Annotated in this window: 37 protein-coding genes and 2 pseudogenes (1 of these 39 only partly in view); 16 read left to right on the forward strand and 23 right to left on the reverse strand. The window is 45.1% G+C overall.

Features of this window, described 5'->3' with window-relative positions; translation table 11 throughout:
* The 3 genes in view from HMPREF2794_RS06285 to HMPREF2794_RS06295 are tightly spaced (at most 11 nt apart) and all read left to right on the forward strand, a layout consistent with a single transcriptional unit that may run on beyond the window.
* Positions 1 to 106, forward strand: partial view of an OPT family oligopeptide transporter gene (locus HMPREF2794_RS06285; protein ID WP_010537857.1) — the final stretch only. It extends 1,883 nt beyond the left edge of the window; only the last 106 of its 1,989 coding nucleotides appear in the window; the start codon falls outside the window, past its left edge; its stop codon occupies positions 104 to 106.
* Position 107: 1 nt separating this feature from the next.
* Positions 108 to 1,655: an N-acetylmuramoyl-L-alanine amidase-like domain-containing protein gene (locus HMPREF2794_RS06290; protein ID WP_022301600.1), complete on the forward strand. Its 1,548-nt coding sequence runs from the start codon at positions 108 to 110 to the stop codon at positions 1,653 to 1,655.
* An 11-nt stretch (positions 1,656 to 1,666) separates the two neighbouring features.
* The gene (locus HMPREF2794_RS06295) at positions 1,667 to 2,599 is read left to right on the forward strand and encodes a PorV/PorQ family protein (protein ID WP_022301601.1); all 933 of its coding nucleotides are present in this window, start codon (positions 1,667 to 1,669) and stop codon (positions 2,597 to 2,599) included.
* Here HMPREF2794_RS06295 and lipB read toward each other — a convergent pair.
* The gene (gene lipB / locus HMPREF2794_RS06300; protein ID WP_029425531.1) at positions 2,596 to 3,261 is read right to left on the reverse strand and encodes a lipoyl(octanoyl) transferase LipB; all 666 of its coding nucleotides are present in this window, start codon (positions 3,259 to 3,261) and stop codon (positions 2,596 to 2,598) included. The two genes, HMPREF2794_RS06295 and lipB, sit on opposite strands and share 4 nt — an antisense overlap.
* Before the next feature lie 89 nt (positions 3,262 to 3,350).
* On the opposite strand from lipB, the gene HMPREF2794_RS06305 reads away from it, so the two are divergent.
* The gene (locus tag HMPREF2794_RS06305; protein WP_010537853.1) at positions 3,351 to 4,187 is read left to right on the forward strand and encodes a helix-turn-helix domain-containing protein; all 837 of its coding nucleotides are present in this window, start codon (positions 3,351 to 3,353) and stop codon (positions 4,185 to 4,187) included.
* A gap of 170 nt (positions 4,188 to 4,357) precedes the next feature.
* Here HMPREF2794_RS06305 and HMPREF2794_RS06310 read toward each other — a convergent pair whose 3' ends face one another.
* The 4 genes from HMPREF2794_RS06310 to HMPREF2794_RS29420 all read right to left on the reverse strand — a co-directional run bounded on the left by HMPREF2794_RS06310 (position 4,358) and on the right by HMPREF2794_RS29420 (position 9,799).
* Positions 4,358 to 6,574 (reverse strand): heavy metal translocating P-type ATPase, encoded by a 2,217-nt coding sequence (locus HMPREF2794_RS06310; RefSeq protein WP_010537852.1) that lies wholly within the window; start codon positions 6,572 to 6,574, stop codon positions 4,358 to 4,360.
* 61 nt (positions 6,575 to 6,635) lie between these two features.
* The gene (locus HMPREF2794_RS06315) at positions 6,636 to 6,995 is read right to left on the reverse strand and encodes a heavy-metal-associated domain-containing protein (RefSeq protein WP_022301604.1); all 360 of its coding nucleotides are present in this window, start codon (positions 6,993 to 6,995) and stop codon (positions 6,636 to 6,638) included.
* A 47-nt stretch (positions 6,996 to 7,042) separates the two neighbouring features.
* Positions 7,043 to 9,265 (reverse strand): TonB-dependent receptor, encoded by a 2,223-nt coding sequence (locus tag HMPREF2794_RS06320; protein WP_070751168.1) that lies wholly within the window; start codon positions 9,263 to 9,265, stop codon positions 7,043 to 7,045.
* A 135-nt stretch (positions 9,266 to 9,400) separates the two neighbouring features.
* Positions 9,401 to 9,799, reverse strand: coding sequence for a hypothetical protein (locus HMPREF2794_RS29420; protein ID WP_055269997.1), 399 nt, complete (start codon positions 9,797 to 9,799; stop codon positions 9,401 to 9,403).
* Positions 9,800 to 9,937: 138 nt separating this feature from the next.
* Here HMPREF2794_RS29420 and HMPREF2794_RS06325 point away from each other — a divergent pair, with 138 nt between their 5' ends.
* Positions 9,938 to 10,117, forward strand: coding sequence for a hypothetical protein (locus tag HMPREF2794_RS06325; protein WP_055270000.1), 180 nt, complete (start codon positions 9,938 to 9,940; stop codon positions 10,115 to 10,117).
* 4 nt (positions 10,118 to 10,121) lie between these two features.
* Positions 10,122 to 11,045, forward strand: a complete 924-nt coding sequence (locus HMPREF2794_RS06330; protein ID WP_010537849.1) for a cation diffusion facilitator family transporter — start codon at positions 10,122 to 10,124, stop codon at positions 11,043 to 11,045.
* Between the two features lie 16 nt (positions 11,046 to 11,061).
* Here the strand turns inward: HMPREF2794_RS06330 and HMPREF2794_RS06335 are convergent, their stop codons facing one another.
* Positions 11,062 to 11,550, reverse strand: a complete 489-nt coding sequence (locus tag HMPREF2794_RS06335) for a hypothetical protein (protein WP_229099411.1) — start codon at positions 11,548 to 11,550, stop codon at positions 11,062 to 11,064.
* 286 nt (positions 11,551 to 11,836) lie between these two features.
* On the reverse strand, positions 11,837 to 12,070 hold the full coding sequence (locus HMPREF2794_RS06340; protein ID WP_010537846.1) for a YecH family metal-binding protein: 234 nt from the start codon (positions 12,068 to 12,070) through the stop codon (positions 11,837 to 11,839).
* A 224-nt stretch (positions 12,071 to 12,294) separates the two neighbouring features.
* Between HMPREF2794_RS06340 and HMPREF2794_RS06345 the strand changes: the two genes are divergently transcribed.
* The 4 genes from HMPREF2794_RS06345 (at position 12,295) to gcvP (ending at position 17,530) form a co-directional block, all read left to right on the forward strand.
* Positions 12,295 to 13,146: a DUF3298 and DUF4163 domain-containing protein gene (locus tag HMPREF2794_RS06345; RefSeq protein ID WP_070751170.1), complete on the forward strand. Its 852-nt coding sequence runs from the start codon at positions 12,295 to 12,297 to the stop codon at positions 13,144 to 13,146.
* A 113-nt stretch (positions 13,147 to 13,259) separates the two neighbouring features.
* Positions 13,260 to 13,880, forward strand: a complete 621-nt coding sequence (rsmG, locus tag HMPREF2794_RS06350) for a 16S rRNA (guanine(527)-N(7))-methyltransferase RsmG (RefSeq protein WP_070751171.1) — start codon at positions 13,260 to 13,262, stop codon at positions 13,878 to 13,880.
* 21 nt (positions 13,881 to 13,901) lie between these two features.
* Positions 13,902 to 14,540: an MBL fold metallo-hydrolase gene (locus HMPREF2794_RS06355; RefSeq protein WP_070751172.1), complete on the forward strand. Its 639-nt coding sequence runs from the start codon at positions 13,902 to 13,904 to the stop codon at positions 14,538 to 14,540.
* 140 nt (positions 14,541 to 14,680) lie between these two features.
* Positions 14,681 to 17,530: an aminomethyl-transferring glycine dehydrogenase gene (gene gcvP, locus HMPREF2794_RS06360; RefSeq protein WP_070751173.1), complete on the forward strand. Its 2,850-nt coding sequence runs from the start codon at positions 14,681 to 14,683 to the stop codon at positions 17,528 to 17,530.
* A 196-nt stretch (positions 17,531 to 17,726) separates the two neighbouring features.
* On the opposite strand, the gene HMPREF2794_RS06365 is transcribed toward gcvP, so the two are convergent.
* The 14 genes and pseudogenes from HMPREF2794_RS06365 to HMPREF2794_RS06430 form a co-directional block, all read right to left on the reverse strand.
* On the reverse strand, positions 17,727 to 18,296 hold the full coding sequence (locus HMPREF2794_RS06365) for a nitroreductase family protein (RefSeq protein ID WP_010537841.1): 570 nt from the start codon (positions 18,294 to 18,296) through the stop codon (positions 17,727 to 17,729).
* Positions 18,297 to 18,338: 42 nt separating this feature from the next.
* Positions 18,339 to 19,424, reverse strand: coding sequence for an HpaII family restriction endonuclease (locus tag HMPREF2794_RS06370; RefSeq protein ID WP_010537840.1), 1,086 nt, complete (start codon positions 19,422 to 19,424; stop codon positions 18,339 to 18,341).
* A gap of 52 nt (positions 19,425 to 19,476) precedes the next feature.
* The gene (locus tag HMPREF2794_RS06375; RefSeq protein WP_010537839.1) at positions 19,477 to 20,085 is read right to left on the reverse strand and encodes an IMPACT family protein; all 609 of its coding nucleotides are present in this window, start codon (positions 20,083 to 20,085) and stop codon (positions 19,477 to 19,479) included.
* A gap of 232 nt (positions 20,086 to 20,317) precedes the next feature.
* Positions 20,318 to 21,565 (reverse strand): DUF1015 domain-containing protein, encoded by a 1,248-nt coding sequence (locus HMPREF2794_RS06380; protein WP_010537838.1) that lies wholly within the window; start codon positions 21,563 to 21,565, stop codon positions 20,318 to 20,320.
* A 123-nt stretch (positions 21,566 to 21,688) separates the two neighbouring features.
* Positions 21,689 to 22,609, reverse strand: a complete 921-nt coding sequence (locus HMPREF2794_RS06385) for an NAD(P)-dependent oxidoreductase (RefSeq protein ID WP_010537837.1) — start codon at positions 22,607 to 22,609, stop codon at positions 21,689 to 21,691.
* Positions 22,610 to 22,724: 115 nt separating this feature from the next.
* Positions 22,725 to 23,793, reverse strand: a pseudogene (gene serC, locus HMPREF2794_RS06390) (3-phosphoserine/phosphohydroxythreonine transaminase).
* 299 nt (positions 23,794 to 24,092) lie between these two features.
* Positions 24,093 to 25,427, reverse strand: a complete 1,335-nt coding sequence (locus HMPREF2794_RS06395) for a DEAD/DEAH box helicase (RefSeq protein WP_070751174.1) — start codon at positions 25,425 to 25,427, stop codon at positions 24,093 to 24,095.
* Between the two features lie 391 nt (positions 25,428 to 25,818).
* Positions 25,819 to 27,093 (reverse strand): NADH:ubiquinone reductase (Na(+)-transporting) subunit F, encoded by a 1,275-nt coding sequence (gene nqrF, locus HMPREF2794_RS06400; protein ID WP_070751175.1) that lies wholly within the window; start codon positions 27,091 to 27,093, stop codon positions 25,819 to 25,821.
* Between the two features lie 18 nt (positions 27,094 to 27,111).
* Positions 27,112 to 27,738: an NADH:ubiquinone reductase (Na(+)-transporting) subunit E gene (nqrE, locus tag HMPREF2794_RS06405; RefSeq protein WP_010537833.1), complete on the reverse strand. Its 627-nt coding sequence runs from the start codon at positions 27,736 to 27,738 to the stop codon at positions 27,112 to 27,114.
* A gap of 140 nt (positions 27,739 to 27,878) precedes the next feature.
* Positions 27,879 to 28,520 carry an NADH:ubiquinone reductase (Na(+)-transporting) subunit D gene (locus HMPREF2794_RS06410; RefSeq protein WP_010537832.1) on the reverse strand — a complete coding sequence of 214 codons (642 nt, stop codon included), beginning with the start codon at positions 28,518 to 28,520 and terminating at the stop codon, positions 27,879 to 27,881.
* Positions 28,521 to 28,541: 21 nt separating this feature from the next.
* Positions 28,542 to 29,216, reverse strand: coding sequence for a Na(+)-translocating NADH-quinone reductase subunit C (locus HMPREF2794_RS06415; protein WP_055270078.1), 675 nt, complete (start codon positions 29,214 to 29,216; stop codon positions 28,542 to 28,544).
* A gap of 12 nt (positions 29,217 to 29,228) precedes the next feature.
* Positions 29,229 to 30,401, reverse strand: coding sequence for an NADH:ubiquinone reductase (Na(+)-transporting) subunit B (locus tag HMPREF2794_RS06420; protein WP_010537830.1), 1,173 nt, complete (start codon positions 30,399 to 30,401; stop codon positions 29,229 to 29,231).
* A 49-nt stretch (positions 30,402 to 30,450) separates the two neighbouring features.
* Positions 30,451 to 31,921 (reverse strand): annotated as a pseudogene (locus HMPREF2794_RS06425) (Na(+)-translocating NADH-quinone reductase subunit A).
* Positions 31,922 to 31,988: 67 nt separating this feature from the next.
* The gene (locus tag HMPREF2794_RS06430) at positions 31,989 to 33,389 is read right to left on the reverse strand and encodes a C1 family peptidase (protein WP_070751176.1); all 1,401 of its coding nucleotides are present in this window, start codon (positions 33,387 to 33,389) and stop codon (positions 31,989 to 31,991) included.
* Positions 33,390 to 33,563: 174 nt separating this feature from the next.
* Here HMPREF2794_RS06430 and HMPREF2794_RS06435 point away from each other — a divergent pair, with 174 nt between their 5' ends.
* The 6 genes from HMPREF2794_RS06435 (at position 33,564) to HMPREF2794_RS06460 (ending at position 41,595) form a co-directional block, all read left to right on the forward strand.
* Positions 33,564 to 34,898, forward strand: coding sequence for a BamA/TamA family outer membrane protein (locus tag HMPREF2794_RS06435; protein ID WP_070751177.1), 1,335 nt, complete (start codon positions 33,564 to 33,566; stop codon positions 34,896 to 34,898).
* Positions 34,899 to 35,025: 127 nt separating this feature from the next.
* Entirely contained in the window at positions 35,026 to 35,775 is a 750-nt protein-coding gene (locus tag HMPREF2794_RS06440; RefSeq protein ID WP_010537826.1) for a TolC family protein, read from the forward strand.
* A gap of 10 nt (positions 35,776 to 35,785) precedes the next feature.
* Entirely contained in the window at positions 35,786 to 38,014 is a 2,229-nt protein-coding gene (locus HMPREF2794_RS06445; protein WP_070751178.1) for a GumC family protein, read from the forward strand.
* Entirely contained in the window at positions 37,998 to 39,485 is a 1,488-nt protein-coding gene (locus HMPREF2794_RS06450; protein ID WP_192915351.1) for an O-antigen ligase family protein, read from the forward strand. The genes HMPREF2794_RS06445 and HMPREF2794_RS06450 overlap by 17 nt, the downstream gene beginning before the upstream one ends.
* Positions 39,486 to 39,488: 3 nt before the next feature.
* Entirely contained in the window at positions 39,489 to 40,388 is a 900-nt protein-coding gene (locus HMPREF2794_RS06455; protein ID WP_070751179.1) for a glycosyltransferase family 2 protein, read from the forward strand.
* Positions 40,389 to 40,407: 19 nt separating this feature from the next.
* The gene (locus tag HMPREF2794_RS06460) at positions 40,408 to 41,595 is read left to right on the forward strand and encodes a glycosyltransferase family 2 protein (RefSeq protein WP_070751180.1); all 1,188 of its coding nucleotides are present in this window, start codon (positions 40,408 to 40,410) and stop codon (positions 41,593 to 41,595) included.
* Between the two features lie 8 nt (positions 41,596 to 41,603).
* Here the strand turns inward: HMPREF2794_RS06460 and HMPREF2794_RS06465 are convergent, their stop codons facing one another.
* Together HMPREF2794_RS06465 and HMPREF2794_RS28845 are read right to left on the reverse strand one after the other, a co-directional pair.
* On the reverse strand, positions 41,604 to 42,047 hold the full coding sequence (locus tag HMPREF2794_RS06465; protein WP_008763470.1) for an N-acetylmuramoyl-L-alanine amidase: 444 nt from the start codon (positions 42,045 to 42,047) through the stop codon (positions 41,604 to 41,606).
* A gap of 157 nt (positions 42,048 to 42,204) precedes the next feature.
* Entirely contained in the window at positions 42,205 to 42,741 is a 537-nt protein-coding gene (locus HMPREF2794_RS28845; protein WP_010537820.1) for an HU family DNA-binding protein, read from the reverse strand.
* Between the last annotated feature and the right edge of the window lie 320 nt (positions 42,742 to 43,061).

The following is a 43,061-nucleotide window of genomic DNA, read 5'->3' on the forward strand; positions in this document are numbered from 1 at the left end:
GGTCAACGAAACATGGCTGAACAATACTTGGTCGGAAGTGTTAGCATTAGGAGCTTACGCTTTATTGATCCTCTACTTTATCAAGGCTTCCATGAAAGTAAAATAATATGAGGAAACTATTATCTGTTATAGTATCACTTATGACTGCAATGACATTTGCACAACAGCCTGTCGAGCTGCCTTTGTGGCCCAACGGTGCTCCCAACTCCAACGGACTGACCGGTGGTGAAAAGGAAGTGTCACCCCATAGGCTCAGCAATGTCACAGCCCCCACCATAACCGTTTACCGTGCCCCACAGCCGAACGGAATGGCGGTCATCATGTGTCCCGGAGGCGGCTACAGCCGCCTTGCGATGGATCATGAAGGACATGACATGGCACCTTGGTTCTGCGGACAAGGCATCACTTACATTGTACTGAAATACCGGATGCCGAACGGTCATTGCGAAGTGCCCTTGTCGGATGCAGAAAGAGCAATTCGCATCGTACGTGAACATGCCGGAGAATGGAACATCAACCCTCGTAAAATAGGAATTATGGGAGCATCTGCGGGAGGTCACCTGGCCTCTACCCTCGCTACCCATTACAGTGCGGAAACCCGTCCGGATTTTCAGATTCTGCTCTATCCGGTAGTTACCATGCTGCAAAACACTCATGGAGGTTCGAGAAATGAGCTTCTGGGCAAAAGCCCGACAACGGAGCAGATACGACACTTCTCCAACGAACTGCAAGTGACATCTGATACTCCGCAGGCATTTATCGTTCTCTCCTCCGATGACGGCGCTGTGCCTCCTTCCAACGGGGTGAACTATTATCTCGCCCTACAGAAGAACAATGTTCCCGCATCACTTCATGTCTACCCTACAGGAGGACATGGCTGGGGATATCGGGACAACTTCAAATACAAGCAACAGTGGACGCAGGAACTGGAAAAGTGGCTGCGTGACGGTGTCGTATTTCCCCAAGATGCGGAGCCGATGTTAAGAATCGGAAAATCGTATCTGGGCACAAAGTATGTAGCCAACACGCTGGATCAGGGAACAGAAGAGACGTTAGTCATCGCCCCCCAAACAGTAGATTGCCTCACCTTTGTAGAATATACGCTGGCACAGGCATTGGGTTCTTCTTTTGCCGATAACCTGCAAAAGATACGTTACCGGGACGGCATCATAGACGGCTATACTTCGCGGCTTCACTATACCTCCGACTGGATTGAGAACGGTGTCCGCCAGGGACTTCTGGAAGATGTCACCGCCCGAAACAGCGCACAGACCACCAAGCTATCCCTCTCTTATATGTCCACCCATCCCAAGCAATACAAGCATCTGGCAGATTCGCCGGAAAACGTCAAACGGATGGCTGAATATGAGAAAGCATTGTCCGGAAAGAAGGTGCACTGGCTGCCTAAAAACAAACTGCCCGACACGGGACTCCCGTGGATCATGGACGGAGACGTGATTGCTATCACCACGAAGCTTCCGGGACTGGATATAGCTCATGTAGGGATAGCTAACTTTGTAAACGGAAAGTTGCATTTGCTCCATGCTTCTTCTACTCTGGGCAAGGTTGTCCTCAGCGAAGAGCCTCTCAGCCAAATGCTCAACAATAACAAATCGTGGACAGGCATACGTGTCGTCCGGATGTCTCACCCTTAAAACAAATGATTATGAAACGAGTAAAACATTTCCTTCTCGCCTCGTGTTTGTTGCCTGCTTTTCTGGGAGCACAAGGAGTGGCAAACGCCTCTTTTCTGGAGATTACTCCGGATGCCCAATCGGCAGGTATGGCCGGCACAGGATTAGCTATCACTGACAACGGAAGTACGGCTATCTTTCATAACGCTTCCACCATCGCTTTCTCACAGGATGTAATGGGTGCCAGCTACTCATACGCTGACATAAATAAGGACTATGGTATGCACAGCGCTTCCCTCTTCTACCGCATCGGACGGGAAGGGAAACATGGATTTACCGTAGGATTCCGTCATTATAAAGATGCTGATTTTCATTGGGAGGATGGTCCGAAAGACCATGCCCGTGCCTGGAATCTGGAGGCTGCCTATTTCAGAAATATAGCCAAGAACCTGTCGGTATCATTAACGCTCAGATATCTACAGGCAAAAGCCTATAAGGACGCGGACAGCAAAGGATCGGTATCTATGGATTTCGGTGCCAGCTATCATCGCAGCATGGCTATTCTGGATGAAATGGCCTCATGGACTATCGGCTTTCAGGCCGCCAACTTAGGCGGTAAACTGGACGGTCAGAAGCTGCCTGCCCGACTCGGACTGGGTGGAGCGGTCGATCTTCCGTTCAGCATGGAAAACCGCCTGCAAGTAGCACTCGACTTGAACTATCTGCTGCCATCCGAATACCGCCATCTTCAAGCCGGTATCGGAGCTGAATACAACTTCTTGAAATACGGTGTAGTCCGCGCAGGATACCATTTCGGAGACAATGACAAAGGTACAGGCAACTACGGTACACTGGGATGCGGAATCAACTTCTGGCCAATCCGTGCAGACTTCTCGTACGCACTGGCAGACAGCGACTGCTTTATGCACCGTACGTGGCAACTCAGTGTTGGAATAGTGTTCTAAGCTCTTTCAAGCAGTTTCCTAAGCTCGCATTCAAGGCGTTGCTTCACTTCGTCCACAGGCACTTCGTGCTTCAACTCTTGACGAAGGGAAGTGACGCCTTTATCTATAAATCCACAGGGATGAATATAGCTGAAATAGCGTAAATCCGTATTCACATTCAGAGCCAGACCGTGCATAGTGACGTAGTGGCTGCTCCTCACTCCGATCGCGCAAATCTTACGGGCACGGGGGGTGTTTCCCTCCAGCCATACACCTGTCGCCTTCTCAAGCCGCCCCGCTTCAATGCCATAGGAAGCACAGACACGTATCACAGCCTCTTCGAGCAGGTGCACATATTCCTTCAATCCCAGCTGAAACTCCTCCAGATTCAATATCGGATAACAAACTAACTGTCCGGGACCATGATAAGTGATGTCCCCTCCCCGATCTATATGATAAAGAATAGCCTGAATGGCTTTCAACTGCTCGTCATTCAACAGCATATTATTTTCCTTTCCGCTACGCCCCAAAGTATAGACATGCGGATGTTCGCACATTATAATACGATTTTCGTACGTTTCTCCCTGCGCTTTTGCACGGACAACGGCATCAAACCATTCCGTCTGCCGCTGCCATGCTTCGGAGTACGGAATCAAATTCCAATCGACTAATACAGTTTTCATGAGGACAAAAGTAAGAAATAAAAAGAAAAATCGTACATTTGTAGACCGAATATAACAAGCACTTTAAACCAAAGATAACAAACACTCTTATGAAAATGGAAGTTCCACAAGTAGATTTGCCCCTGGAGGTGTTAGCATGGACCAAAGTAACTGAAGATATTCTGAACATCTACAAACAATCGTGCCGGTTACAGGCGTGCATTTTCGCAGTCTGTACGGAAGGTACTATGAAAGTCTCCATCAACCTGCTGGAATATGAGGTTCACCCGAATGACCTGATCACTTTATTGCCCGGCACCATCATTCAGTTCCGCGAGAAAGCGGAAAAGGTAAGTCTCTGCTTTGCCGGTTTCTCCGCCAAATGTATCGGGCATATCAATCTGTTGACGACAATCGGAAGCGCCTATCCCAAACTGATAGAACAGCCTATCATCCCTCTTTCCGAAAATATCGCCGACTATCTGAAGGAATATTTTGCCTTATTATCTCATGCCAGTTGTGACGAGTCTTTCAAAATGGATTCCAAATTGGCAGACCTGTCGCTTCAGACTATTCTGACAAGTGTCCAGCTGATGTACCGGAATTATACGGGAAACAATCATTCAAACCGTAAGAAGGAGATTTGCCGGAAGTTGATTCAATTAATTACTGAACACTACAAGGATCAGCGCTGTGCACAGTTCTATGCCGATCAGCTGGGAATCTCTCTTCAGCATCTGAGCACCACCGTCAAGCAAGTGACGGGAAAAAGCGTGCTGGATACCATAGCCTATATCGTCATTATCGATGCCAAAGCGCAACTAAAAGGCACGGATATGACGATTCAGGAGATAGCTTATTCGTTGAATTTTCCTAATCCCTCTTTCTTCTGCAAATTCTTCAGACGGCATGTGGGAATGTCTCCTCTGGAGTTTAGAAACAGTTGAGTCTGGTAATAAAAGCTACTTCTAAACATCGGTCAACATAATAATATTAGGCACGGATTACACGGATTAACACGGTTTTAAGAGATTAAACAAACTATTAAAAACCGTGTTAATCCGTGTAATCCGTGCCTAATTTAAAATCATAAAGGAGCGCTTTATATGCTCTCTGCTTAAATCTTCCTTCTTCCCAAACTCAACGAATTGAGCACTACACTCACACTGGAGAATGCCATAGCAGCACTTGCCAGCATCGGATTCAGCAACAATCCGTTGACAGGAAATAAGACTCCGGCAGCGATAGGAATACCGATCAGATTGTAGATGAATGCCCAGAAAAGATTCTGATGGATCAGTCGTACAGTCTGTCTGGACAGTTCAAAGGCTTTGGGGAGTAACAACAAATCGGAAGTCATCAATGTCACCATAGCGACATCCATGGCGATGTCCGTTCCCTTCCCCATCGCAATGCTGACGTCAGCCAATGCAAGAGCCTGCGAGTCATTGATACCGTCGCCCACCATGGCTACTTTCTTTCCTTGCATTTGCAGTTCACGCACAAATTCGGCTTTGTCATCCGGCAAGGCATCTGCCACAAAACGCTCAATGCCCAGACGGGAAGAGACCGCCAAAGCCGTCCGCTGTCCGTCACCGGTGAGCATACAGATGTCAATACCCTGTCGTTTCAGTTCTTTCACCGCTTCAGCAGAAGTTGCCTTTATCGGGTCGGAAACTGCAATAATAGCCAGAAGCTCGTTCTCACGTCCAAAGTATATAATTCCGTTCCCATCCGATTCGTAATGTACCAGCATATCCGCCATGACATCACTGACCGTAGCACTGAAATCTTTCAGAAGTTTGTGGCTTCCTACCCAGTAAGTATTGCCCTGATAAGACACCTTTATCCCTTTTCCTGTGATACTTTCAAAGCTGCTCAAAGGAGCGGGAGTTATCTTTTCCTCATCCTGAAGTACAGTTACAATCGCACCTGCCAACGGATGCTCCGATTTTAGTTCGGCAGCCAGAAGTACATTCTTGAAATGTTCTTCCTGCGGCTGTGCCCACAACCATCCGGTAGCGGTAGGATGCCCTTCAGTCAATGTCCCGGTTTTATCCAGCACCACTACATTGACCTTACGCATCTGTTCCAGAGCAACGGCATCTTTGATCAGAATATGCTGTCCGGCAGCCTTACCGATTCCTACCATTAATGCAGTAGGAGTGGCAAGCCCCAAAGCACAGGGACAGGCTATGACCAGAACAGATACAGCAGAAAGAATACCGTAAGAAATATACTCACTGCCACCGATGGCAACCCACAATATAAATGTCAGGATGGCGATTCCGAGCACGACAGGGACAAAAATCCCAGTAATACGGTCGACAATACGCTGCACAGGAGCTTTGCTGCCTTGTGCTTCCTGCACCATGTGAATGATGCGCGCAAGCACTGTATCACTTCCCACCTGGGAGGCACGAATGATAAATGACCCGCGCTGATTGATTGTCCCGGCAAGGACTTTGTCGCCCTTTTTCTTCTCTACCGGAATCGGCTCACCGCTAATCATACTTTCATCCACATACGATTCTCCTTCCGAAAGCTGGCCATCCACCGGAATCTGTTCGCCGGGACGGACTACAACCCTATCGCCTACCTGCAAGAGGTCTATTTGTATCTCCTCCTCTATCCCGCCACGCAACACACGCGCCACTTTGGGCTGCATTCCCATCAGCCTGCGAATTGCGTCCGAAGTATTTCCTTTGGCACGTTCCTCCATCATTTTTCCGGTCAGAACGAAAGCAATGATCACTGCGGAAGCTTCGTAATAGACGTGTGGTTCCAATCCGCGATCTGTCCAGAACTGCGGAAAGAAGGTATTGAATAAACTGAAAAGGAAGGCTATCGAGGTACTTAACGCGACCAGCGTATCCATATTACTACGCCCGACCTTGGCCTGCTTCCATGCTCCCGTAAAGAAACTGCCTCCGAAGAGTACCATTACCGGAATGGTGAGCACCATCTGTATCTCGTTAGAATATGGCATGTGCATCAATACCATAGAAAAGATAAGGAGCGGTACGACAAATATCCACGCACCGATCACTTTCCGTTTCAGGCGGAGATAACGCTTATGCTGCTCCTCCTCCCGACGTTCTTCTTTATTCGCTTCTTCTACAATCAAGTCATAACCGGCAGCAAGTACCGCTGCACGAATTTCTCCGGGAGTCAGCTTGTCGTCCTCATAAGAAATCGTCAATGTATTTGAAGCAAAGTTGACGGAAGCATCAACGACTCCCGACAACTTTTTCACTGTTTTTTCTACATTGTTAGCGCATCCCGCACAATGCATATTGAGCACGGGAAACGCCTTTTTTGCTATATTACCCATATAATCCTTACTCTTTAATGATTAGTAGTTATAAAACAAGCCAATATGGGTATTTGTTCGATTACTTCTTATCGGCTTTCTTTTCTTCTTTTTGAGATTCTTGTTTGCCGTCTTTCTTGCCTTCCTGTTTGGTTTCTTTCACAAACTCCGCCTCGTAATTGAACTTCTTGAATCCTGCCTGCAACTTCTTCACGTCCGTCTTCTCGGCATCGTAGGTGATAGACACCGTTTTGTCCTTCAGCTCGGTAGAAAGTTCTTTCACACCTTTTTCAAAGCGCATATTGTTTTTCACTTTCTTCTCGCAGTTCTCGCAATGCATCTGAGAGACTTTGAATACTACGACGCGAATGTCTTTTGCCAGTACAGCTGTCACACTCAAAAGAGCCACCACGAAAGTGGCCATCCATCTTCTTGTTTTCATTTTTCTTATTCTTTTAATGGTCATCATTCATTTCTGTTTTTATCACTTTAGTCACTGTTTCTTGCCAGATTGAAACGTACTCCGATATACGCCTTTGCTCCGTGCACAGGTCCCCATATCATCGTAGAGTCAAAGTTACTTCCCCACGGATTCGCAGCATCAATGATCGGGTTCTTCTGTTTGAAGTTGGTCAGGTTCTCCCCTCCTACGTAGATGGACCAACGACGGAAATAGCGGGTTATTTGAGCGCTCAATTGTTCGAAACTACCGTAGCGGCGCTCCCAGGACAACTGACCGTCCGCCAATTCATAAGGAGCAGGCATTCTTCCTCCGCCATTGAGTTGGAGCGTAGCATCAAACTGCCATATTCCGAGTGGTGTCTGATACGAAGCGGTCAGCAATCCCTTGTATTTACTGGTCAGTGGTTTCTCCATCCGCTGACCTTTGTAGGTTGTCTGAGCATCCGTCAGACGGTAAGCCCCTGTCAAAGTAAATCCTTTGAAAAAAGGATAGCTTGCCTCTACTTGGAACACATGCGAATAGGAACGTCCATCGAGATTGTAAAAAGCGACTTCGTGAGGATTGCTGTCCATATCTACTACTACTTGTTTCAGGAAGTTGGTGTAATAGTACTCGGCATTGATATTCAGCGTCTTGCCTAATATGGGTATATATGTAGATACGCTGGCGCCATAGTTCCATGCTTCTTCCATATCCAGCCCGTTCGCTATTTCAACCTTTCGGCTGCTGGAAAGCAGGTAATTGTTCTCTGCCAGTACATGATTCGTACGGTAACCTTTTCCGGCAGACAGGCGGAAGTGTACATACTCATTCGGATTGTATTTCAGATGCGCACGCGGGGTCACAAAGAAGCCGTGCTCACTGCTATAATCGCCGCGCAGACCTGCCATCAGCATCCACTGGTCATTCAGATTCAACGTATATTGCACATAGACTCCGGGAACCGCTTCTTTGGCAAATGCCTTTATAAGCGGCAATTCCGTTTTATTCTCCAGCCGATAATGCTGGTCATAGGCGTCATAGTTGAAACTCAATCCTGCCGAGAAACTGTTCAGCTTATTAAATTCCGTTTCAAACATCAAAGAAGCATACGCATTCGTCTGGTCTACATTGTAGAGTTTTCGTCCGTACATCGCATCCTGATTGTGCCAGCTGGCAGAAAGAATCAATGCCAGATTCGTATTCTTCTCCTTATTGAATATATAAGCATTCTTAGTAAAAAGCTCATAACGCTCGGTATCGATTCCTACCTTATAGAGATCATCGGACTGCATACCTGCATGATGTGCCTGTCCGCTGTTCCGGCTTTCGGACAATGCCTTGAAACCTGCTTGAAAAACATAGTGATCTCCCATATATGCCCATCGGTTCCAGACATTATATTGCTCTACCCGGGGAATATCTACGAAGCCGTCATCATTGCCGTCGTGTGCTTTGGTCTCGTTCTCATAATGTGCCAGCAGAGAGGTGCTCCAGCGTTTGGACAACTTCAGGGTGGCATCTGCATTCGCCTCATACCGACTGGTACTGCTTGCGAAAAGATTGGCGGATACCCAGTCGGCTTCCGGCAACTGCGGCTTTTTAAACTCGACATTGATTTGTCCTGTGATAGCTTCGTAGCCATTCTTCACAGAAGAGATTCCTTTGGAAACCTGTATGCTCTGCATCCACGTACCGGGAACATATCCCAGTCCATAAGGGGAAGCCGCGCCACGATAGTTCGGGATATTCTCTGTCAGCATCTGCACATAAGTTCCGGACAATCCGAGCAGTTTAATCTGTTTGGCTCCCGTTGCAGCATCCGAATAACTCACGTCCACCGAAGGGTTGGTCACAAAGCTTTCTCCAAGATTGCAACAGGCAGCTCTACTCAATTCGGCACTGCTTATCATCTCTTCATTCATCACACTGCTCCGCAACTTCATCGTTCCCATTCTGCGGCTGACCACATTCACTTCATTCAGCTCTACACCATCCCGAAGGATGATATCCAGCTCCTGATTCTTCTTGCTGACATGAATCGTATCATTCTGAAAACCGATAAAACTGACCACCAGCATGTGACTTTTCGAAGGTTTGGAGATAGAAAAACTACCATCTTCTTTCGTTGTTACTCCCTGACCCGTATTCATCCAGAATACATTAGCACCCGGAATGGGTTCTCCGGTATTATCTTTGACCGCCCCCCGTACTTGCGCATAGGTTGTAACCGCAAGTAATGAGAACAGGCCCATTATCATATATTTCATTCTTTCTTAAACTTATTGTTGAGATACAAAATTAATTCATTTCTCTTGCAACTAAATTGCATTCATTCCCTTTGCTTTCATAACCTGCAATGGCTGAAAACAAAGTTCCATCGGACACAAAAAAATGAAATAACGCTAAATCAGGAGAACAGAATGTAACGCCAACTTCTGCCTCGGACAGGGAGGTGGTGGAAAGGGAAGACTGGAATAGTCTGCCGTTTGATCTATGGAGGCAAAAGCAAATAACTGACAAGATTGTTCACAGAAAAGCGTTACCACTGGAACAGAAACTGTCAGTGCGGAAACATGCTTCATCAAATCGAGCTTATAGATAGTGGCTGTACAGCCCTTTTCTCTACAGTCTTTCTTTGAATCGCACGTATGAGACTTCTTACACTTGGGACAGCCATTGGCACAACAGCCTTGCACTGCCTCACAACGGGAACAGCAGTAATGGACAATAGACACTCCTGCCCCTGAATAGATAATCAGGAGAGAAAGAATCACTGCTGTTATGTAGGCTAGTCTTTTCATTTCGGGAGACAAAGATAAAAATAAAAATGTACTATTCCAGCAATATGATCAAATTAAATAATTCTCCTTTTTCATCCATACTACTGATATTATCCGTATATTTGACCACATATTAGTCCTTATTAAACACATTATGTTATGGAATATCATCGTATATCTTTCATCCACAACGATACAGAGTATTCGTTCATCAAAGCTATAAACAGGAACTTAACGGGATACGCTTTAATGTCGGCCTGTCGGGTAGAAGTGGTCAGTTATATGAAAGAAAACAACTTGAAAGGCAGCTACATATTAACCGGTATGTCAAAGGCTTAATCACATGAAAGCAAAAAGGGAGCAGATATTAATCAGAACTTCTTGGATAAGTACTATCGGGAACGCCATACTTTCCGCATCAAAAATCATCATAGGCTTATTTGCCGGCAGTCTTGCCGTGCTGGGCGACGGCATCGATTCGGCAACGGACGTAATCATCTCCATTGTCATGATTTTCACAGCACGCATTATCAATCAGCCGCCTTCCAAGAAGTATGTATTCGGTTATGAAAAGGCCGAAGGGATTGCAACTAAGATTCTGTCGCTTGTGATTTTTTACGCGGGTGTGCAAATGTTGATATCATCCATTGGAAGCATCTTCACTGACGAGAGTAAAGAAATTCCGTCGGCCATTGCTATATACGTCACTATATTTTCTATCATCGGCAAACTCCTGCTGGCTTCATATCAATACAAACAGGGAAAGAAAATAGACAGTTCCATGCTGACAGCCAATGCGATCAATATGCGTAATGACGTGATCATCTCCTCCGGTGTGTTGCTGGGACTTATATTCACGTTCATATTCAAACTGCCTATACTCGACTCTATCACAGGACTAATCATCAGTCTCTTTATTATAAAATCTTCGATCAGTATTTTCATCGATTCGAATGTAGAATTGATGGATGGAGTCAAAGATGTCAATGTATATAATAAGATATTCGAAGCGGTGGAGCAAGTACCCGGTGCGAGTAATCCACACCGGGTAAGGTCAAGAATGATCGGGAATCTTTATATGATTACCCTCGACATAGAGGTAAACCCGCAAATAACAATCACACAGGCACATCAGATAGCCGATTCTGTGGAAAAAAGTATAAAAAGCTCTATAGACAATGTCTATGATATTTTGGTACATGTAGAACCTGCCGGTGAATGCCAGACAGATGAGAAATTCGGAATTGATAAAGGTATGGTGAATTAACTATTAACTGCAAGTATTAATGAACATGTATATGTTCACCGGACCCTGTTATAATGATTCCACCCAGATCACTTACCACTGTTTCATGTTTTCCATCCGGAGTGACTATGATGGAACCGGTCTGTATTATATGCTTTCCATCCGTCGTTACACGTATTCTGGAACTTGTATCTTCTTTTTTATCTTTCTTTGAGGATTTATCGTCTTCTTTCTTATCCTCTACGATCCGAATTTTATTACAATCATAGTCATAATAATTCTTCATTTTAGTTACTTTATCATCAACAAACCAAATCTTTGCGATATTTAATCCATAGCAAAACTCTAAGACCTCTTCCTTTTCATCAAAACTTCGATAAGTTGGCTTACCCAAAATAGCTATCACCCCTCCAGAAGACATTCCGAGTTGAATACGACTCAATTTTTCATAATTAATTCTGCTGGTATAGCAACTGCTGAGCAGTATCACCAGCAACAAAGACATAAGGTACTGATTCTTTTTCATATTAAGTATAGTTTAGTAGTTTTATACTACAAATGTAGCATGAGAAAACTCTCTTTGCAAAGACTTCTTCCTATTTGCAAGTAGGGATTTCCCTACCTATGAAATTTCCTTAGCTAAGAAAAACAACAGGGGCAACCTACAACTAACAAGCCCTTTTCATCCCCCCCTCACACCCTGAAGAAACGACGGGAGATACTTTTAGAACAAGTATCTCCCGTCGTTTCTTCGTCCAATTATCCCTATTGACTAACTATACCGCTTGGCTATCCACAGCACCCGCCAAGAATCAATGGCTGCAAACCTTACTGATATCCACCGTAAACTCTTCACCGGCTGGCATGAATTTCCCTTTTCTTTTGAGAAACTCTATCAGTTCGTCTACTTCCATATTATCTGCCGAACAAGCATAAAAACGCTGATGTTCGCCAAACTTCTCCACGATTGCAGCTCTCAGAGTTGCTTCAGTATAACTATTTCCCTCCATCATGTGAAGGACTTCATGTGCATGTAACTGTTCCATAATCTATTTTTTCTGCAAAGATAAGTGCAGTGCATCGATTAAAACTGTAACATATGTGACAAAAGCAAGAAAAAAAGAATCATTAACAATGGCATCCCCTATATGCATTCCCCAAAAAACTAGCTGAATATTTTTCCTTTTTTATTCGCAGTATTCGGTTATTTCATTTATATTTGTCGATAGTGATAGATATGATCAATGTTGAATTTATAGAAAAAACGGGTATGAAAAAACAATATGTCAGCCTGCTTGCGGTTATACTTTCGGTAAGCGGCTTTTTGTTTTCTTGTCATGACAAGATGAACAAAAACACAGGAGCATTACAGTTCGATAGTATACAGGTAAACGAGACGGCACACCTCTTTAATGATACAGCCAAACCGGCATGCAATATTATCATCAACTTCGCCTATCCTGTCAAGTCATCGGATGATATGCTGAAAGATAGTCTGAATGCATACTTCATCTCCGTATGCTTCGGAGACAAATATATCGGCGAAAAACCGGAAGCAGTAGTGAAGCAATACGCTCAGAGCTATATTGACGAGTACCGCCACGACCAGGAGCCTATGTATGCCGAAGACGAAAAGAATAAAGAGAGCGATGCAGTAGTAGGCGCATGGTATTCCTACTACAAGAGCATCGAAAGTCATGTGCAACTATATGAGAAAGACCTGCTTGTATACCGCGTTGACTATAACGAATATACCGGAGGCGCACATGGCATGTACATGTCAACTTTCCTAAATATGGACCTTACCCTGATGCGTCCGCTTCGCCTCGACGATATTTTTGTAGGCGACTATCAGGAAGCCCTGACAGACCTGATATGGAACCAGCTGATGGCCGACAACAAAGTGACAACACACGAGGCACTGGAAGACATGGGATATGCCTCGACCGGAGACATCACACCGACAGAAAATTTTTATCTGAGCAAGGAAGGTATCACCTTCTACTATAATATATACGATATCACACCGTATTCGATGGGTCCTGTCAAAGTCACGATTCCATACGCCATGATGGAACACCTGCTGGGCAGCAACCCTATTCTCGGAGATTTGAAAGATTAAACAGTTATTAAAAGATTGAACACCAATGAATATCCTATTGTTATTGCCCCGTGTGATGCAAGAGGATATTCATTTCACTTATAATTCTAAATTCACCATTCAAAATACTTAAAGTGGAAATCATACTGAAATATTTTCCGGATCTGACGGAAGAGCAGCGCCAACAGTTTGCTGCTCTATACGACCTCTACATCGGCTGGAATGCGAAAATCAACGTCATCTCCCGCAAAGACATCGAGAATTTATACGAGCATCATGTGCTCCATTCATTAGGCATCGCCAAAGTGATTCAATTCCGTCCCGGAACCAGCATCATGGATCTGGGTACAGGAGGAGGCTTTCCCGGCATTCCGCTCGCAATTCTTTTCCCCGATACCAAGTTTCATCTGGTAGACAGCATCGGCAAGAAAGTACGCGTGGCAACAGAAGTGGCAAATGCCATCGGACTGAAAAACGTCACCTTCCGCCATGCCCGTGCAGAAGAGGAAAAACAACTGTTCGACTTTGTGGTAAGTCGTGCCGTAATGCCTTTGGCGGACCTGATCAAGATTATCAAAAAGAACATTTCTCCCAAGCAGCAGAATGCTCTGCCTAACGGACTGATCTGTCTCAAAGGAGGCGAACTGGAGCACGAAACGATGCCGTTCAAGCATAAAACAGTCATCCACAGCCTGAGCGAAGACTTTGAGGAAGAGTTCTTTGAAACCAAAAAGGTAGTATATTCACAAATATAGGAATCAGGAGTTACCAAAACCATGAAAATAAAGAGATTTGAATTTAATATGTTTCCCGTAAATTGCTACGTTTTATGGGATGACACAAAAGAGGCGGTGGTCATTGATCCAGGCTGCTTCTATGAAGAGGAAAAACAAGCACTAAAGAAGTTCATCCTCACCAATGAATTGAATGTGAAGCATCTGCTGAATACTCATTTACATCTGGATCACATCTTCGGCAATCCATTTATGCTGAAAGAATTCGGCCTGTCGGCAGAAGCCAACAAAGCAGATGAGTTCTGGATTGATGAAGCTCCGAAACAAAGCCGCATGTTCGGCTTCCAATTACAGGAAGAGCCGGTTCCATTGGGAAAATATCTGCACGACGGAGATATTATCACCTTCGGACACACCAAGCTGGAAGCAATCCATGTTCCCGGACACTCACCCGGCAGCCTCGTGTATTATTGTAAAGAAGACAACTGCATGTTCTCCGGTGACGTATTGTTTCAAGGCAGTATCGGTCGCGCCGACCTGTCAGGAGGCAACTTCGACGAACTGATCGATCACATTTGCAGCCGTCTATTCGTACTTCCTAACGAGACAGTCGTCTACCCCGGACACGGTGCACCTACGACCATCGGAATGGAAAAAGCAGAGAACCCATTTTTCAGATAGTAATTTAGGTATTAGGTATTAAGTATTAGGTATTAACCGAAGCTGATGATAGCCGTGGCTGATGATATGCATATCCGCATGGATAATACCTAATACTTAATACCTAATACCTAATACTCAATACTTATAAATCAAAAATTATGAAAACAGATTTGTTAGCTAGCCGTCACATCGGCATCAATGAACAAGACACAGCCGTGATGCTTCGTAAAATAGGCGTAGACTCACTGGATGAACTGATCAACAAAACCATTCCTGCCAACATCCGCCTGAAGGAACCACTGGCACTGGCTAGTCCGTTGACGGAATACGAATTTGGAAAACACATTGCCGGACTGGCAAGTAAAAACAAACTGTATACTACGTACATCGGATTGGGGTGGTATAATACAATTACTCCTGCCGTTATCCAACGGAATGTATTCGAAAATCCCGTGTGGTACACTTCCTACACGCCTTATCAGACGGAAGTATCACAGGGAAGACTGGAAGCATTGATGAATTTCCAGACCGCCGTCTGTGATCTCACCGCTATGCCGCTTGCCAACTGTTCGCTGCTGGATGAAGCGACTGCCGCTGCCGAAGCCGTAATCATGATGTACGCACTTCGTTCACGCACTCAGCAGAAAGCAGGTGCCAATGTAGTCTTTGTAGACGAAAACATTTTCCCGCAGACTTTAGCAGTAATGACTACACGTGCCATTCCACAAGGAATTGAATTGCGCGTAGGCAGATACAAAGAATTCGAACCCTCACCGGAAATCTTCGCCTGCATTCTTCAATATCCTAATTCCAGCGGAAATGTAGAAAACTATGCCGACTTTACGAAGAAAGCACATGACGCGGACTGTAAAGTTGCCGTTGCCGCCGATATTCTGAGCCTTGCCCTGCTGACCCCTCCGGGAGAATGGGGAGCGGATATTGTATTCGGTACCACACAACGCCTGGGTACACCGATGTTTTACGGTGGTCCTTCGGCTGGTTACTTCGCCACACGTGACGAGTACAAGCGGAATATGCCGGGACGAATCATCGGATGGTCCAAAGATAAATATGGCAAACTCTGCTACCGAATGGCCCTGCAGACACGCGAACAGCACATCAAACGGGAAAAAGCGACTTCCAATATTTGTACGGCTCAGGCATTACTCGCAACAATGGCCGGCTTCTACGCCGTATATCACGGACAGGAAGGAATCAAAACGATTGCTTCGCGCATCCACAGCATCACCGTTTTCCTTGACAAGCAATTAAAGAAATTCGGATATACCCAAGTCAATACACAGTATTTCGACACACTACGTTTCGAACTGCCGGAACACGTTTCAGCCCAACAGATTCGCACGATTGCATTGAGCAAGGAAGTAAACCTGCGCTATTATGAGAATGGAGATGTAGGCTTCAGCATTGACGAGACAACAGATGTAGCAGCTACGAATGTGCTGCTTTCCATCTTCGCCATCGCTGCCGGCAAGGATTACCAGAAGGTAGAAGATGTACCGGAAAAGAGCAACATCGACAAAACGCTGAAACGTACCACCTCTTTTCTCACGCATGAAGTATTCTCCAAATACCATACGGAAACGGAAATGATGCGTTACATCAAACGTCTGGACCGGAAGGATATTTCATTGGCACAGTCTATGATTTCTCTCGGATCGTGCACTATGAAGCTCAATGCAGCCGCTGAAATGCTGCCTTTGAGTCGTCCGGAATTTATGAGCATGCACCCGTTAGTACCGGAGGATCAGGCAGAAGGATATCGTGAACTGATCGGCAATCTGAGTGAGGATCTGAAGGTTATCACCGGATTTGCAGGTGTCAGCCTGCAGCCAAATTCGGGTGCTGCGGGAGAATATGCCGGCCTGCGCGTTATTCGTGCATATCTTGAAAGTATCGGTCAGGGACACCGCAATAAGATATTGATTCCGGCTTCGGCACACGGCACAAATCCGGCATCTGCCATACAAGCCGGATTTGAGACCGTCACCTGCGCATGCGATGAGCAAGGAAATGTGGATATGAACGACCTGCGTGCCAAAGCCTTGGAAAACAAAGAAGAACTGGCAGCATTGATGATTACCTATCCGTCAACACACGGTATCTTCGAAACGGAAATAAAAGAAATCTGTGAGATTATCCATGCCTGCGGCGCACAAGTATATATGGACGGGGCCAACATGAATGCACAAGTAGGATTGACCAATCCGGGATTCATCGGTGCAGATGTTTGTCACTTGAACTTACATAAGACGTTTGCTTCACCGCATGGTGGTGGCGGTCCGGGTGTAGGTCCTATCTGTGTAGCAGAGCATCTGGTGCCGTTCTTACCGGGACACTCGATCTTCGGCAATACACAAAACCAAGTTTCCGCAGCTCCGTTCGGTAGTGCGGGTATCTTGCCTATCACGTACGGTTATATCCGGATGATGGGAGCAGAAGGGCTGACTCAGGCAACTAAAATCGCCATTCTCAATGCCAACTATCTGGCTGCCTGTCTGAAAGATACTTACGGTATTGTTTATCGGGGAGCTACCGGTTTCGTTGGACACGAAATGATTCTGGAATGCCGCAAAGTACATGAAGAAACGGGAATCTCTGAGAATGATATTGCCAAACGCCTGATGGATTATGGCTATCATGCACCGACTCTCTCCTTCCCTGTTCACGGTACGCTGATGATTGAGCCGACCGAAAGCGAAAGTTTAGCAGAGCTGGATAATTTCGTGGATGTCATGCTGAATATCTGGAAAGAAATCCAAGAAGTGAAAGATGGAGAAGCAGACAAGAATGACAATGTATTAATCAATGCCCCGCATCCCGAATATGAGATTGTGAATGATAATTGGGAACATTCTTATACACGCGAAAAAGCTGCGTATCCGATAGAAAGCGTACGTGATAATAAATTCTGGGTGAACGTGGCCCGCGTAGACAATACGTTGGGAGACCGGAAGTTATTGCCGACCCGCTACGGAAGGTTCGAATAAGAATAAACTTCCAGAGGAAATCTGTACACAGGAAAAAATAAGCCCGGGGCTCGCATCTGCTGAGCTCCGGGCTTACCTTTGCAGGCACCGAAGTATTCCGATAAGCACCGAGCTAAATGAACATAAGAAACGATGCCGGAATCTTCCGGTTATCATACTGCCTTCATTCCATGTTTGCCGGAAACATAGCTGGGTCCTATCTGACAACAGTCACTGTTCCAGCCTTGACCGCCTTCTCCCTCATTGAGATTTTAGGATCGGCATATCCCAAAGCTACACAGCCATATACTTTATGGTCTTTCGGTACACCCAGCGAAGTTATCAATTCACGGACTTCGGGATCATCGCAAGTTGTTCCTAACTGATTGATCCAGCAAGAACCGATCCCCAGAGAATGGGCAGCCAAAAACATATTCTCAATAGCACAGGCACAGTCCATACCGGCCCACCATTGCGTCGGTTCATTGGATACGATCACTAAAGTCGGGGCATGATAATAACAGCAATACGTTTTGCTGTGACCGCGCTCCTGTAATTTCGGCTCGTCACTTTTAGCGAAAGCTCCTTTAATCCGTTCATTCAATTCAGACAGTTTATCTGCATTCTGAATGGCAGTAAAATGCCACGTCTCCAAGTGCATCCCACTGGGGGCAAAAGTGGCAGCTTCCAAAATAGCCTGCAAGTCTTCTTCCGAAACCTGCCGGTCAGTATAAGCCCGTACACTACGACGCGCTTTGATGTTCTCTAAAACTTCATTCGTTTTCATATACTATATTTACTATACTTACAACTCGTTCACCACTTGCAATTATCGTTTTACGAGCCCGATCTTGGCATTCAGTTTGAAGTAATACGTTCCGTTTTCTCTTTCCAGAAAACCGTATTTGTCCTTATCCAGAGAGCCTTTCTCCAAACGGGTATTCAGAAACAGAAAATCCTCCATCACCGGTCTTTCTGACTTATGATAGCAAAGTACTTCTCCGCTCCCATCCATCAACAAGATACCTTCAACAGCCGAATCCTGTCCTGTATATATCTTCGCCGGACGCATGCCCAATGCTAACGCCATCAAGAACTGCTTTATTTTAAACTCATAAAAACCATGTTTGTTTACCAGCTCATCTTTTATCTTCAACGGGTTCATCTGTTTGATTACTTCCGTCAATTCGCTGATACGGGTAATATCATCCAAATGCATGATGCGTACCATTTCAGTCAGCACACGGGGGAAATGTAAATCAATCATCAAAAGATTGCTACGGAATACCCGATCTGCCACGTCCGAATATTTGAGTACCCCGCCCAAGCGTTCAATCAGCAACATTCGCTCTGCCACTTCATTAGGAGCTTCCGGCAACGCATTAATCTTATTTACGGTAGGAGTCGCAAATTTGACTCCGCTCTGCTCCAGTTTCAAGTTGGCTGTGCGGCCTCCGTCCAACAACGGGTTCATAGCCCCCAGCCGCGAACGGACGCTGAACCCGCTCAACGGTGCCTCCGGATGCCAGAAAGCAATATAAAAATCGGTACGATCTTCCGTCTTTGCTTCCAAATCGAAAATAGCGACCTCATCCAGAAACTCTTCCACGCCATCGGGAGAAGTGACCTCCTCTTCCGAAGAAGATTTGACGGCCTGTAAGATTAACTCTGCCACAATCCCGAAATCTTCCCGGGGAACGGACTTCTCACTATTTTCGCCTTTGATGCGGACACTCTCTTTTTCTATATAATAACAGCGTGTTCCGTCATGTTCTTCCCGTTGAATCATTGCGACAGGCCAGCTGATCTCTCCCTTCTTCGCCTTAGCCGTGCCCAACGCTACTTTTCCTTCCGCCAATAGACGAAAGAAAGTATAGAGTTCACACCATTCTCTTTTTGTTGCTTCAAATGCCATATATTCTTACTTTTCTTTATTACATTCATTCTGCCTGACAAGCTGCAATGGATTACTCTTCTTCAAGAATCCGTGCAGTCTCTACTTTCTCCAATCGTGCACGCAGTTTGGGCATCATGGAACGACGGATACGCAACGTCATGCTACAATCCATATCGTACGACTGACTGAGAATTTCCGGTTCTTCCTCCTTTACAATACGCATAATGTCGTTCATAAAAGGGTATTCAAACATCACAGTCACTTCCTCATCCACCGTTTTTTCTATAATGGTAGCGGCGGAAATTGCTTCGGCAGCGGCTGCTTTATAGGCAACAATCAGTCCGCTCGTACCCAACTTGATCCCTCCAAAATAACGGACTACAATAATCAGAATGTCAGTCAGCTCATTAGAGTTTATTTGCCCGAGGATGGGCTTTCCCGCCGTTCCCGAAGGTTCACCATTATCATTGGCGCGGAAATCCTTTCGCGCCGCACCCAACATATAAGCATAGCATACGTGCCGGGCATCATAATACTTCTTCTGATACGTTTCAAGATGCGCTTTTATCTCATCAAGGGTACGCACAGGCAAGGCGATGGCAATAAACTTGCTTCGCTTTTCTGTATAAATACCTTCGGAAGGTTCGACGATAGTTTTATAAGTATCTTCAGCAGTCATGCCGCAAAGATACGGCTTTCTTGATGAAATTCCATCTGCTGCCCGAAAATATTAGAGTATCTCACCGAAACGACTGCCTCATTTGATTCAATCGGGCAGGTTTTCAGGCAGATTCGAACGGCCATTCAGAGGCAATCGAGCGGTTATTTCAACACAAACAAGCGGTCAACTTCTCACAAACATCTTGTTGATTGTGAGAGATTGACCGCTCGATTTTTATAAAGTATATACTTTAATCCAATTTATGAATTACTAGTCCCGAACGAAGTTTCGGTTCGAACCAAGTCGTTTTGGGCGGCATAATATTACCGGTGTCAGCAATGTCCATCAGTTGCTTCATGGATACAGGATAAAGTGCCAAAGCTACTTTCATCTCTCCACTGTCGACACGTTTCTTCAATTCTCCCAGACCACGGATACCACCAACAAAGTCGATACGCTTATCGGAACGGAGGTCTTTTATTCCCAAAATCTCGTCTAAAATCAGATTTGAAGAAATAGTAACATCAAGTACACCGATAGGATCATTGTCATTGTACGTGCCTGCCTTTGCAGTCAGACTATACCACTTGTCACCCAGATAGAGCGAGAAATTGTGTAAACCGGACGGTTTGTAAATTTCAGTTCCCTTTTCCTCTACAACAAAGTTCTTGTCCAATGCTGCAAGAAACTGTTCGGGAGTCAGTCCGTTGAGGTCTTTTACTACACGGTTATAATCGATGATAGTCAGCTGATTGGCAGGAAAACATACAGCCATGAAGTAGTTATACTCCTCATCACCGCGATGATTCGCATTCTGCTTTGCTTTCTCAGCCCCCACCAAAGCGGCAGCAGCGGAACGGTGATGTCCGTCGGCAATATAAAGAGCCGGCATTTTAGCAAATTCAGCAGTTATCGAAGCAATATCTTCGTCCTGGTCAACAATCCAGAAAGTGTGCCCGAAGCCGTCACCCGGAGCGATGAAGTCATAAACAGGCTTCTCGGCGGTATATTTCCGAATGATTGTATCCAGTTTCGCATTATCGGGATAAGCAAAGAATACCGGTTCGATATTCGCATTGTTCACACGGACATGCTTCATACGGTCTTCTTCCTTATCACGACGGGTAAGTTCGTGCTTCTTGATGATGCCGTTCATGTAATCAGGAACATAAGCGCCTACTACCAGCCCGTACTGAGTTTTCCCGTTCATGGTCTGGGCGTAGATGTAATAGTTTTCCTTAGCATCCTGCACTAACCAGCCTTTATCCTGAAACAACTGGAAGTTCTCGGCAGCTTTCTTATAGACACACTCATCGTGCTCATCCGTGCCAACAGGAAAATCTATTTCGGGCTTAATGATATGATAAAGAGACTTTTCGTTTCCTTCTGCTTCTGCACGTGCTTCTTCTGAATTTAACACATCGTAAGGACGTGAAGCAACCTGTTCAACCAGGTCTTGCGGCGGACGAACGCCCTTGAAAGGTTTAATTATTGCCATGATATTAGTATTTTATATATATAAATTAAAAGCCACAGACTTCATGAAAATCTGTGGCTCAAATATACTACTTATTTCTAAAAAAGACATTCTGTAACAGAGTGTTTTTATTCAGAATATAACTTACTTGTTTACTCTGAACTTCTCGCAGCCGTCTTTCAGGAAACCGACAATCTGTTGAGCAGCAGCAATACCAGCATTGATATTTGCTTCGGCAGTCTGTGCACCCATCTTCTTCGGAGTAGAGAAATAACGTCCGGCAAACTTCTCTGCAAATTCAGCGTTAGCAGCAGGCATGATATCTGTCATATACTTGAAGTCAGCACGTTCTTCCATCAATTTGATCAGCTCGGCTTCGTTGATCACTTCCTTACGGGCAGTGTTCACCAGCATAGCACCTTTCGGCATGTCTTTCAGCAAAGCGTAATTGATAGAGTTCTTCGTCTCAGCAGTTGCCGGAATATGAAGAGACACTACCTGACAAGTCTTGTACAGTTCTTCTGCCGAATCAAGAGCTTTCACACCATCTTTCTCAATCACTTCTTTCGGGCAGAAAGCATCGTAAGCATATACTTCCATTCCGAAGCCTTTAGCTATACGGGCAACGTTACGACCCACATTTCCGTACGCATGGATACCCAGTTTCTTACCCATCAATTCTGTACCGGAAGTACCGTTATAGAAGTTACGAACGGCGTATACCATCATCCCTAAAGCCAGTTCGGCAACTGCATTCGAGTTCTGTCCCGGAGTATTCATTACACAAACATTGTGAGCAGTGGCAGCAGCCAGGTCTACATTATCGTATCCTGCACCTGCACGAACTACAATCTTCAATTCTTTGGCAGCATCCAGCACTTCTGCATCAATAATATCACTACGGATAATGATAGCGTTAGCATCTTTCACTGCGTCCAGCAACTGTGCCTTATCGGTATATTTCTCCAGCAAAGCAAGCTCATATCCGGCTGCTTCGATTTCTTTACGGATACCGTCTACAGCAACTTTGGCAAACGGTTTTTCAGTAGCTACAAGTACTTTCATAATTAATCTATATCTTTTGAAAAAAGATTCACCACAGATTTCACCGGTCTACACACTATATTCAATAAGATTTCAGTGTAAATCCGTGCAATCTGTGGTGACTCTGTTTATATTATTAATGAAGTTTTTCAAATTCCTGCATGCAGTCGATCAAAGCCTGTACGCTTTCTTTCGGCAGAGCATTGTAGCAAGAAGCACGGAAACCACCCACTGAACGGTGTCCTTTGATACCTACCATACCTTTTTCTGTAGCGAACTTCATGAAGTCAGCTTCCAGGTCTTTGTATTCGGGAGCCATTACGAAGCAGATGTTCATGCGTGAACGGTCTTCCTTGGCAGCAGTACCTACAAACATTTTGTTACGGTCGATTTCAGCGTACAGCATATCAGCCTTTTCGATAGCACGACGTTCCATTTCTTTCACACCACCCTGTGCTTTGATCCAGCGCAAGTTCAGCAATGCAGCATAGATAGGCACTACCGGAGGAGTGTTGAACATAGAACCGTTGTCAATATGAGTCTGATAGTTCAGCATTGACGGGATGTAACGGGACACTTTACCTACTGCATCATTCTTCACGATAACGAATGTAACACCGGCAGGAGCCAGATTTTTCTGCGCACCACCATAAATACAGATATATTTAGAAACATCGATCGGACGTGAGAAAATATCAGAAGACATATCGGCAACCATTGGAACCGGAGAGTCAAGGTCTTTTTTCAATTCTGTACCGTAAATCGTGTTATTTGTGGTTATGTGAAAATAATCTGCGTCAGCAGGAATTGTGTAATCTTTCGGGATGTAAGTATATGTAGCTTCAGCGGAAGAAGCAACTTCTACAACTTCACCAAACCCCTTAGCTTCTTTCATTGCTTTCTTTGCCCACACACCTGTATTCAGATAAGCAGCCTTTTTTTTCAAGGAAGTTGAAAGGTACCATGCAGAACTCCATACTAGCACCACCGCCCAGGAACAGTACCGAATAACCTTCGGGGATATTGAGTAATTCCTTGAATAATGCCTCTGCTTCGTCAACCACAGGTTGGAAGTCTTTGGCGCGGTGACTGATTTCCATCAGGGAGAGACCAGAGCCGTTGAAATCTAAAATAGCCTTCGCTGTATCCTCTATCACCTCACGCGGAAGAATGGAAGGTCCTGCATTGAAATTATGCTTTTTCATTTGAAGTTTGTTTTTGGTTTAACATTTCGTTAGTTTATGTCTTTTGACCTTGCGAATTTACGAATTTATTTCCGGTGCACAAATCTTTCCTTATAAAAATACTGTTTTAAAGCAGATTTCTCTTTCTTTTTATTGGTTTATACAACATATATACACCATATTGTTATCTATACATGTCAAGCAAGGGATAAAAGGTGAAAATATAACCTGACGGGAATAATCACTTATAGAGTGAAAGAAAAATGCTTGCTAAATGAATATTTATAAAGAAACACAGTGAAAAATAAAAGAAAGATCTCCTACTTGGCTTCTTCGATAATAGTCTTCATCCCCTTGATTTTCTCACCTTGAATGAGGTTCAGAAGCTGTTTTACTTTAGCCCGGCGAACGGCTACAAAAGCATAATGCTCTTTCACATCAATCGCCCCTACATCTTCGCGGGTCAGATTACCTTTCTTATAGAGGAACCCGGCAATATCCATCCGGCTCAGCTTCTCCTTTTTCCCCTTACCTATATATATAGTAGTCCAAACGGATTTGGGAGGACGGGCAGGATTTTCGGGCAACTCCATTGTTTCCATGTCTTGAGGAATATATTCCGGAAGTTTCTCTTCAGCATGAAGAATAAGGTAAGATGTACCCGTTGCGTCCCAGCGTGCCGTACGTCCGTTACGATGTGTAAATGCTTCCTCGTTCACCGGCAGATGATAGTGGATGATATGCTCTATTTCCGGGATATCAAGTCCGCGGGCAGCCAAGTCGGTAGAGATCAGTACATGGCAGCTACCGTTACGGAATTTATATAACGCCCGTTCACGGTCCGGCTGTTCCATACCGCCATGAAAACGTTCGGCAGACAGTTTCTTATCTTCCAGCAACTTATGTACCCGGTCCACTGCATCCCGATGGTTACAGAACACAATACTGGAACTGCTTCCTAATGTACAAAGCAGATTATAAAGCGTATCAATCTTATCTTTGGAAGGAGAAAGCACCTTCATCAGTTTCAACCGGGTCTCTTGCTCGTGAGAAGTTTCCGGAAGGAAATCCAGTTTGACCGTCCGGTTCAGCCCTGTGAACTGAGGGATTTCTTCGGCATCAGTAGCCGAAAGCAATACACGCTTTTTCAAACCGGGAAGCTGGGCAATAATCTCCGCCATTTCATCATGGAAGCCGAACTCCAGTGACTTGTCAAATTCATCGATAATCAAGGTTCCGATGGTTTCGGGATCAAAGTTTCCTTTGGCCAGATGATCGGTAATACGTCCCGGAGTACCTATTATAATAGCAGGGTGATTTCCGGCGATGCTTTTCTTTTCTTCGGCAATGGGATGACCACCGTAGCAGCAACAAGTCTTCCACGAAGTTCCCATACTCCGGAATACGGTATCTATCTGTAAAGCCAGCTCACGGGAAGGGACCAGGATCAGTACCTGCACACTATCGTTATTCGGTTTGAGTGTAAGCAGCAGAGGCAAAAGATATGCCAATGTCTTACCCGAACCTGTCGGTGACAACAGGATAACATCTTTCTTACCCGTTCCCTGTTCGAGTGCAGCTTCCTGCATCGGGTTCAAAGATTCAATCTTCAGATTCTGAAGAGCGGACTGTATGATTTCATTTTTCTCTAACATGGGGACAAAGATACAAAAAAAGGTTCTTCAATAGAAGATGTAGCCAAATTATTGGATTACTGAGCACCGAACTGACTACTGCCGGGCACCGAGCCGAACAATGCTGAGCCCCGTGACTACTGCCATTAAGCACCGAGGTGACTGCCATTAAGCACCGAGGCAACTGCCATTAAGCACCGAGGTGACTGCTACTAAGCACCGAGGCAACTGATAAGAAGTACTGAAGCAATAAAATCGGTCAGACGACATCTATAAAAGAAGGCGGGAAATCTGAAAAGGACCATCGTCTTTTTCAAATTTCCCGCCATATACTCCAAAAGTTTCATTTCAGTCTTTTCATAGACTGATGTCATGTTATTCTGGAAACAGGTCTTGGAGTAATCTCTCTCTGTTATCCGCCGAAGTTGTCGAACATCAGGTTCTGAGCCGGAACGCCGAGATCATCGAGCATCTTCTCAACAGCTTTCGACATCGGGCCAGGACCACACATGTAGTATTCGATATCTTCGGGAGCTTCGTGATTCTTCAGGTAAGTTTCATAAATTACGTTGTGTACGAAGCCCGGAGTATATTTCACACCAGCAGCATCAGCAGCAGGGTCCGGACGGTCAAGTGCCAGATGGAATGTGAAGTTCGGGAAATCCTTTTCGATTTGCAGGAAGTCTTCCAGATAGAACACTTCGTTCAGTGCACGGGCACCGTAGAAGTAAGACATCTTACGGTCAGTGATATGCAGTGTCTTTGTCAAGTGCATGATCTGCGCACGCAACGGAGCCATACCGGCACCACCACCGATCCACATCATTTCCTTGTTAGAGTCGAGAATCGGATGGAAGTCTCCATAAGGACCACTCATTATTACCTTGTCACCCGGTTTCAGCGTAAAGATATAAGAAGAAGCGATACCCGGCATTACATCCATAAATCCGGGACCTTGTTCTTTCGGCTTGAACGGAGGGGTAGCGATACGTACAGTCAGCATGATACGGTCACCTTCTGCAGGATAGTTGGCCATAGAGTAAGCGCGGATTGTTTCCTCTTCGTTCTTACATTTCAAGCCCATCAAGCCGAATTTTTCCCATGCAGGCAGATATTCGTCACCGATCAGGCTCTTGTCAATGTCCTTATCGTAATCCATTGAGAATTTAGGTATCTTGATCTGTGCGTAAGAACCCGGGATAAAGTCCATGTGTTCGCCTTTAGGCAATGCCACGATAAACTCTTTGATAAATGTAGCCACATTCTTGTTGGAGATCACTTCGCACTCCCACTCTTTCACGCCGAGTACAGACTCGTCAATCTTGATAGCCATGTCACTCTTCACTTTCACCTGACAGCCCAGACGCCAGTGGTCTTGTTGCTGTTTACGGCTGAAGTGAGGAACTTCAGAAGGCAGGATTTCGCCGCCACCTTCGAGTACCTGACATTTGCACTGTCCGCAAGAGCCCTTGCCACCACAAGCGGATGACAGGAATACACCGTTTACGGCCAGCGTATTAAGCAATGTGGAACCGGACTCTACTTCCAGTCCTGTTTCGCCATTGATCGTTAGTTTCACGTTACCTGACGGTACCAGAAATTTCTTGGCAACCAGCAAGATAACAACAAGCAACAGAATAACCACAAGGAATACCCCAATGCTTGATAATATTAAATTCATATCCATTGTCTTATTCCTTTCTTTTTAGATGTTCAAACCAGAGAAACACATAAATGCGATTGCCATCAGACCTACAGTGATAAATGTGATACCCAGACCTTTCAGCGGAGCAGGTACATCAGAGTAAGCCATTTTCTCACGGATAGCAGCCAGACCGACGATAGCCAGCAGCCAGCCGATACCCGAACCGAGTGCGTAAGAAAGAGCATCCCATACATCACCGATGTATTTCGGATCGCTTGCACCCAGGTTGATGCGTTGTTGCATAAACAAAGAAGCACCCATGATAGCACAGTTTACGGCAATCAACGGCAGGAAGATACCCAGTGAAGCGTACAGCGACGGGCTGAAACGTTCTACCACCATCTCTACCAATTGCACGATACCGGCAATAACGGCAATGAAAAGAATAAAACTCAGGAAGCTGAGGTCAACGCCTTCGATAATAGCGTTGGCAGCCAGCACTCTCGTTTGCAATAAATAGTTCACCGGAAGTGTAACCAGTAACACAAAAGTTACCGCGATACCCAGTCCTACAGCAGTCTTCACATTCTTTGATACAGCCAAGTATGAGCACATACCCAAGAAGAATGCGAATATCATATTGTCCACAAAGATGGAGCGGACGAATAAACTTAATAAATGTTCCATATATTTTAATTAAGAATTAAGAATGAAGAACTTAAGAGTGTTACACATACTAATAAATCAGGAATGATGTAAACGAATGACCCGGCAGCAGATACTGCACAGACAATTCTTCATTCATCATTCTCCATTCTTCATTTATATTAATTACTTTCTTCTTGCAGCTCTTTGTGACGTGCACGCTGATACCATATAATGCAAGCTACGATGATCAATGCCATCGGCGGCATCAACATCAGACCGTTGTTCACATAACCGATGTTCTGGATAGGCTCGTAGTTCAAGATATTGAAGCCAAGCAGAGTTCCCGAACCAAGCAGTTCGCGGAAGAATGCTACGATCACCAGAATTTTGGCATAACCCAAACCATTACCAACACCGTCAAGGAATGATTCCCAAGGACCGTTCTGCATGGCAAATGCTTCCAGACGTCCCATCAGGATACAGTTGGTAATAATCAAACCTACATATACCGAGAGCTGTACGCTTACATCATATGCAAACGCTTTCAGAATTTCACTTACGATGGTAACCAAAGCCGCTACCACTACCAACTGAACGATGATACGGATACGGTTTGGAATCGTCTTACGCAACAGTGAAATAACCACGTTAGAGAAAGCCGTAATAACCGTTACGGAAAGCCCCATCACGATAGCAGGCTCCAGTTTGGCAGTAACAGCAAGTGCAGAACAGATACCAAGCACCTGTACGGTTACCGGATTATCGATTCCCAACGGAGCAGAGAATACTTCTTTATTCTTCTTTGAAAACAGTTGTCCCATATTCTTTATCCTCCTCCTTTATTATTTAGTTAAAAAACTTATGTAACTATTCAGGCAAGCTTTCAGCATGGCGTCCACACCCACCGAAGTGATTGTACCACCAGAGATACCGTCTACCTGGTAATCAGGTTTCTCTACCTTGCCGTTCTTTACAACACCCAGGGCAACAGCACCATTCTCGAGTGTCTTTTTGCCCACAAATTCATTTTGGAAATGTTCAGTAGCGATTTCCGCACCCAACCCCGGAGTTTCACTTGCGTGTGAGAAGTAAACACCGTAAACAGTGTCTTTGTCCTCATTCAGGGCAACATATCCCCAGATACCGCCCCAAAGACCGGCACCGTAAACTGGAAACACATATTTAGTCTGGCCGTCCACATCACATACGAATACGTGCAGACGTTGGTGTTCTTTGGCTTCTTTCTCGTAGTTAGTAGCAAACTCGTCTGTATTTTCAGCCAGTGTGCCGTCTACGTTCATCAGCATATCACCTTTTACATATTTCTGATACTCAGCATCAGCATCTTCCACATTCTTAACGTTCAATGCGGCAAGAATCTGCTTTTTAGTGTCCAACTGCACATTCTTGTCTTGTGTAGCTTTCAGTGAAGAACTAACGAATGCCAGCAGGAATGCAACGATAACAACCATTACCGAAGCATAAATGATAGTATAACTATTACTATTTGTATTCATTTTCATTCGGTATTATTGGTTAGACTTAACAGCGCGTTTTTCGCGGCGGCTGATGTTGCTCTGTACTACACAGTAGTCAATCAGCGGAGCGAAGATGTTCATCAACAGGATGGCGAGCATCATACCTTCAGGATAACCCGGGTTCAGCACGCGGATAACGATAGCCATCACACCGATGAGGAATCCGAAGATGTATTTACCTCTTTCCGTACGTGCGGACGTCACGGGGTCGGTAGCCATGAACACAGCACCGAAGCAGAAACCACCCAGTACAAGGTGTTCGTACCAAGGCATCTGAGCCATTGTATTGTTTTCCATGCCGATAGCATTGAATACCCAAGCCATGAATGCACCACCAACGAATACGGAAATCATTGTTTTCCAGCTTGCAACGCCTGTCCACAACAGGATAACGGCACCGATCAAGATAGCGATCACACTGGTTTCACCGATAGAACCGGGAATCAGACCTGTGATCATATCCATGCTGAACGGAGGAACCGAACCCGAAGTAGCTGCCTGTCCCAACGGAGTAGCAACAGTCAGACCGTCTACTGCCTGTCCCATACCGAAAATCGTGTCGCCGGATACCCAAACAGCATCACCGGACATCTTAGTAGGATAAGCGAAGAACAGGAATGCACGGGTGATCAACGCTACGTTGAACACATTCATACCTGTACCACCGAATACTTCTTTTGCAAAAATTACAGAGAATGCAGTAGCTACGGCAAGAATCCACAGCGGACAGTCTACCGGAACAATCATCGGGATCAGAATACCGGAAACGAGGAATCCTTCCTGGATTTCTTCCTTCTTCCATTGAGCTACAACGAACTCAATTCCCAGACCTACTACATAAGATACGATTATTTTAGGCAATACAGCCAGGAATCCGTAGATAAACATTTCGATGAAGCTGCCAGTAGCACCTGTATGGGTGAAATGCTGGTAACCTACGTTGTACATACCGAACAGCAACGCCGGTACTAACGAAATAACCACAATCGACATAATACGCTTGCTGTCGATCGCGTCGTGTATGTGCGTTCCCGTTTTCGCAGTCTTGCTGGGCACGAACAGGAATGTTTCGAAGCCGTCGAACACCGACTGGAATGCGTGGAATTTACCGCCCTCTTCAAAGTTCGGCTTTATCTTATCGAGATAATTTCTTAACGCTTTCATTAATATATTTACTATTTTACGATTTACAATTTACAATTTGCCATGCGGATTATGCCATTTCAGCACGCAGCATATCGAGTCCGGCACGGACGATGCGTTGCAGTTCCATCTTCGAAGAGCAGACGAATTCGCAGAGTGCGAAGTCTTCGGGAGCCACTTCGTAGATACCCAGCGCTTCCATGCGATCGATGTCACCGGCGATGATTGCTTTAATCAGGTATTCGGGCAGGATATCCATCGGGAACACTTTGTCATATTCGCCAGACATGATCATGTGACGTTCGCCACCTTTGATACGTGCATCCAGCGTGTATTCCTTTTTGCCCATCAACCAACTGAAATATGAATGATTGGCACTGAACTGGTTGAAGCGTGGCATGATCCATCCGAGCATTTCGTGGATGTCGTCACCTTCGGGGATTACAGTCAGCTGGCTATGGAAAGCGCCCAGGAATCCGTTCGGAGAAACTTGTTTGCCGCTCAGCACGTTACCGCTGATGTAGCGCAAATCTCTATCTTTTGTTACGTTTCCGGCAAATACGTTGGTCAGCAATGCACCTACCTGAAGTTTGCAGTAAGCAGGTTTCAACACTTCGGAACCTGTCACGGCTACTGTACGAGTGAAGTTCACACGACCTGTATTGAAGAGGCGACCGATGAAGATAACGGCTTGCGGATCGATTGTCCACACTGTTTCGCCCTTTGAAACGGGGTCGAGGTGGTTGATCTGAACACCTACGTTGCCGGCAGGGTTCGGTCCGTCAAAAGCGGTGATGGTAACGTTCTTAGCCTGTGTCAGTGCAGCAGCTTTCTGTTTCACGCTGATACTCAGGTAAGTTTTTGCCAGTTTGGCGAGGGCATCAAGTCCTGTCTGGAAGTTCGCTTCTTCGCCTTTCAATGCGAATTCGAAGTCGGGAGCCAGCGGATTGGTATCGAATGCGGAAACGAAGATGCCTTTCGGTGTCACTGTCGGATCTGCAATGATGTCATACGGACGTTGCTTGATAAATGCAAACAGACCTGCCTCCAACAAAGCGGACTTCACTGCCTCCGCATCCATGGAGGATACGTTCTTCTTACCAAATTCCTCGTAGTCCTGCTCAGCTGCAGCTTCCACCACGATGTTCAATACCTTGCGGCGAGCACCACGTTCAACGCTCGTCACTACGCCACTTACGGGCGAAACAAATTTCACTTCAGGATGATACTTGTCAATAAACAAGGGTCCACCAGCCATCACATACTCCTGCTCTTTCACTACCACTTTCGGTGTCACTCCAGGAAAATCATCGGGTACGAGTGCGTAAAATCCCGGCTCTTTCACTGTTGTGTACGTCTCAGCAGCTTTACCTTTCAGGTTTATGTCAAGGCCTTTACGTAACTTTATTACATTTGCCATGCTATATAAAATAATGGTTTCATAAAATTTGCCGCAAAAGTAATAAATAATAATGTGATTCGGGAGGAAAAAAGAAAGGAATTACGGAAAAATATCCGTAATTCCTTTTGTGTTCGCACACGTTCTTCAATAAAGCAGGCTGGAAGACCTTGCGGCGTACAAGTCTGTGCAGCGTGTTTGTCGGTTGGTTATTCTTCGCCGGCAAACATTGGATCCCATGCCGGCAGGCGGATCGGTTTTTGTTTCAAGACTTCGAGTGCTTTCGGAGTCACGTATTTTGTTTCCACAACGAGACGGAAGGTATATTCGTTGAACCATTCGTCGGTCATGATGAGATGTCCCTGATAGCCGGCTCCGGCACCCCAACTATTTTCAACCATCCATTTGGCCGGTTTTCCGTTTTTGTCCAGATCGACTGCCATGAGGGTCATGGCGTGGCTGGAGCTGCTGGCGAAGCTTTGGATGCGTTGCTTCTTGTCCATGCCGAAGGTAGTGCCCATCAGTGAGTCGTAATCATAGTTTTTGACGTCGAGCAGACCACGGTCAGAGTTCAGGAACTTGCCTACGTCGCAGGAGTAGTACATCATGGTGCTGTCTTTCAGAGAGGCGATCGCCATTTCTTTGATGTCCTCTATAGGGAGGTTGACATATGTCCAGTTCTTGCCGTCGTAGCGGTGGCGGTCGTAGTCTATTTCATAACATTTGTAGTACTCGCGGCTGGGGTCGTTCATCAGCATCACGTAGTTGTCTATCAGGTTCTCGTCACCGTATTTCTTCAGGAAAGAAAGCGGAGTGTAAGTAGCGGTTTCTACAGGCTCGCCTTTGGCATTGTATTGCGTCCATGTGAATTCTGTGGGAGGTACACCCAAGTTCAGGACAAGCATGCGGTAGATGGTACTCAACATTTCTGTTTTTGCTTTCTCCATGGCGGCAGGCTTGGCGTTTTTCGATGCCATGTCACGGAGCTGCAAGCCTTGTTCACGAAGTTTCAGAGCGATCAGACTCGCCATGCGGGCGGTGTTTTCGCTGCTGTTCGTTTCGGGCATCACGTCTTTGGGGACGAGACCGTATTTGCTTACGATGTCCGCCACTCCGGTGAATGTACCGCCGTCGCTCAACGGATTGCGGAACAGCCATTCCACCATTTTATCGTTCATCGGCTTGTCGCTGGTATCGATGATGCCTTGCAGGAACAGGTTGGCCTTTTCCAGCTGATCGAAAAAGAAAGGATAGGTTTGCGAGAATTCGAAAGAACCCAGATTGTATTTGTCGATGGCTTTGGCACGCATTACGTTCAGACCGGTGAAGAGCCAGCAACGTCCGGACGATTTCTGGTCGGTGATACCCTTGGAGTTCACTTTGACAGAAAAATGCGTGTCCATCCCCTTCATGTTGTCCTGATTCAGGGCAAGCTTACGGATGTCGTTGTTGCTGATGGCGTTCCGGATAGCCTTGTCGGTAGAAGTGCCTTGATAACTCTGTTTGATTTGCTGCATCATGTCAGCGCTGATGCCGCCTTTCGCGTCCTGTGCCTGTGCAGAATAGTAAAGGGCACAGCAAACAAAAACTGATAAAATTCGTTTATTCATTATAGATCGTTTATTAATTAACTTTGCCTGTATGCTAATAGTAATCCGTATGCAATTCCGTTTTACATACTATTAATTGGCAAAAATACGATTCTTTTTTAGATTTATTATCTATGAGAATGAAAACTAATCGAAATAAAATAGTTTCCTTTGCAGCGGATTTCAAGAAAGAATATGAAGAGATATACAATAGGTATATTGATGATGTTTCTATTCATCAATATTTCGTTGGCCCAAACAGCTGACACAGCAGTAAAAAGCGATGAACTGCAAATGACTGCAACTTCTGTCAACGAAGTCGTTTCTACAAATAGTGAAGTAAGTCTGACAAGCAACGAAGTTGTTATGGCTCATGAAGAATCTTATTCAACAGATGGGGAGATTGCCCCGACAGACTCCACTCCCACCCTTTCCAAAAAAGAATTGCGACGTCAGCGGGTAGCGAAACGTAATTTACACTACAATATATTAGGTGGTCCCAGCTATACTCCTGATTTCGGATTTCTGATCGGCGGTAGCGCCTTGATGACTTTCCGTATGAACCCGAGTGACACTACCCAGCAGCGTTCGGTTGTTCCGATGGCTATCGCCCTGATGTTCGAAGGAGGTCTGAACCTGTTCACCAAGCCACAGCTTTTCTTTAAAGGCGACCGTTTCCGTATTTTCGGCGTCTTTGCTTATAAGAACACACTGGAAAACTTCTACGGCATCGGATACAGCACCAACAAGGACTATCCGCGCGGTGAAGACACCAGCGAATACCGTTATAGCGGCGTCCAGGTGAATCCTTGGTTCCTGTTCCGTTTGGGGAAAAGTAACTTCTTTGCCGGTCCGCAGATCGACTTCAATTATGACAAGATCACTAAACCTGCCGCAGGGATGATAGAGCAACCATCGTACATTGCTGCCGGTGGCACGGAGCACGGCTACTCCAATCTCAGTTCCGGAGTCGGTTTCCTGCTGACGTATGACACCCGTGACATTCCCGCCAATGCTTATCGGGGGACTTACCTGGATTTTCGTGGAATGATGTACAACAAAGCTTTCGGAAGCGACGATAACTTCTACCGTCTGGAGATAGACTACCGCCAATACAAGACCCTCGGACGACGCAGAGTCTTGGCATGGACGGTGCAGACAAAGAATGTATTCGGCGATGTTCCGTTGACCAAATACGCACTCAGCGGTACCCCCTTCGATCTTCGCGGTTACTATATGGGACAGTTTCGCGACAAGTCCTCACATGTGGTGATGGCAGAATACCGCCAGATGATCAATACAGATAAAAGTAATTGGGTGAAGAAGATGTTGAGCCATGTAGGATATGTAGCGTGGGGAGGATGCGGATTCATGGGTCCTACTCCGGGCAAGATTGAAGGCGTACTTCCTAATCTGGGACTTGGCTTACGTATTGAAGTTCAGCCTCGTATGAACGTCCGTCTTGACTTCGGAAGAGATATGGTGAACAAGCAGAATTTGTTCTATTTCAACATGACGGAAGCATTCTAAAAACAGCATTTGCACACTATTTACCGGAAAAATTGCAAAATTGACCGCATAGTGTATCAATAAATGAAATTAATCCTTATATTTGCGCTTGCTATAACACAGCAAAAGCAGATAATAGGGTTAATTTATGAAACAGAAAAAATGCCTCTTCGGAGGATTACTATGTTTGTTTGCCTCCATCGGAAGCGTAGCTGCGCAGGAGGTAAGCGACTATTCGAAACTTCAACCAAGTGATTATTCCAGCATTACACTCCCACCGCTGGATCTTCTTTTCGAGAACGCAAAAAGCGCTCCGACCTATGAATTAGCTACAGTAAAAGAACAAATTGAACGGAAGCTTCTGGCAAAAGAGAAGCGTGCCTTCTTAGGCTTTTTCAGTTTACGGGGCAGCTACCAGTATGGTATGTTCGGCAACGAGTCTACTTATACAGATGTAGCGATTGCACCTTACCTGACCTATGCAACACAGGCACAGAACGGATATACAGTAGGTGCAGGAGTCAATATTCCTTTAGATGGCCTCTTTGACTTGACAGCGCGGGTAAAACGCCAAAAACTGAATGTACGTACCGCCCAACTTGAAAGAGAAGTTAAGTTTGAGGAAATGAAAAAGGAAATTATCCTTCTATACGCAACTGCGACCTCCCAATTAAACATTCTTAAACTTAATGCCGAAGCCCTCATGCTTGCTAATGTACAATATAGTATAGCTGAAAAGGATTTCTCGAATGGAGCTATTGATTCGGGAACTTTATCATCTGAAAAATCTCGCCAATCTGACGCACAAGAGAAATTCGAAAACAGCAAATTCGAGCTAAGCAAGAGTTTAATGATACTTGAGTTAGTCACCCACACTCCCATTTTAAGAAACAAATAAACATACATTTATGGAATACATCCTTTATATCAGCAGATTCCTATATCGTATCCGTTGGTGGTTACTTATTGGAACAGCCATTATAACATTTGCTGTTTACTATTTTGGGAAACGCATGATAGGCAAAACATATAACGTAGAGGCAACCCTCTACACTGGTGCTGCTTCCGGCTACAATCTAGAAGGTGGAAATAACAAAGTGGATTGGGCGACAACTCAGAACGCTATGGATAACCTAATGAACATTATCAAGGCTGAAAGTACACTCAAACGGGTATCTATCCGATTATATGCCCGAAGTCTGATCAAAGGTAATCCAAAAGAAGACAATGAATTCATCAAAGCCAGCAATTACAACAGAATATATGAACACCTAAAGAACAGTCCGAACGGGAAAGAAATACTGTCATTAATAGATAAAAACAGCGAAGATAAAACGGTAGCCAACTTTTTCAATTACTTGAGACCGACCCAAGCAAACTATCTCTATGGAGTATTCTATTATAATTTGCCCTATTACTCTTATAATGATCTCAAAGCAATCAGAGTAGCGCGTAAAGGTGCCAGCGATCTGATTGAAATAAGTTATACGGCAAGTGATCCGGGTATCGCCTATAATACCATCGACATCCTGACCAAAGAATTTGTAAACGAATACAGTGCAATCCGCTATGGTGAAACAGATAAAGTTATCGAATATTTTAAAAGCGAACTTCAACGCATCGGAAAGGAACTTCGGCTTAAAGAAGACTCACTAACGCAATATAACGTAGAAAAACGTGTTATTAATTATTACGATGAGACCAAAGAAATCGCTGCCATCAACAAAGAGTTTGAGTTACGTGAACAAAACGTATTGATTGCATACAACAGCGCCAAAGCAATGTTAAACGAACTAGAAAAGCAAATGGGCAGCAATGCCAAACATGTAATCAACAATCTTCAGTTCTTGGATAAACTAAATGAAGCCGCTTCGCTTACAGGAAAAATCTCAGAAATGGAAACAATTTCAAGTGATCATCAGAATCAAGAAGCCTCATTACAGGAATATAAGAATCGCTTAAATCAAACACGCAAGGAGCTTTCCGAGCTTTCAAATAAATATGTAGAGAACAAATATACCAAAGAAGGAATAGCTAAAGAGAACATCATAGAACAGTGGCTTGAAGTAACCATGCAATACGAAAAAGCCAAATCAGACTTACAAATTATACAGCAAAGCCGTATAGACCTCAACGAGAAATACAGACAGTTTGCACCAGTAGGTTCCACTATCAAACGTCAAGAGCGTAACATAACTTTTATAGAGCAAAATTACTTGTCTGTATTGAAAAGCTATAATGATGCCCTCATGCGTAGAAAAAATTTGGAAATGACCTCCGCTGCATTAAAAGTATTAAATGCTCCGGCATATCCGATCAGTGCCATGCCCACTCCTTTGAAAAAAATGGTGATGGCAGCGTGTGCCGGTACCTTCCTATTTATTTTGGGGTTCTTCTTAATTCTTGAATTATTAGACCGTACTCTACGCGATTCTATTCGTACACGTCGTTTGATTGGACTTCCGATGTTAGGCGCCTTTCCAAAAGACTCTATTTTAGAGTATCACAATTATGTTGAAGAATCAAAAAGTATAGCTACAAAACAGTTAAGCAATAGTATCCTTCGTTTCTGTCAGCAAAAGAAAGAAGGATTGCCCTACATTATCAATTTTATTAGCACAGAAGGCGGGGAAGGCAAAAGTTATGTGATCGAAGCCCTAAAAAAATACTGGAACAGTATCGGACTTAAAACAAAAGTAATAACATGGAAGTCAGACTTCAGAATTGATTCACGAGAATACAACCTGGCCAAAAGCATTACCGATCTATACACATCAGAGGAAGAAGATATTCTCATCGTTGAATATCCCAATCTGCGGGAAGCTAGCATATCGCTGGAATTACTACAAGAAGCTAATCTAAATATACTCGTAGCCCGTGCTGACCGTGGTTGGAAAGAGACCGATAAGCTCTTGTCAGAAAAGCTAAGTCAACAAGTAGGTAAAACTCCACTTTATGTTTACTTGACACACGCATCCCGCAATGTGGTTGAAGACTACACTGGTATGCTTCCACCCTATACACTTTGGAGGAAAATAGTATACCGACTGTCACAATTGGCATTGACAGAAAGTATATTCACGTTCACAAAAAGAGAGAAGCAGCCGGCAACATCAGGAGATGAAGATGACGAATGATAAAGGAAAATACAGTCAATACTTAACAGTAGCCGGTAACTATTTTGCCAATAAAGGATGGGTACATTTGCTATTGGCAGGAGGATTGTATATATTATACAAAATGTTCTTTCGTACTTCCCTTCCTTTCTTTCTGACGATTAGTTCATTGCCTTTAATGACAGTTATTCTCTTATTGATTATCAAATATTCAAAGCAAAGTTTCTATACACTTTTCATTCTCCAATTCCTGCTGGTAGCAGCTTATGCAGTGACAGACATACCATTGGGAGTAGCAACATTAATGTGTACATTGTTTGCCGTTGTTTTGCTCTTTGCGTACGGAATGCATGAAAAAATTGACTGGTCGGAAAGTCGTAATGGTATGCTTATGCTTTTTCTGATATGGGGAGTTTATTGCATATTAGAGATAGCTAATCCGAACAATGTTCAGGCAGCATGGAATATCTCCATCACCCATTATCTCATATATCCTATTGTATGTGCTGTCATCGTACCGTTAGCAATCCGTAACATCAAGGGGATTCAGTGGCTTCTAATTATATGGTCTCTTTTCATCCTCTTGGCAGCAGCCAAAGGATATTGGCAAAAAAACTGTGGTTTTAATGAACGTGAGCAGTATTTTTTATACGTTTTGGGAGGAGCAAGAACTCATATTATTTGGTCCGGTATTCGTTATTTCTCATTCTTCAGTGATGCAGCGAACTTCGGCGTACACATGGCTATGGGTATTTCACTTTTTGGAATTTCACTTTTTTATATAAAAGGTGTATGGCTGAAAATCTATTTTATACTTGTCATTATTGCCGCCATTTACGGAATGGGAATTTCTGGAACACGGGCTGCGATAGCTCTGCCTATCGGTGCTTTAGGGAGTTTCATTATTCTTTCACGCAATCGCAAAGCATGTATTACAGGTATTTCAGTTCTTGCCTTGTTATTCTTGTTTTTCGTATGTACCAATATAGGAGATGACAATCAATATATCCGCAAGATGCGTTCTGCATTTCATCCTAGCCAAGACGCTTCCTATCAATTACGTGTAGACAATCGAAAGAAAATGAGAGAATTGATGATTCACAAGCCTTTTGGATATGGGATAGGGTTGTCCAAAGGCGACCGTTTCTATCCCAAAGAACGTATGCCCTATCCACCGGATTCCTGGTTAGTCTCAGTATGGGTAGAAACCGGAATCATCGGTCTAGTTCTCTACCTGGCTGTTCACGGAGTCCTTTTTGCATGGTGCGGATGGATACTGATGTTCAAGATCATGAACAAACGCCTGCGAGGCTTACTTACTGCCTGGCTCTGTACCGCTGCCGGATTCTATCTGGCAGCCTATGCCAACGACGTGATGCAATATCCCAACTCCATCCCCATATACACAGCCTTTGCCCTCTGCTTCGCAGGACCGTACATTGACAAGCGGATGCAGCAAAGTAAAGAAACAGAACTGAAAAACGAACAATAGATTATGATGAACGAACCTCAAGTCTCCTTTATCACAGTTTGCTACAACGGCTTTAAAGACACTTGCGAATTAATAGAATCGCTGCAAACACATGTACATTCCGTGAGCTATGAAATCATCGTCGTAGACAATGCTTCGCGCGAAGACGAAGCGACCAGAATCAAGGAGCTATATTCCGATATAGTCACCCTGCGGAGCGAGTCGAACCTAGGCTTCTCCGGCGGAAACAATCTGGGAATCAGAGTAGCCAAAGGAGCCTATATCTTTCTGATAAACAATGACACTTATGTTGAATCAGACGGATTCCACTACCTGACAGAGCGGCTGGAAAGTCAGAAAAACATCGGAGCCGTCTCTCCGAAGATACGCTTTGCCTTTCCTCCGCAAAACATACAGTTTGCCGGATTCACCCCCCTGTCGGCAATCACTATACGCAACGAAATGACAGGTTTCGGCTGTCCGGACGACGGCACGTTCGACACCCCGCACACGACCCCCTACCTGCATGGGGCGGCACTCATGGTAAAACGTGAAGTCATTGAGAAAGTAGGAGAAATGCCGGAAATATTCTTCCTGTATTATGAAGAAATGGACTGGTGTACACAGATGACAAATGCCGGTTACGAACTATGGTATGAGCCTCGTTGCACCGTCTTCCACAAAGAAAGCCAGAGCACCGGACAGTTCAGCAAGCTACGTACTTTCTACATGACGCGCAACCGTTTGCTCTACACCCGCCGCAACCGGAAAGGTGCTCAGCGGCTGCTCTCCATTCTTTATCAATCTACCATAGCTGCCGGAAAAAACAGCCTTCAGTTTGCCCTGAAAGGTCGTTTCGATTTATTTGCCACAGTATGGAAAGGTGTTGTCAGAAGCTTTTCTGTCACCTCTCCTATCCGATAACCCTTAAAAATGAAAGACCATGTATACCTTTATTGACTGGATTCTCTTTATTCTCCTGGCACTTTGTGTCGGTTATCTGCTGTTCTACGCCATTGCTTCCAAATTCTATCGTCCGCAAAAACTTTCCGAAGCACGTATCCAGCGTCGTTTTCTTGTACTCTTCCCTGCATACAAGGAAGACAGGGTGATCGTCTCCACCATCCGTAGTTTCCTCAAGCAGGAATACCCCAAAGAAATGTACGACGTTCTTGTCATTTCCGATCAGATGCAGCCGGACACGAATGCCGCCCTACAAGCACTCCCCGTCTGTTTGCAAGTAGCCGGCTATACCAACAGTTCCAAAGCCAAAGCCCTTACGCTGGCCATGAACGTCACTGCCAACGAATCTTATGACGTAGTAGTGGTCATGGATGCCGACAATGTAACGACACCCAATTTCCTCGCAGAAATCAACCGTGCTTTTGACTCCGGCCTGCATGCTGTACAAGCCCACCGCACAGGAAAAAACATGAATACAGACATCGCTGTTCTGGATGCGATCAGCGAAGAAATAAACAACGGATTCTTCCGCAGCGGGCACAACGCGATAGGATTGTCAGCCGGATTAGCCGGTTCCGGAATGGCATTCGACGTTCATTGGTTCCGCCGAAATGTAGGACATCTGCAAACATCGGGCGAAGACAAGGAGCTGGAAGCCCTGCTGCTAAAACAACGCATTCATATCGAGTATCTGGAACAACTGCCCGTATACGATGAAAAGACACAGAAAAAAGAAGGTATCAAAAATCAGCGTAAACGATGGATTGCAGCACAATACGGTGCATTGCGGGCTTCCTTGCCCGATTTCCCGAAAGCACTGATTCAGGGAAATATCGACTACTGCGACAAGATTCTTCAATGGATGCTGCCTCCCCGTCTGATACAACTGGTGGGAGTTTTCGGTTTCACTTTACTCTTTACCGCAATCGGCTTACTAATGAGTCTGCAAAGCGGAGAAAACGAGTGGTATACGGCCATCAAATGGTGGATACTATCAGCCGCCCAAGTTGCCGCCATGATCATACCTGTGCCGGGAAAGTTGCTGAACCGGAAATTAGGAAAAGCAATCCTGCAAATTCCGGCACTGGCACTGGCAATGATAGCCAATATGTTCCGACTGAAAGGAGCAAACAAAAAGTTTATTCATACTGAGCACGGAGAAGAATAAGGCCTTCGTCAAGCCCACTCCTCCTCCGCATCAAAGCACGGACAAGCCTTCACCCATTCCTCCGGCTCGATCTCCCCGTTCCCGTTCAGATCAGGGCTCAGATCACGATGCCCGCACACCCGGCAACCGGGATAATCACGCAACAACGTAAGCACAAGCACATGCATCGAGTGTACCTGCCATTCGGTACGGGTATCGGCAGGCCGCCCGTGACAGTCAAGTCCGCCCTCATAGCAAATGCCGATACTTGTCCGGTTGAATCCTTTCGCATGAGCTCCTATCCGTTCAATGGGGCGGGTAGTCTTGATGTCGCCATTTTTCCGGATATAAAAGTGGTAGCCGATCCCGTTAAATCCCCGCCGGCGGTGGCACACTTCAAGGTCTGTTTCCGTGAAATCCCTGTCCGCCCTAGAGGCGGAACAGTGGATCACAATCAGGTCAATCTTCCTCATCGACCTGCCCTTTCGTTCGTTTTCCTTTTCTCTTCCTGCGGAAGAAAAGCAGGATTTCCAATGCAATCTCCAAAATCTTGTCAATCATAACTTTTTATTTTTACAGGTTATTCATTTACAGGTATCACGCATTAATGATGCTGATATACTTACCGGACTAAACGGTAGGATCGGGAGCTTCCTCTTCCCCTCCATCGCCACCGGAGCCGCTGCCGCCGCCACTACCGGAGCCTCCGCCATCCCCGTTGCCTCCCGAAGCCGGCGCATTCTTGGAGATGAGTTCGAAGACCATGTTATTGTCCCCGCCACGTGTGGTGGCCGTGCTGTCGTTGGCAAGCCGCAGAGAATTATCGACCTTGAAACGAAGGTTGACACGAGTAATATTCCTCACCGTACAGTCCTTTTCCTGTTCCACGCCGGGACAAGTAAGCGTGGTATAGAAAATCCCCAAACCGTCAACCTTCACCTTATTCCCCGCTACGAGCACCTTCTTCATCGAGCGGACAAAGGATTGCATCACGTGCTCCACATCCTCCACCGAAAGCGAACCGATCGACTCGATCTCACGCGCCAGCGACCCGATAGAATAAAGTTTCGATTCCCCCGGCTTGGGTTTGAGCACATACACCATCGGCGATTTGTCATCACCAATCTTTTTTCTGCGCTGATAGCGCACCACAGACACTGTTGCCATACTGAATTTGTATTAAAGAAAAGAAGGACATTCTCCCTTTCTGTTGGTGAAACAAAGATACGGCAGCGCACCGGTGACTTCCCGGATTATGACGGATTGCGCCGGACTATGACGGGATAAAACGGATTAAGACGGATAAAAGCAGAATAAAGTGAATCAGAAACTGATTGAAAGCATACTAAAAGCGAATACAAAGTAACCATAAAGCAGATAAAAGCTGAAAAGCTCCCAACCAACCCCGAATACCGGATCAGTTCGAAAACCCGGTTGTTTTCAGATTATTTTTTGTACGGAAATGAACAAAATTATAAATTGAGGAT

The sequence above is a fragment of the Bacteroides sp. HMSC067B03 genome, assembly GCF_001811315.1.
Taxonomy (GTDB): Bacteria; Bacteroidota; Bacteroidia; order Bacteroidales; family Bacteroidaceae; genus Bacteroides; species Bacteroides faecis.

What these genes read in the sequence shown, in the direction of transcription:
- HMPREF2794_RS06290 (WP_022301600.1), top strand. Translation starts at nt 108, where the DNA reads ATGAGGAAACTATTATCTGTTATAGTATCACTTATGACTGCAATGACA.
- HMPREF2794_RS06295 (WP_022301601.1), top strand. Translation starts at nt 1,667, where the DNA reads ATGAAACGAGTAAAACATTTCCTTCTCGCCTCGTGTTTGTTGCCTGCT.
- lipB (WP_029425531.1), bottom strand. Translation starts at nt 3,261, where the DNA reads ATGAAAACTGTATTAGTCGATTGGAATTTGATTCCGTACTCCGAAGCA.
- HMPREF2794_RS06305 (WP_010537853.1), top strand. Translation starts at nt 3,351, where the DNA reads ATGAAAATGGAAGTTCCACAAGTAGATTTGCCCCTGGAGGTGTTAGCA.
- HMPREF2794_RS06310 (WP_010537852.1), bottom strand. Translation starts at nt 6,574, where the DNA reads ATGGGTAATATAGCAAAAAAGGCGTTTCCCGTGCTCAATATGCATTGT.
- HMPREF2794_RS06315 (WP_022301604.1), bottom strand. Translation starts at nt 6,995, where the DNA reads ATGAAAACAAGAAGATGGATGGCCACTTTCGTGGTGGCTCTTTTGAGT.
- HMPREF2794_RS06320 (WP_070751168.1), bottom strand. Translation starts at nt 9,265, where the DNA reads ATGAAATATATGATAATGGGCCTGTTCTCATTACTTGCGGTTACAACC.
- HMPREF2794_RS29420 (WP_055269997.1), bottom strand. Translation starts at nt 9,799, where the DNA reads ATGAAAAGACTAGCCTACATAACAGCAGTGATTCTTTCTCTCCTGATT.
- HMPREF2794_RS06325 (WP_055270000.1), top strand. Translation starts at nt 9,938, where the DNA reads ATGGAATATCATCGTATATCTTTCATCCACAACGATACAGAGTATTCG.
- HMPREF2794_RS06330 (WP_010537849.1), top strand. Translation starts at nt 10,122, where the DNA reads ATGAAAGCAAAAAGGGAGCAGATATTAATCAGAACTTCTTGGATAAGT.
- HMPREF2794_RS06335 (WP_229099411.1), bottom strand. Translation starts at nt 11,550, where the DNA reads ATGAAAAAGAATCAGTACCTTATGTCTTTGTTGCTGGTGATACTGCTC.
- HMPREF2794_RS06340 (WP_010537846.1), bottom strand. Translation starts at nt 12,070, where the DNA reads ATGGAACAGTTACATGCACATGAAGTCCTTCACATGATGGAGGGAAAT.
- HMPREF2794_RS06345 (WP_070751170.1), top strand. Translation starts at nt 12,295, where the DNA reads ATGAAAAAACAATATGTCAGCCTGCTTGCGGTTATACTTTCGGTAAGC.
- HMPREF2794_RS06355 (WP_070751172.1), top strand. Translation starts at nt 13,902, where the DNA reads ATGAAAATAAAGAGATTTGAATTTAATATGTTTCCCGTAAATTGCTAC.
- gcvP (WP_070751173.1), top strand. Translation starts at nt 14,681, where the DNA reads ATGAAAACAGATTTGTTAGCTAGCCGTCACATCGGCATCAATGAACAA.
- HMPREF2794_RS06365 (WP_010537841.1), bottom strand. Translation starts at nt 18,296, where the DNA reads ATGAAAACGAATGAAGTTTTAGAGAACATCAAAGCGCGTCGTAGTGTA.
- HMPREF2794_RS06370 (WP_010537840.1), bottom strand. Translation starts at nt 19,424, where the DNA reads ATGGCATTTGAAGCAACAAAAAGAGAATGGTGTGAACTCTATACTTTC.
- HMPREF2794_RS06375 (WP_010537839.1), bottom strand. Translation starts at nt 20,085, where the DNA reads ATGACTGCTGAAGATACTTATAAAACTATCGTCGAACCTTCCGAAGGT.
- HMPREF2794_RS06380 (WP_010537838.1), bottom strand. Translation starts at nt 21,565, where the DNA reads ATGGCAATAATTAAACCTTTCAAGGGCGTTCGTCCGCCGCAAGACCTG.
- HMPREF2794_RS06385 (WP_010537837.1), bottom strand. Translation starts at nt 22,609, where the DNA reads ATGAAAGTACTTGTAGCTACTGAAAAACCGTTTGCCAAAGTTGCTGTA.
- HMPREF2794_RS06395 (WP_070751174.1), bottom strand. Translation starts at nt 25,427, where the DNA reads ATGTTAGAGAAAAATGAAATCATACAGTCCGCTCTTCAGAATCTGAAG.
- nqrF (WP_070751175.1), bottom strand. Translation starts at nt 27,093, where the DNA reads ATGGATATGAATTTAATATTATCAAGCATTGGGGTATTCCTTGTGGTT.
- nqrE (WP_010537833.1), bottom strand. Translation starts at nt 27,738, where the DNA reads ATGGAACATTTATTAAGTTTATTCGTCCGCTCCATCTTTGTGGACAAT.
- HMPREF2794_RS06410 (WP_010537832.1), bottom strand. Translation starts at nt 28,520, where the DNA reads ATGGGACAACTGTTTTCAAAGAAGAATAAAGAAGTATTCTCTGCTCCG.
- HMPREF2794_RS06415 (WP_055270078.1), bottom strand. Translation starts at nt 29,216, where the DNA reads ATGAATACAAATAGTAATAGTTATACTATCATTTATGCTTCGGTAATG.
- HMPREF2794_RS06420 (WP_010537830.1), bottom strand. Translation starts at nt 30,401, where the DNA reads ATGAAAGCGTTAAGAAATTATCTCGATAAGATAAAGCCGAACTTTGAA.
- HMPREF2794_RS06430 (WP_070751176.1), bottom strand. Translation starts at nt 33,389, where the DNA reads ATGAATAAACGAATTTTATCAGTTTTTGTTTGCTGTGCCCTTTACTAT.
- HMPREF2794_RS06435 (WP_070751177.1), top strand. Translation starts at nt 33,564, where the DNA reads ATGAAGAGATATACAATAGGTATATTGATGATGTTTCTATTCATCAAT.
- HMPREF2794_RS06440 (WP_010537826.1), top strand. Translation starts at nt 35,026, where the DNA reads ATGAAACAGAAAAAATGCCTCTTCGGAGGATTACTATGTTTGTTTGCC.
- HMPREF2794_RS06445 (WP_070751178.1), top strand. Translation starts at nt 35,786, where the DNA reads ATGGAATACATCCTTTATATCAGCAGATTCCTATATCGTATCCGTTGG.
- HMPREF2794_RS06450 (WP_192915351.1), top strand. Translation starts at nt 37,998, where the DNA reads ATGAAGATGACGAATGATAAAGGAAAATACAGTCAATACTTAACAGTA.
- HMPREF2794_RS06455 (WP_070751179.1), top strand. Translation starts at nt 39,489, where the DNA reads ATGATGAACGAACCTCAAGTCTCCTTTATCACAGTTTGCTACAACGGC.
- HMPREF2794_RS06460 (WP_070751180.1), top strand. Translation starts at nt 40,408, where the DNA reads ATGTATACCTTTATTGACTGGATTCTCTTTATTCTCCTGGCACTTTGT.
- HMPREF2794_RS06465 (WP_008763470.1), bottom strand. Translation starts at nt 42,047, where the DNA reads ATGAGGAAGATTGACCTGATTGTGATCCACTGTTCCGCCTCTAGGGCG.
- HMPREF2794_RS28845 (WP_010537820.1), bottom strand. Translation starts at nt 42,741, where the DNA reads ATGGCAACAGTGTCTGTGGTGCGCTATCAGCGCAGAAAAAAGATTGGT.